Source organism: Streptomyces hiroshimensis (genome assembly GCF_014650335.1).
GTDB lineage: Bacteria > Actinomycetota > Actinomycetes > Streptomycetales > Streptomycetaceae > Streptomyces > Streptomyces hiroshimensis.
On record NZ_BMUT01000009.1, the window covers coordinates 64,028 to 121,698 of the forward strand.

General features: G+C 70.1%; 48 protein-coding genes, 2 tRNA genes and 4 pseudogenes (2 of these 54 running past the window's edge). 20 read left to right on the plus strand and 34 right to left on the minus strand.

All coding sequences use genetic code 11. The features are described 5' to 3' along the window. The 7 genes from IE241_RS20645 to IE241_RS20675 all read right to left on the minus strand — a co-directional run. Positions 1 to 1,042: the 5' portion of a DegT/DnrJ/EryC1/StrS aminotransferase family protein gene (locus IE241_RS20645; protein ID WP_190023288.1), read on the minus strand. It extends 278 nt beyond the left edge of the window; the window shows 1,042 of its 1,320 coding nt (coding positions 1-1,042); it begins with the start codon at positions 1,040 to 1,042; its stop codon lies beyond the left edge, outside the window. Continuing rightward, on the minus strand, positions 1,039 to 1,680 hold the full coding sequence (locus IE241_RS20650) for a PLP-dependent aminotransferase family protein (RefSeq protein WP_190023289.1): 642 nt from the start codon (positions 1,678 to 1,680) through the stop codon (positions 1,039 to 1,041). Before IE241_RS20650 ends, IE241_RS20645 begins: the two co-directional genes overlap by 4 nt. Positions 1,681 to 1,703: 23 nt before the next feature. Next, positions 1,704 to 2,588, minus strand: coding sequence for a RimK family alpha-L-glutamate ligase (locus tag IE241_RS20655; protein WP_229899561.1), 885 nt, complete (start codon positions 2,586 to 2,588; stop codon positions 1,704 to 1,706). Further along, the gene (locus IE241_RS20660; protein WP_190023290.1) at positions 2,585 to 2,773 is read right to left on the minus strand and encodes a lysine biosynthesis protein LysW; all 189 of its coding nucleotides are present in this window, start codon (positions 2,771 to 2,773) and stop codon (positions 2,585 to 2,587) included. The genes IE241_RS20655 and IE241_RS20660 overlap by 4 nt, the downstream gene beginning before the upstream one ends. A 62-nt stretch (positions 2,774 to 2,835) precedes the next feature. Then, positions 2,836 to 4,152: an ATP-grasp domain-containing protein gene (locus IE241_RS20665; protein WP_229899563.1), complete on the minus strand. Its 1,317-nt coding sequence runs from the start codon at positions 4,150 to 4,152 to the stop codon at positions 2,836 to 2,838. Between the two features lie 75 nt (positions 4,153 to 4,227). Beyond that, a complete protein-coding gene (locus IE241_RS20670) occupies positions 4,228 to 5,229 on the minus strand; it encodes a GNAT family N-acetyltransferase (protein ID WP_229899565.1) in 1,002 nt (333 codons plus the stop codon). Positions 5,230 to 5,605: 376 nt separating this feature from the next. After that, complete coding sequence (locus IE241_RS20675; RefSeq protein ID WP_190023292.1) at positions 5,606 to 5,782, minus strand: hypothetical protein; 177 nt, start codon at positions 5,780 to 5,782, stop codon at positions 5,606 to 5,608. 155 nt (positions 5,783 to 5,937) lie between these two features. On the opposite strand from IE241_RS20675, the gene IE241_RS20680 reads away from it, so the two are divergent. Further along, positions 5,938 to 7,005 (plus strand): helix-turn-helix transcriptional regulator, encoded by a 1,068-nt coding sequence (locus tag IE241_RS20680; RefSeq protein ID WP_190023293.1) that lies wholly within the window; start codon positions 5,938 to 5,940, stop codon positions 7,003 to 7,005. Positions 7,006 to 7,083: 78 nt separating this feature from the next. Here IE241_RS20680 and IE241_RS20685 read toward each other — a convergent pair. Further along, positions 7,084 to 7,156 (minus strand) — tRNA-Ala (locus tag IE241_RS20685). A gap of 118 nt (positions 7,157 to 7,274) precedes the next feature. Here IE241_RS20685 and IE241_RS20690 point away from each other — a divergent pair. Together IE241_RS20690 and IE241_RS20695 are read left to right on the plus strand one after the other, a co-directional pair. Next, positions 7,275 to 7,820, plus strand: a complete 546-nt coding sequence (locus IE241_RS20690) for a helix-turn-helix domain-containing protein (protein ID WP_058045309.1) — start codon at positions 7,275 to 7,277, stop codon at positions 7,818 to 7,820. Between the two features lie 13 nt (positions 7,821 to 7,833). Next, positions 7,834 to 9,003: a serine/threonine-protein kinase gene (locus IE241_RS20695; protein WP_190023294.1), complete on the plus strand. Its 1,170-nt coding sequence runs from the start codon at positions 7,834 to 7,836 to the stop codon at positions 9,001 to 9,003. Between the two features lie 116 nt (positions 9,004 to 9,119). Here IE241_RS20695 and IE241_RS20700 read toward each other — a convergent pair whose 3' ends face one another. The 11 genes and pseudogenes from IE241_RS20700 to IE241_RS35135 all read right to left on the minus strand — a co-directional run. Continuing rightward, positions 9,120 to 9,254, minus strand: coding sequence for a DLW-39 family protein (locus IE241_RS20700; RefSeq protein ID WP_003958712.1), 135 nt, complete (start codon positions 9,252 to 9,254; stop codon positions 9,120 to 9,122). 181 nt (positions 9,255 to 9,435) lie between these two features. After that, positions 9,436 to 9,509 (minus strand) — tRNA-Ile (locus IE241_RS20705). 72 nt (positions 9,510 to 9,581) lie between these two features. Next, positions 9,582 to 10,166: a DUF3566 domain-containing protein gene (locus IE241_RS20710; RefSeq protein ID WP_444545152.1), complete on the minus strand. Its 585-nt coding sequence runs from the start codon at positions 10,164 to 10,166 to the stop codon at positions 9,582 to 9,584. A 468-nt stretch (positions 10,167 to 10,634) separates the two neighbouring features. Beyond that, the gene (gene gyrA / locus IE241_RS20715) at positions 10,635 to 13,265 is read right to left on the minus strand and encodes a DNA gyrase subunit A (protein WP_190023295.1); all 2,631 of its coding nucleotides are present in this window, start codon (positions 13,263 to 13,265) and stop codon (positions 10,635 to 10,637) included. A 52-nt stretch (positions 13,266 to 13,317) separates the two neighbouring features. Then, positions 13,318 to 15,366 (minus strand): DNA topoisomerase (ATP-hydrolyzing) subunit B, encoded by a 2,049-nt coding sequence (gyrB, locus tag IE241_RS20720; protein ID WP_190023296.1) that lies wholly within the window; start codon positions 15,364 to 15,366, stop codon positions 13,318 to 13,320. Between the two features lie 331 nt (positions 15,367 to 15,697). Next, a complete protein-coding gene (locus tag IE241_RS20725; protein WP_190023297.1) occupies positions 15,698 to 16,231 on the minus strand; it encodes a DciA family protein in 534 nt (177 codons plus the stop codon). Then, positions 16,228 to 17,352 (minus strand): DNA replication/repair protein RecF, encoded by a 1,125-nt coding sequence (recF, locus tag IE241_RS20730; protein ID WP_190023298.1) that lies wholly within the window; start codon positions 17,350 to 17,352, stop codon positions 16,228 to 16,230. Before recF ends, IE241_RS20725 begins: the two co-directional genes overlap by 4 nt. An 85-nt stretch (positions 17,353 to 17,437) precedes the next feature. Continuing rightward, positions 17,438 to 18,313: a phosphogluconate dehydrogenase (NAD(+)-dependent, decarboxylating) gene (gene gnd, locus IE241_RS20735; RefSeq protein WP_179081729.1), complete on the minus strand. Its 876-nt coding sequence runs from the start codon at positions 18,311 to 18,313 to the stop codon at positions 17,438 to 17,440. Between the two features lie 215 nt (positions 18,314 to 18,528). Continuing rightward, on the minus strand, positions 18,529 to 19,659 hold the full coding sequence (gene dnaN / locus IE241_RS20740; RefSeq protein ID WP_168097023.1) for a DNA polymerase III subunit beta: 1,131 nt from the start codon (positions 19,657 to 19,659) through the stop codon (positions 18,529 to 18,531). A gap of 892 nt (positions 19,660 to 20,551) precedes the next feature. After that, positions 20,552 to 21,895 (minus strand): annotated as a pseudogene (dnaA, locus tag IE241_RS20745) (chromosomal replication initiator protein DnaA); the annotation flags it as partial. A gap of 114 nt (positions 21,896 to 22,009) precedes the next feature. Further along, positions 22,010 to 22,546, minus strand: a pseudogene (locus tag IE241_RS35135) (chromosomal replication initiator protein DnaA); the annotation flags it as partial. A 422-nt stretch (positions 22,547 to 22,968) separates the two neighbouring features. Here IE241_RS35135 and rpmH point away from each other — a divergent pair. From rpmH to IE241_RS20790, 9 genes and pseudogenes are all read left to right on the plus strand, one after another. Next, positions 22,969 to 23,106, plus strand: coding sequence for a 50S ribosomal protein L34 (gene rpmH, locus IE241_RS20750; protein ID WP_003949374.1), 138 nt, complete (start codon positions 22,969 to 22,971; stop codon positions 23,104 to 23,106). 25 nt (positions 23,107 to 23,131) lie between these two features. After that, positions 23,132 to 23,500 (plus strand): annotated as a pseudogene (rnpA, locus tag IE241_RS20755) (ribonuclease P protein component); the annotation flags it as partial. 62 nt (positions 23,501 to 23,562) lie between these two features. Then, positions 23,563 to 23,880 carry a membrane protein insertion efficiency factor YidD gene (gene yidD / locus IE241_RS20760; RefSeq protein ID WP_190023301.1) on the plus strand — a complete coding sequence of 106 codons (318 nt, stop codon included), beginning with the start codon at positions 23,563 to 23,565 and terminating at the stop codon, positions 23,878 to 23,880. Positions 23,881 to 23,883: 3 nt separating this feature from the next. Next, positions 23,884 to 25,008: a membrane protein insertase YidC gene (yidC, locus tag IE241_RS20765; protein WP_190023302.1), complete on the plus strand. Its 1,125-nt coding sequence runs from the start codon at positions 23,884 to 23,886 to the stop codon at positions 25,006 to 25,008. A 14-nt stretch (positions 25,009 to 25,022) separates the two neighbouring features. Beyond that, positions 25,023 to 25,544 (plus strand): Jag family protein, encoded by a 522-nt coding sequence (locus tag IE241_RS20770; protein WP_030366841.1) that lies wholly within the window; start codon positions 25,023 to 25,025, stop codon positions 25,542 to 25,544. A 165-nt stretch (positions 25,545 to 25,709) separates the two neighbouring features. Further along, complete coding sequence (gene rsmG / locus IE241_RS20775) at positions 25,710 to 26,420, plus strand: 16S rRNA (guanine(527)-N(7))-methyltransferase RsmG (RefSeq protein ID WP_058045322.1); 711 nt, start codon at positions 25,710 to 25,712, stop codon at positions 26,418 to 26,420. A gap of 257 nt (positions 26,421 to 26,677) precedes the next feature. Next, positions 26,678 to 27,779, plus strand: a pseudogene (locus tag IE241_RS20780) (ParA family protein). Beyond that, entirely contained in the window at positions 27,776 to 28,882 is a 1,107-nt protein-coding gene (locus IE241_RS20785; protein ID WP_190023303.1) for a ParB/RepB/Spo0J family partition protein, read from the plus strand. The pseudogene IE241_RS20780 and the gene IE241_RS20785 overlap by 4 nt, the downstream one beginning before the upstream one ends. Positions 28,883 to 29,196: 314 nt before the next feature. Continuing rightward, positions 29,197 to 29,814, plus strand: a complete 618-nt coding sequence (locus IE241_RS20790) for a GNAT family N-acetyltransferase (RefSeq protein ID WP_058045325.1) — start codon at positions 29,197 to 29,199, stop codon at positions 29,812 to 29,814. Between the two features lie 106 nt (positions 29,815 to 29,920). Here IE241_RS20790 and trxA read toward each other — a convergent pair whose 3' ends face one another. The 7 genes from trxA to IE241_RS20825 all read right to left on the minus strand — a co-directional run bounded on the left by trxA (position 29,921) and on the right by IE241_RS20825 (position 39,553). After that, positions 29,921 to 30,247 carry a thioredoxin gene (gene trxA / locus IE241_RS20795; protein WP_190023304.1) on the minus strand — a complete coding sequence of 109 codons (327 nt, stop codon included), beginning with the start codon at positions 30,245 to 30,247 and terminating at the stop codon, positions 29,921 to 29,923. Between the two features lie 53 nt (positions 30,248 to 30,300). Continuing rightward, positions 30,301 to 31,269, minus strand: a complete 969-nt coding sequence (gene trxB / locus IE241_RS20800) for a thioredoxin-disulfide reductase (protein WP_190023305.1) — start codon at positions 31,267 to 31,269, stop codon at positions 30,301 to 30,303. 111 nt (positions 31,270 to 31,380) lie between these two features. Beyond that, a complete protein-coding gene (locus IE241_RS20805) occupies positions 31,381 to 32,424 on the minus strand; it encodes an RsmA family anti-sigma factor (RefSeq protein ID WP_190023306.1) in 1,044 nt (347 codons plus the stop codon). Next, positions 32,421 to 33,098 (minus strand): RNA polymerase sigma factor SigM, encoded by a 678-nt coding sequence (gene sigM / locus IE241_RS20810; RefSeq protein ID WP_190023502.1) that lies wholly within the window; start codon positions 33,096 to 33,098, stop codon positions 32,421 to 32,423. Before sigM ends, IE241_RS20805 begins: the two co-directional genes overlap by 4 nt. Before the next feature lie 46 nt (positions 33,099 to 33,144). Continuing rightward, complete coding sequence (locus tag IE241_RS20815) at positions 33,145 to 34,857, minus strand: protein kinase family protein (protein WP_190023307.1); 1,713 nt, start codon at positions 34,855 to 34,857, stop codon at positions 33,145 to 33,147. Positions 34,858 to 34,966: 109 nt separating this feature from the next. Beyond that, entirely contained in the window at positions 34,967 to 37,201 is a 2,235-nt protein-coding gene (gene murJ, locus IE241_RS20820; protein ID WP_190023308.1) for a murein biosynthesis integral membrane protein MurJ, read from the minus strand. 45 nt (positions 37,202 to 37,246) lie between these two features. Continuing rightward, a complete protein-coding gene (locus tag IE241_RS20825) occupies positions 37,247 to 39,553 on the minus strand; it encodes a DUF6049 family protein (protein ID WP_190023309.1) in 2,307 nt (768 codons plus the stop codon). 207 nt (positions 39,554 to 39,760) lie between these two features. Between IE241_RS20825 and IE241_RS20830 the strand changes: the two genes are divergently transcribed. Next, positions 39,761 to 41,236: a CCA tRNA nucleotidyltransferase gene (locus tag IE241_RS20830; RefSeq protein WP_190023310.1), complete on the plus strand. Its 1,476-nt coding sequence runs from the start codon at positions 39,761 to 39,763 to the stop codon at positions 41,234 to 41,236. 85 nt (positions 41,237 to 41,321) lie between these two features. Here the strand turns inward: IE241_RS20830 and IE241_RS20835 are convergent, their stop codons facing one another. The 3 genes from IE241_RS20835 to IE241_RS20845 all read right to left on the minus strand — a co-directional run bounded on the left by IE241_RS20835 (position 41,322) and on the right by IE241_RS20845 (position 44,389). Then, entirely contained in the window at positions 41,322 to 42,590 is a 1,269-nt protein-coding gene (locus IE241_RS20835) for an MFS transporter (RefSeq protein ID WP_190023311.1), read from the minus strand. A gap of 79 nt (positions 42,591 to 42,669) precedes the next feature. Next, the gene (locus IE241_RS20840; RefSeq protein ID WP_190023312.1) at positions 42,670 to 43,752 is read right to left on the minus strand and encodes an inositol-3-phosphate synthase; all 1,083 of its coding nucleotides are present in this window, start codon (positions 43,750 to 43,752) and stop codon (positions 42,670 to 42,672) included. A 49-nt stretch (positions 43,753 to 43,801) separates the two neighbouring features. Further along, positions 43,802 to 44,389, minus strand: a complete 588-nt coding sequence (locus IE241_RS20845) for a PadR family transcriptional regulator (protein ID WP_058045335.1) — start codon at positions 44,387 to 44,389, stop codon at positions 43,802 to 43,804. A 411-nt stretch (positions 44,390 to 44,800) separates the two neighbouring features. Between IE241_RS20845 and IE241_RS20850 the strand changes: the two genes are divergently transcribed. Both IE241_RS20850 and IE241_RS20855 read left to right on the plus strand, forming a co-directional pair. Then, positions 44,801 to 47,437: a transglycosylase domain-containing protein gene (locus IE241_RS20850; RefSeq protein ID WP_190023313.1), complete on the plus strand. Its 2,637-nt coding sequence runs from the start codon at positions 44,801 to 44,803 to the stop codon at positions 47,435 to 47,437. 130 nt (positions 47,438 to 47,567) lie between these two features. Further along, the gene (locus IE241_RS20855) at positions 47,568 to 49,067 is read left to right on the plus strand and encodes a glycosyltransferase family 87 protein (RefSeq protein WP_190023314.1); all 1,500 of its coding nucleotides are present in this window, start codon (positions 47,568 to 47,570) and stop codon (positions 49,065 to 49,067) included. A 67-nt stretch (positions 49,068 to 49,134) separates the two neighbouring features. On the opposite strand, the gene IE241_RS20860 is transcribed toward IE241_RS20855, so the two are convergent. The 3 genes from IE241_RS20860 to IE241_RS20870 form a co-directional block, all read right to left on the minus strand. Next, entirely contained in the window at positions 49,135 to 50,166 is a 1,032-nt protein-coding gene (locus IE241_RS20860; protein ID WP_190023315.1) for an alanine racemase, read from the minus strand. 84 nt (positions 50,167 to 50,250) lie between these two features. Then, a complete protein-coding gene (locus IE241_RS20865; RefSeq protein WP_190023316.1) occupies positions 50,251 to 51,369 on the minus strand; it encodes a lipid II:glycine glycyltransferase FemX in 1,119 nt (372 codons plus the stop codon). 125 nt (positions 51,370 to 51,494) lie between these two features. Then, positions 51,495 to 51,824, minus strand: coding sequence for a hypothetical protein (locus IE241_RS20870; protein WP_190023317.1), 330 nt, complete (start codon positions 51,822 to 51,824; stop codon positions 51,495 to 51,497). 280 nt (positions 51,825 to 52,104) lie between these two features. On the opposite strand from IE241_RS20870, the gene rpsF reads away from it, so the two are divergent. The 4 genes from rpsF to rplI all read left to right on the plus strand — a co-directional run bounded on the left by rpsF (position 52,105) and on the right by rplI (position 53,801). Next, a complete protein-coding gene (gene rpsF / locus IE241_RS20875) occupies positions 52,105 to 52,395 on the plus strand; it encodes a 30S ribosomal protein S6 (RefSeq protein WP_030366820.1) in 291 nt (96 codons plus the stop codon). 81 nt (positions 52,396 to 52,476) lie between these two features. Continuing rightward, complete coding sequence (locus IE241_RS20880; RefSeq protein WP_120755016.1) at positions 52,477 to 53,055, plus strand: single-stranded DNA-binding protein; 579 nt, start codon at positions 52,477 to 52,479, stop codon at positions 53,053 to 53,055. Positions 53,056 to 53,099: 44 nt separating this feature from the next. Continuing rightward, positions 53,100 to 53,336, plus strand: coding sequence for a 30S ribosomal protein S18 (rpsR, locus tag IE241_RS20885; RefSeq protein ID WP_004950692.1), 237 nt, complete (start codon positions 53,100 to 53,102; stop codon positions 53,334 to 53,336). An 18-nt stretch (positions 53,337 to 53,354) separates the two neighbouring features. Further along, positions 53,355 to 53,801, plus strand: coding sequence for a 50S ribosomal protein L9 (gene rplI / locus IE241_RS20890; RefSeq protein WP_106681030.1), 447 nt, complete (start codon positions 53,355 to 53,357; stop codon positions 53,799 to 53,801). Between the two features lie 121 nt (positions 53,802 to 53,922). Here the strand turns inward: rplI and IE241_RS20895 are convergent, their stop codons facing one another. Beyond that, complete coding sequence (locus IE241_RS20895) at positions 53,923 to 55,260, minus strand: MATE family efflux transporter (protein ID WP_190023318.1); 1,338 nt, start codon at positions 55,258 to 55,260, stop codon at positions 53,923 to 53,925. A 470-nt stretch (positions 55,261 to 55,730) separates the two neighbouring features. Here IE241_RS20895 and dnaB point away from each other — a divergent pair, with 470 nt between their 5' ends. Further along, on the plus strand, positions 55,731 to 57,233 hold the full coding sequence (gene dnaB / locus IE241_RS20900; protein WP_190023319.1) for a replicative DNA helicase: 1,503 nt from the start codon (positions 55,731 to 55,733) through the stop codon (positions 57,231 to 57,233). Positions 57,234 to 57,292: 59 nt separating this feature from the next. Here the strand turns inward: dnaB and IE241_RS34655 are convergent, their stop codons facing one another. Then, positions 57,293 to 57,671, minus strand: the end of a protein-coding gene (locus IE241_RS34655; protein WP_190023320.1) for an acyl-CoA dehydrogenase family protein. It continues 716 nt past the right edge of the window; only the last 379 of its 1,095 coding nucleotides appear in the window; its start codon lies beyond the right edge, outside the window — the gene reads right to left on this strand; it ends in the stop codon at positions 57,293 to 57,295.

Genomic DNA, 57,671 nt, shown 5'->3' on the forward strand with positions numbered 1-57,671 from the left:
GCAGGTGGCAGGGGATGGGCGTGTTCTGCCACTCGCGGGCGGGGACGCCCTCGGCGACGAGCAGCTCGTGCACGGCCTCCTTGACCGCCCACACGGGCAGGTCCTCCAGGCCGGCCTCCTCGGGGCGCAGCGTGATCCGGTACATGTTGTACGCGTGGACGTGGCCCTCGGGCACGTACGGGGCGCGGAACAGGCCGGTCTCGTTCAGGGCTTCGCCCAGGAGCGCCGCGTTGCGGGCGCGGACCTCGTCGTAGTACGGCAGGCGCTTGAGCTGGCTGGCGCCGAAGGCGGCGGCGACCCAGGACATCTCGTAGTCGATGCCGTGGCGGCGCACGTATTCGACGGCGCGCTCGTAGGACGCCTCCTCTTTAAAGAAGGCGATGCCGCCCTCCCCGCCGAGCGGGAAGTTCTTGTCGGCCATCAGGCTCTGGCCCGCGGCGTCGCCGAAGGAGCCGGCTACCTGGCCCGCGACCTTCGCGGAGTGGGCGTGCGAGGCGTCCTCGACGAAGGCGATGCCGCGGCTGTCGGCGAGGGCGCGCAGCGCGGTGACGTCGGCGGGCAGGCCGTGGACGTGGACCGGCATGATGGCGCGGGTCCGGTCGGTGATCGCCGCGGCGGCCGCCTCCGGGTCCATGCAGTACGTGTGCGGGTCGATGTCGACGAAGACGGGGATCGCGTGGGCCGCGACGACCGCCTGCGCGGTGGCGATGAAGGTGAACGCCGGGACGATCACCTCGTCGCCGGGCTGGACACCTGCGCCGACGAGGGCCAGGTGGAGGCTGGAGGTGCCGCTCGCGGTGGGCAGCGCATAGTTGGCGCCCACGTAGGCGCGGTAGGCCTCGGCGAAGTCGGCGACGACCTTCTCCGGCGTGGACCGCTGGGCGAGCATCAGGTTGAAGACGTCCTCCTTGGTGATGACCGGGAAGATCGTCCGGCGCAGCTCCTTGGGGATCATCTGGCCGCCGCCGAAGGCGGCGAGTTCGGCGGCGAGGTCCGCCTCGTCCGGCAGCGGCAGCGGGCGGTCGGGAAAGTCGGTGATCACTTCTCAGCTCCGGTGGTGGTCAGGGGCCGGACCGCCTGGCCGAGGGCCATCCGGATGCAGGCGGCGACGAGCGGGCTCAGCCGGTAGTTGAACTGGACGCCGGGGACGAGGTCCGCGGCCTCCTCCTGCTGGGTCCACATGGTCCGCAGGTCGTAGGCGCCGAAGATCTTCAGACGCTCGGCGCGGGCCCAGACCTTGGGGTCGTCGGTGAGCACCGCGGCGGCGGGCCCGAAGCCGATGCCGGTGAGGTCCACCACGAGGGCCGGGGCCGTGGCCGCGGCCGCCAGCTCGCCCAGGTCGGCCGCGTTGGCCGGGTCCAGGGAGAAGTGGTCGAAGGCCGGGACGGTGCCCTCCGGGGAGTCCTGCGCGACGGAGATCCCGAGCCAGCTCAGGAACGCGAGGTCCTTCTCGGCCAGGCCGGGGCGGTGGACGGTGTCACCGTGGCCGATGCCCTGGCCGGCGAGCGCGGCGTGCACGGCGGCGCTGCGGCTGTTGAGCAGCACGGCCTTGGACCGGCCGGTCTTCTTGGTCAGGAGCCTTTCCAGGCCGGGCAGTTCGCGGTCGCTCTTCTCGATGCTCATGACCACGCCGGACGTCATGACCCGGGTGAGCACGGTGGCTGTGTCGAACAAGTCCATGTTTCCTCGTTGTTCCCTCGTCATCACGCGGCCGTCCGGACGCCGGTGCGCCCGTGGGTCTCCGCGACATACGCGGCCAGGTGGCCGGCCACGTTCACGCCGTGCTGTGCGGAGGAGCGGGCGAACTCCGGGTTGGCGTTCACTTCCAGGACCATCAGCTCGCCCGTGGAGCGGTCCTCGACCAGGTCGACGCCGTAGAAGCCCTCGCCCAGCGCGTCCACAACCTGTGCACAGCGCTTCTCGATCTCGTCGGTGATCTCGGTCCGCCGGACCTCCGCACCGAGGTGGGTGTTGGTGCGCCAGTCGGTGGAGACCCGTTCGATCGCCACGACCGGGGTCCGTCCCACGACGACGACCCGCAGGTCGTGGCCGGGCTTGTCGATGTACTGCTGGACGAGGACGGGGAACAGCTTCCCGCCGGCGTCGGCGGACTCCCGGCCGCCGACCCAGCCCTCCACGCACGCCTCGTCGGTCAGCTTGGTGACGCCCCGACCCCACGAGCCGCTCACGGGCTTGAGGACGGCCGGGTAGTCCAGGGCGGTGACGGCCTCACGGACCTGGTCGTAGCTGTACGCGTGCAGCGACACCGGGTGGGGGATGTCGTGCCGGGCGAACAGCAGGGCCTGCAGGCCCTTGTCGTTGCAGATCTCGATGGTGGCCGCGCGGTTGAGCGTCGTGACGCCGGTGAACTCCAGGCGCCGGGCGACGCCCATGGCCTCGCGGTGGGACAGGTTCCTGATCAGGGCGAGGCCCGGCGGGGCGGAACGCCCCGCCAGTACCCCCGCGAGATCCGCCGGCAGTGCGGTGCGGACGTCCACGCCCTCGGCGCGCAGCGCCTGCAGGAGCAGCTTCTCGTCCGGCCTCAGCATCGTGACCGACAGCAGGATCTCCAGTGCGTCGGAGCTCACTCGCCCCAGTCCTCCTCGACCTCCGGTGCGAGCTCCACGCGCACGGCGGCGTCGGTCTTCTCGACGACCTCGTGCTCCTGGCCGCAGGCGCCGCACTCGACGATCTCGCCCTTCTCCCAGTCCGCGCCGACCTCGAACGAGGTGTCGCACACCAGGCACTGCGGGCTTTCGATGGCGGTGGTCATGTCCATTCCTTTCGGGTGTCCGGTACTTCCGGTGGGGTGGTGCGCCGCGCGCACGGCCCGGCTCAGGCCGGGTCGACGTGCAGCGTCACCAGGCCGGTGGCCTGCTTGGTCGCGGCCTCGATGTCCGCGTCCAGCGGGGCGTCGAGGATCACGGAGGCCGAGCGGTGCCCGGAGTCGCGCTGGACGCCCAGCACGTCGCCGGGCAGCCGGCCGACCAGGACGCCGCGCGTCCCGGGCCCGTCGCCCTCGGCGACGGGGGTGAACGGCGGCCAGCGGTCGTCGCGGGACGGCCAGGAGACCTCGGCGCCGTCCGCGGTGACGTCGCGCAGGACGCCGTGCGGGTGGTCGAGGAAGTGCTGGCGGGCGCGGCGGCGCGGCGCGGGGTAGGAGGCGGGCTCGCCCAGGGCCAGGTCGAGCATCACGCGCTCCACCGGCTCGCCGGTCGCCAGCTCCCACAGGAACGTGATGGCGTCGCCGGGCAGGCGCGCCGCCACCTCCATGAGGACGACGCGGCCGTCCGGGGTGAGCCGGTACTCGCCGTGGGTGAATCCGTCCCGGACGCCGACGCGGCGCAGGATCTCGGTGTTGGCGGCGATCAGGGCCGCCTCGTCCCCGGCGTCGATCGCCGCGGGGCTGGTGTGGGAGAGCTCGGTGAAGAACGCGCCCTCGTGCTCGTTGGTCTCCTTGCCGGTGACGCCGGACCAGAAGACCTCGCCGTTCTGCACCAGCGCCTCGACCGAGAACTCACGGCCGGTCACGCGGCTCTCCACCAGGGAGATCTCGTCCTCGCCGAACTGTGCGAGGGCCTCGGTCAGTTCGGCCTGGTTCTCCACCTGGCGCACGCCGGAGCTGTAGAACCGGCCGGCCGGCTTGACCACGGAGGGGTAGGCGTCGGCCGGGAGGGCGAACGTCGCCCGCTCGGCGGCCGGCACGACCTCCCAGCGCGGCGAGAACTCCGGCACGGTGGTGCGCTGCAGCAGCTTGTTGCGGCAGATCACGGCGGCGGCCGAGCCGGAGCCGGGCAGCCCCAGGCAGTCGGCGAGCACGCCCACCGGCTCGACGAACACCTCGCCCACGGAGATCACGCCGCGCACGGCGTACCGGCGCAGCAGCGGCTGGACGGCGGGCAGGACGACGGAGATCCGCGCGTCGCCGACCTGGACGACCTCGGCGAGCGCGCTCAGCGTGTGCGAGGGGTCGGCCCGTACGGCGTCGAGCCGCGCGAGGTCGGTGTCGGTGGAGACCACGGCGAGCGGGGCGAGACCGCGGTCGCGGGCCTCCTGGATCAGCCTGCCCTGGCGTGCGAGGACGACCAGGTCGCCCATGAAGAGCACGGCTCCGGGCAGGCCGGAAGCGTCGGAAGGGGTGTCTGTGGACACGGGTGACAACTCTTTCTGTGGAGGAACTCGTGCAGCAGAAAGGTGGGGGGTGACGAAGAGGTGGGAGGGGGCGCCTCAGCAGAAGGGCGCGAACAAGTCGCTTTCGAGCGCCTTCGCGACCGCCGGGGAGATCTCGCCGAGGCTCGTCAGACGGGCGGCGTTGTGCGCCCGGACCTCCTCGTCGCGGCCCTCCAGCGGGCTGTCCTCGGTGAGGTCGAGCAGCCACAGCGGCCGCAGCCGCGCACCGCGCAGCGCCTTCGCGTCCGGCGACTCGATGCCCGGGTGGATCCAGCGCAGCCCGTTCTCCTGCGCGATCCGCACCGAGGCGTAGTAGACGAGGTTGAAGTACTCGGCGGCGCCGCGCACCAGCCGCTCGTAGTCGAAGCCGACGGCGCGGACGTACAGCGTGTCGCCGTGGATGTAGAAGAGGCTGAAGCCCACCGGCCGTTCGCCGGGCCGGGCGCAGAACAGCACCTCGGCGCGCGGGCCCATGGCCACGCTCTGCCGCCGGAAGGACTCGCCGAGCACGTAGAGGTCGTACGGGTGCCCGTAGCGCTTCTGGGTGTCGGCGAGCAGGCCCGCGGCCTCCTCGTAACTCTCCGACAGCGGCACCCGGGTGATCTCGTAGCCGGCCGCGGCGAAGGCCTTGACCTCCTGCTTGACCGAGTCGCGCCGGCCCTTCGAGGGCAGCGTCGCGAGCCACTCCGGCCAGCCGCCCTCGGGCACGGTGACCCAGGCGTCCGTGGTGAGCAGCACCGGAAGGGTGCGGACGCCCGCGGCGCGCAGGGCGAGCGCGTCGCCGGTGGTGACGAACTCCGCGACGCAGGGGACGGGGCCGGACTGCGTACCGGGCAGCAGTTCGGTGCCGGGCAGCGCGGCCGCGAGGCTGCGGACACCGTCCAGCAGGCCCGGCGCGGCCTGCTCGGCCTCGATGCCGTCCTTGGTCAGCAGGCGCGTCTGGTAGCCGCGCCGCTGGCCGACCAGCAGACCGGCCGGGGCCGGGGAGGGCAGGCCGCGCGCGGCGAGCTGCGTGCCCCACTGGTAAAAGGAATTGGATTCCTCCGCTACGGCCGTCACGGGAACCGCGCCCTGTGCCGTGTGGACCGCCCCGGCCGTCACGCTCCCGCCGATATCGTCGGCACAGAAGCGGAGCCAGTCACTCAAAGAGTAGAGACGGTTACCGGCCAGCGAATCCCATTCCTTTTCGGAAAGGCCGCCGGTAGAGTCTGTGAAGGCTGACAGACCGGTCATGCTGCGGCCTCGTCTTCGTTCAGTGGGCGGCCCGATCGGTCCTCGGCCGCTACGCGGGGGGACGTCGGATCAGATGGCTGCACAGAGCTGCGCACTTCCATGAATGGAATGTTTCCGCAGTGCATCGGATACCACCGTTCGGTTCCTGTCGGGGCGAACATCAGCGGAATCATGGATTCCCTTGGCCGTGTGCCGGCCCGGTCTACCGGGGCAGGCTCTGCCAGACGATGTCGTCGGTGGTGTCCTGCTTGGCCGTTACAACGACCTTCTCGCCGACCGCCGTACCCGTGCCGGCCTGAGCCGCGAGCGCGGTCCCCCCGAACGCCCCGACAATGCCGGCCGCGGCAATGAAAGAAGAAATAGCGAACTTGAACTTCATGTGAAATCCCCCCGTTATGCAGTGGCGAGTCAGGCGCCACTTCCCGATGCACATACGGTGCCTCGGGAAGGAGACCGGACGCCATAAGCACCGCATGGCGAGAAGTCGTCAGCGAGTTCTCTCCACCCTCCACCCGGCCGACGAATGAGAAGAAAATGGACAAAATCGCTACGGAGGCCCCGCTCTCGCCTCTCGGTGACCTCCATGTGCTGCTCTACCGCATGGCACTCGAGCACGGACGGCTCCGGCCGAGAGCGGCGGCACTGCACCTGGACGTGCCCGGAGCCGAGGTCTGCGCCGCGGTGGAGGACCTCTCCCGGCTGCACCTGCTCCACCCCACCGAGGACGCTCCGGACGCCGCCCGGCCCGCGGGGGCGCCGGACACCACCTGGCGCGACACCGAATACGCCCCCCGCAGCCCCGACGTCGCGGTCACCCACGTCACCGGGCCGATCGAGGCGCAGATCCAGCAACTGCACCGCGAATCCGAGCGGATGAGCAGCCACGTCATGGCGATGAAGCCCGTCTTCGAGGAGTCCTGGCACGGCCACTTCACCCGGACGCCGATCGAGTACCTGACCCTCCTCGACGCCGTCCGCTCCGCCCTCGAACGCCTCTCCGCCGCCGCCCGGGTGGAAGTCGCCGCGGCCCACCCCGACCTGCCGACCCCCACGACGCTGGAGGAGGGGCTGCAGCGCACCACCGAGGTGATCGACCGCGGCGTGCTCATGCGGACCATCTATCCCCACTCCGTGCTCACCCATGCCTATATGCAGCAGCACCTGAGCAAGATGGTGGCGCTCGGCGCCCAGGTGCGCACCACCGCCCACGTGCCGGACCGGGTCCTGTTCTTCGACGCCACCACCGCCGTCCTCGCCGACCACGGCAGCTCCGCGGACGGCTCCCCCGGCGACGGCAAGGGCGCGCTCGCCGTCCGGGACCCCTCGCTCGTGCGCTTCCTCTACCGGTCCTGGGAGAGCGTGTGGGATTCCGCGCGGCCCTTCACCGGGGCGTCCGACGACGGCTCGGCCAAGGACGAACTGCGCCGCTCCATCCTCGAACTCCTGGAGTCCGGCATGAAGGACGGGATGGCGGCCCGCCGGCTCGCCATGTCCGTCACCACCTACCGGCGTCACGTCACCGAGCTGCTCGCCGAGCTCGGCGCCCAGAGCCGTTTCCAGGCGGGAAGCTATGCCCGCCGCGCCGGTCTGCTGGACGGCTGAGATGGACCGCGCCACCCGGCGCCGCCATGAAAAAATCCCCTCTGCCCTGCGTTTCCGCAGGTCAGAGGGGATTGTCTGTGGAGCCTAGGGGAGTCGAACCCCTGACATCTGCCATGCAAAGACAGCGCTCTACCAACTGAGCTAAGGCCCCGTCGCCGACCAGACTACCCGGTGCCCGGGCTCTTTTCCGACCGGGTATCGCCGGGGCCCAGCACTCTCCGTAGGATGCACCGCAAGATTCGCTGCAGCGAAGCGAAGGGGAGAGCCAGATGGACGCAGCACAGCAGGAAGCCACCGCGCGCGCACGGGAGCTGCAGCGGAGCTGGTACGGAGAGCCTCTGGGGGCGCTCTTCCGCCGTCTCATCGACGACCTCGGCCTCAATCAGGCCCGCCTGGCCTCCGTGCTGGGCCTGTCCGCCCCCATGCTCTCGCAGCTGATGAGCGGCCAGCGCGCGAAGATCGGCAACCCCGCGGTGGTCCAGCGCGTCCAGGCCCTGCAGGAGCTCTCCAGCCAGGTCGCGGACGGCACCGTGAGCGCCGCGGAGGCCGCGGACCGGATGGAGGAGGTCAAGAAGAGCTCGGGCGGCTCCGTCCTCAACTCCACGCAGACGACGGCCAGCAGCGGCGCGCCCACCGTCCGCCGCGTGGTCCGCGAGATCCAGTCCCTGCTGCGCTCCGTGGCCGGCGCCGGCGACATCATCGAAGCCGCGCAGAGCCTCGCCCCCACCCACCCCGAACTGGCCGAATTCCTGCGGGTGTACGGCGCCGGGCGGACCGCCGAGGCGGTCGCGCACTACGAGGCCCACCAGAGCTGACCGCGCGCACGCGATGGGTGAGCTCTTCGCCGGGCGGTACGAGCTGGTGGACCCGATCGGCCGGGGCGGGGTGGGGGCCGTCTGGCGCGCCTGGGACCGCCGCCGGCGCCGCTACGTGGCGGCCAAGGTCCTCCAGCAGAGCGACGCCCACACCCTGCTGAGGTTCGTCCGCGAGCAGGGGTTACGGATCGACCACCCCCATGTGGTCGCACCGATGAGCTGGGCGGCCGACGACGACAAGGTGCTGTTCACCATGGACGTGGTGAGCGGCGGCTCCCTCGCCCATCTCATCGGCGACTACGGCCCCTTGCCGCCGCACTACGCGTGCGTGCTGCTCGACCAGCTGCTGTCCGGCCTCGCGGCGGTGCACGCGGAAGGCGTGGTGCACCGGGACATCAAGCCCGCCAACATCCTGCTGGAGGCCACCGGCACCGGCCGTCCCCACGTACGGCTCTCCGACTTCGGCATCGCCATGCGCAAGGGCGAGCCGCGCCTCACCGACGTCAACTATGTGATGGGCACCCCCGGTTATTTCGCCCCCGAGCAAATGCTGGGCGAAGAGCCCGATTTCCCGGCCGACCTCTACGCGGTCGGCCTGACGGCGCTGTATCTCCTCACGGGCCGCAAGCCCGACGCCGAGGCGCTCGTGGAGCGCTTCACCGAGCACGGCACGCCCGGCGCCCCGGAAGAGGTCCCCGAGCCGCTCTGGCAGGTGATCGCGGGCCTCCTGCAGCCCGAGCCGGGGCTGCGCTTCCGTACCGCCACAGGGGCGCGCAAGGCGCTTGCCGCGGCCGTGGAGATGATGGACGGCCCCACCGCCGGCGAGGAGCCCATCGAGGTCTTCGACCAGCTCGGCCCGCTGCCCGCGGGATTCGGCCCGGAAGGCCCGGCCCACGCGCCCGGCCCGGTGCCCCCGCCCCTGCCGGCCTACCCGCCCCTGCCGCCGTCCCGGCTGCCGGCCGTGCAGACCCCGCTGCAGCATCCGCCGGCGCTGCCCACGCGCGCGTACACGGCGGCACTGCCCTCCCCAGCGCTGCCTTCCACTGCGCTGCCCTCCACTGCGCTGCCGGCCGTACGGCATCGCGCCCGGCAGCCCGGCCCGCCCGCGAAGGTGGCCGTACCGGTGCTGATCGTCGCGCTGCTCTGCCTGGGGATCGGCATCTGGGCGCTCACCGCCGCCTAGATTGCTTTCGCAACCCAATTATTTGCAGTCGAAAACAGCGGAGTGGCCGAAAACAGCCGAAAACAGCAGGGCCCCGGCCGTGTCGGCCGGGGCCCTGCTCAGGACTCGTTTTTGTCTCACACACCCGAACCTGCGGGCACGGAGTCGGTCGCCTCCGTCCACAGGTCCTGCTCGGCGCGATCCGCCTGGATCTGGCGGTACACGAGGAGCCCGCCGATGGCGGCCAGTGCGACCAGGAGGAGCTTCTTCACCGCGCGACCTCGTCTTTCCTTGACGTAAGGGGACCTCTGGTGGCCGATGATACACACCGGCCGATACCGATCGGTGACCTGTGCGGCGTCCGGTCCGCGATCCGGCCGCGGGCCCAACTCCCCGCCCGGCGAAAACAGATCGGCCCGGGCGGAGAAATCTCCGTCCGGGCCGATCGTGCGGTGGGGCTAACAGGACTTGAACCTGTGGCCTCTTCCTTATCAGGGAAGCGCTCTAACCGTCTGAGCTATAGCCCCGCGCGACACCGAAAGATTAGCGCACTCGGGGCCCAGTCCCAAAATCCTGTCGGACCGGGCCCCGGTCCGCCGCTATTCGTCCTCGGCCAGCGTGAGCTCCACGCCGCCCACGAAGCCTGCCGAGAGGTTGTAGATGAAGGACCCCAGCGTGGCCAGCGCGGTGGCCAGCACCACGTTGATCACGGCGATGACCGACGTGAAGAGCAGGGTGTGCGGCAGCGACAGGAACGACTGCAGGTCGAAGCCGCCGCCGTCACTGGAGCTCGTGGCGTCGCTGATCGTGCCGCCCACGGTCGAGAAGACGCCCATGGCGTCCATGACCGCCCACAGCACGGCCGCCGCCACGATCGTGCACACGCCCAGCGCGATCGACAGCAGGAAGCTGACCTTCATCACCGACCACGGATCGGCCTTGGCCACCCGCAGCCGTGCCGTGCGCGTACGCGGCTCCGGACGGGCCGCCGGACGCGGCACGGCACCCGCAGCCCCACCGGGGCGTGCGGCCTCCTGAGGGGCCGCCGGGCGCGGCACGGAGCCCTTGGCCCCACCGGGCTTCCCGGGCTCCTGCGGGGCCGCCTGGGGCGCCTGGGAGCCCTTGGCGGCAGCGCCCTTCTTGAGGGCGCCCGCAGCGGCCTTGGAGCCGTCCTGGCCGGGGATCCGCGGCGGAGCCTTGACGGCGTTCCGCGGATCGGCCGAAGCGGCCTTCGCCGCGTTCTTCGGGGCGGGCCTGCCCCCGTTGCCGCCGGCCTTCGCGCTCTCAGCCTCGTCTGCCACGGATGCAGCCTTCCCGGCCTCGGCGGCCTTCACGTCTGCGGACTGCGCAGCTTCGGAGCTCGTGGTCTTTCCGGCCTTCGCGGCCTTCGCCGCCTTGGCCGGCTTCCCGGCGTCGGCGGAACCGGCGGCCTCATCGGCCCCGGACGCCCCGGCGCCGGCGGAACCGGCCGGCGGCTCGTACGCCTGCGGCGGGTGATACGGCTCCGGCTTGGTGTCCGTCAGCGTCCCCGCCCGGGAGTCGGCGTCCGCGCCGGAGCCACGGGCGCCGGCCTCATCGGTAGCAGGTGCGGCGGTAGTGCTGCGCTCGGCACCTGCACCGCTTGCCGCGGCGCCCGTGGCTCGACTCACGACTTACTCCTCGATGTTCCCTGCCGGGGCGGATGCGCCCTCGGCACCCTCAGCTCCGTCGCCCTCGACTGCATCGGCCGGCTCATCGACCTCTTCAGCCTCGCGACCGGCTTCGGCGTTCCGTGCGATGCCCACAACGGCATCGCGCTTGCCCAAGTTGATCAGCTGGACGCCCATGGTGTCACGGCCCGTCTCCCTGACCTCGCTGACCCGTGTACGGATCACGCCGCCGCCGAGCGTAATGGCAAGGATCTCGTCGGTCTCCTCGACCACCAGCGCACCGACCAGCGAGCCACGATCCTCCACGATCTTGGCCGCCTTGATACCGAGGCCGCCGCGGCCCTGAACGCGGTACTCGTCCACGTTCGACCGCTTCGCGTAACCGCCGTCGGTGGCGGTGAAGACGAACGTCCCCGGGCGCACGACGCTCATCGAGAGCAGCTCGTCGCCCTCGCGGAAGCTCATGCCCTTGACGCCGGAGGTGGCCCGGCCCATCGGGCGGAGGGCTTCATCCGTAGCGGTGAAGCGGATCGACTGCGCCTTCTTGCTGATCAGCAGCAGGTCGTCCGCGGCGGAGACCAGCTCGGCACCGATCAGCTCGTCCTCGCCGCCGCTCTCCGTCTCGCGCAGGTTGATGGCGATGACGCCGCCGGAGCGCGGGGAGTCGTAGTCCTTGAGCGGGGTCTTCTTCACCAGGCCCGACTTGGTGGCGAGCACCAGGTACGGCGCGACGTCGTAGTCGCGGACGGCGAGGATCTGGGCGATCTTCTCGTCCGGCTGGAAGGCCAGCAGGTTGGCCACGTGCTGGCCGCGGGCGTCACGGCCGGCGTCCGGCAGCTCGTAGGCCTTGGCGCGGTAGACCCGGCCCTTGTTGGTGAAGAACAGCAGCCAGTGGTGGGTGGTGGAGACGAAGAAGTGGTCGACGATGTCGTCTTCCTTGAGCTTCGTGCCCCGCACGCCCTTGCCGCCGCGCTTCTGCGAGCGGTAGTCGTCGGTCTTGGTGCGCTTCACATAGCCGCCACGGCTGATCGTGACGACGATGTCCTCCTCGGCGATCAGGTCCTCGATGGACATGTCACCGTCGAAGGGCACCAGCGCCGAGCGCCGGTCCTCGCCGAACTTCTCGACGATCGCGGTCAGTTCCTCGCTGATGATCTGACGCTGACGCTCGGGCGAGGCGAGGATCGCGTTGTACTCGTTGATCTTCGCCTGGAGCTCGTCGTGCTCCGCCACGATCTTCTGGCGCTCCAGGGCGGCCAGCCGGCGCAGCTGCATCTCCAGGATCGCGTTGGCCTGGATCTCGTCGATCTGCAGCAGGCCCATCAGGCCCTCGCGGGCGACGTCGACGGTCTCGCTGCGCCGGATGAGCGCGATGACCTCGTCGATGGCGTCGAGCGCCTTGAGCAGACCGCGCAGGATGTGGGCGCGCTCCTCGGCCTTGCGCAGCCGGAAGCGGGTGCGCCGGACGATGACCTCGATCTGGTGCGTCACCCAGTTGCGGATGAACGCGTCGAGGGAGAGGGTGCGCGGCACGCCGTCGACCAGCGCCAGCATGTTGGCGCCGAAGTTCGTCTGCAGGTCGGTGTGCTTGTAGAGGTTGTTCAGCACGACCTTGGCGACGGCGTCCCGCTTGAGGACGATCACCAGGCGCTGGCCCGTACGGGACGAGGTCTCGTCGCGGACGTCGGCGATGCCGCCGATCCTGCCGTCCTTCACGAGGTCGGCGATCTTCTGCGCGAGGTTGTCCGGGTTGGTCTGGTAGGGGAGCTCGGTGACCACCAGGCACTGGCGGTTCTGGATCTCCTCGACCTCGACCACGGCGCGCATGGTGATCGAGCCGCGGCCGGTGCGGTAGGCCTCCTCGATGCCCTTGCGGCCCACCACGAGGGCGCCGGTCGGGAAGTCGGGGCCCTTGATGCGCTCGACGAGGGCGTCGAGCAGCTCCTCCGGCGTGGCCTCCGGGTTGGCCAGGTACCACTGGGCACCCTCGGCCACCTCGCGCAGGTTGTGCGGCGGGATGTTGGTGGCCATGCCGACGGCGATGCCGGCGGAGCCGTTGACCAGCAGGTTGGGGAAGCGCGACGGCAGGACCGTCGGCTCCTGGTTGCGGCCGTCGTAGTTGTCCTGGAAGTCGACGGTCTCCTCGTCGATGTCCCGGACCATCTCCATGGACAGCGGCGCCATCTTGCACTCGGTGTAGCGCATGGCGGCGGCCGGGTCGTTGCCCGGGGAACCGAAGTTGCCGTTGGAGTCCACCAGCGGCATCCGCATGGCCCAGGGCTGGGCGAGGCGGACCAGGGCGTCGTAGATGGAGGCGTCGCCGTGCGGGTGGTACGTACCCATGACGTCACCGACGACGCGGGCGCACTTGTAGAAGCCCTTCTCGGGCCGGTAGCCGCCGTCGTACATCGCGTAGAGCACGCGGCGGTGCACCGGCTTGAGGCCGTCGCGCACGTCGGGCAGGGCACGCGAGACGATGACGGACATCGCGTAGTCGAGGTAGGAGCGCTGCATCTCCGTCTCGAGCCCGACGGGCTCGACGCGCATGCCCACGCCCTCCAGCGGGGCGGGAGCGCCCTCGGGGGTCACCTCGGGCACGGGGGCGGTGGGGGTCTCAGGGGTTTCGTCGGCCATGGGTGTTCAAAGTCCTTTCGCGCTGCGGCTGTCTCGGGGTGGGCCGACAGGCTCAGATGTCGAGGAAGCGGACGTCCTTGGCGTTGCGCTGGATGAAGGAGCGCCGGGCCTCGACGTCCTCGCCCATGAGCACCGAGAACAGGTCGTCCGCCTGCGCGGCGTCGTCCAGGGTGACCTGGCCGAGGACGCGGTGGTCGACGTCCATCGTGGTCACGCGCAGCTCCTCGGCGTTCATCTCACCGAGACCCTTGAAGCGCTGGACCGAGTCGTCCTTGATCCGCTTGCCGTTCTCGCGGCCGAGCTGGATCAGGGCGTCGCGCTCGCGGTCGGAGTAGGCGTACTCGAAGTCGTCCCGGCCCCACTTGATCTTGTAGAGCGGGGGACGGGAGAGGTAGACGTGACCGGCCTCGACCAGCGGACGCATAAAGCGGAAGAGGAAGGTGAGCAGCAGGGTGTTGATGTGCTGACCGTCGACGTCGGCGTCCGCCATCAGGATGATCTTGTGATAGCGGAGCTTCGCGATGTCGAAGTCCTCGTGCACGCCGGTGCCGAAGGCGGAGATCAGCGCCTGGATCTCCTGGTTCTGCAGGATCTTGTCGATCCGGGCCTTCTCGACGTTGAGGATCTTGCCGCGGATCGGGAGGATCGCCTGGTACTGCGGGTTCCGGCCGGACTTGGCCGAGCCGCCGGCGGAGTCACCCTCGACGATGAAGATCTCGCACTTGGCCGGCTCGTTCGACTGGCAGTCCGAGAGCTTGCCCGGCAGCGACGCCGTCTCCAGCAGGCCCTTGCGGCGCGTGAGGTCACGGGCCTTGCGGGCCGCGACGCGCGCGGTGGCGGCCTGGATGGACTTGCGGATGATGTCCGCGGCCTCGTTGGGGTTGCGGTCCAGCCAGTCCGTCAGCTGCTCGTGGACGACCTTCTGCACGAAGGTCTTGGCCTCGGTGTTGCCCAGCTTGGTCTTGGTCTGGCCCTCGAACTGCGGCTCGCCCAGCTTGACGGAGATGATCGCCGTCAGACCCTCGCGGATGTCGTCGCCCGTGAGGTTGTCGTCCTTCTCGCGGAGCAGCTTCTTGTCGCGCGCGTAGCGGTTGATCAGACCGGTGAGCGCCGCGCGGAAGCCTTCCTCGTGCGTACCGCCCTCGTGGGTGTGGATGGTGTTGGCGAAGCTGTAGACACCCTCGCTGTACTGGGTGTTCCACTGCATCGCGACCTCGAGCGAGAGCATCCGCTCCTTGTCCTCGGCCTCGAAGTCGATCACCGTGGGGTGAATGACCTCGCCCTTGCGCGAGTTCAGGTAGCGGACGAAGTCGGAGATGCCGCCCTCGTAGTGGTAGCGGACGGTGAGGGGCTTGCCCTCCTCGTCCACGTGGGCCGGGCGCTCGTCCGTCAGCGAGATGGTGAGGCCCTTGTTGAGGAACGCCATCTCCTGGAAGCGCCGCGAGAGCGTCTCGAAGGAGTACTCGGTGGTCTCGAAGATGTCGCCGTCGGCCCAGAAGGTGACCGAGGTGCCGTGCTCGTCGGTCGCCTCGTTCTGCTGCAGCGGGGCGGTCGGGACGCCGAGCTTGTAGTCCTGCGTCCAGCGGTAGCCGTCGGTCTTGACCTCGACCGCGACGCGCGTCGACAGGGCGTTGACGACCGAGACGCCGACACCGTGCAGACCACCGGAGACGGCGTAGCCGCCGCCGCCGAACTTGCCGCCCGCGTGCAGGACGGTCAGCACGACCTCGACGGCGGGCTTGCCCTCGGAGGGGACGATGCCGACCGGGATGCCACGGCCGTTGTCCACGACGCGCACGCCGCCGTCGGAGAGGATCGTGACGTCGATGGTGTCCGCGTGGCCCGCGAGGGCCTCGTCGACGGAGTTGTCCACGACCTCGTAGACGAGGTGGTGCAGGCCGCGCTCACCGGTCGAGCCGATGTACATACCGGGCCGCTTGCGGACGGCGTCCAGACCCTCCAGGACGGTGATCGCACTGGCGTCGTACGACGCGGATGCGCCCCCCGCGGGTACGGCCTCGGCCGTACCGTCCGTGGAAGGGGTGGTGTTCTCGTTGGGGTTGCCGGAATCGGCCACGAAGCGCCCTTTCTGGCACAGCACAGGCCATCCCCGACTGCGGCGGGGAGACCCCACCCGAGGCAGGCAGGAGCGGCTGCGTCGTTCTGCGTTGGTCGACGAGTCCCGCAAGCCGGCGGGATTGGCACCAGTCTACCGGTAGCGCTGACATGAATGGGGGTTTGGCGGTGCCTGAGCCTTCACGTGCCGCCCTGAACCGGCATCAGCCGACTCCCTATATGTGGCCCCGGGCTCCAAGAGGCTCACAGCGGCACTCAGCGCTTCGGGCTGTCAACCGCCCGCTACCGTGAGCGGGGTCTCAGCGCCGGCCCCCGCTGTCCCGGGAGTCCACCCGCGTCATCCCGCGCCACTTCGGTCACCCGTAGGTGTCGCCCGGGCCCGTGCTGCCGGGGGCGCGCAGCGAGCCGTAGCGGCGGCCCGGTCCGCCCGGACCGAGCACCTTGATCGTCCGAACGGTGCCGTGCCCGAGGTCGTCGTTCAGCCGGGCCACCAGCTGGGGCGCCAGCAGCCGCAGCTGGGTCGCCCACGCCGTCGAGTCGCACTGGACGGTCAGGACGTGGGAGTCCTCGTCGAAGTTCTGCGGCGCGCAGTGCAGGGCCAGGGTGTCCCCCACGATCTGCGGCCAGCGGCCCATCACCCCGCCCACCGCCGCGGGCTTCTCCCAGCCCCGCTCGGTGATCAGCCTGTTGATGGCGGCGCCCAGCGGCAGCGGGTCCCGGCCGTCGGCGCGCGCGCCGGAGCGCAGCACCCCGCCGCGGCGGACGTGCTTCTTCTGCTGGGCCGCCGCGCCCCGCGCCTTCGCCTGCTCCTTGGCGGCGCGCAGCGCGACCCGCGCCAGGTCCACCCCGGACGGCTCGGGCGTCTTCGGCTGCTCGGAAGGCGTGCTCATACGCGCTCGACCCTGCCTTCGGAGACCGCGTACCGGGCGCCGGTGAGGATCTCCGGCACGTCGTCGTCCACGGCGGCGGTCACCAGGACCTGCTCGCCGTGGGCGACCAGCTCCGCCAGCCGCTCGCGGCGCCGGGCGTCCAGTTCGGCGAAGACGTCGTCCAGGACGAGCACCGGCTCGTTGCCCTCGGAGCGCAGCAGCTCGTACGAGGCCAGGCGCAGCGCCAGCGCGTACGACCAGGACTCGCCGTGGCTCGCGTACCCCTTCGCCGGAAGCCGGCCGAGCTTGAGGAGGAGGTCGTCGCGGTGCGGGCCGATCAGCGTCACGCCCCGCTCGATCTCCTGCTTGCGGGCCTCGGCGAGCGCCGCCAGCAGCGCCTCGCAGAGCTCCTCGCGGCTGCGCGCGCCCTCGATCGCGGCCGGGCCGCGGTACTCGAAGGACACCGGGCCGCCGCCGGGCGCCAGCTGTTCGTAGGCCTTGTCGGCCAGCGGCCGCAGCTCGTCGATCAGGTTCAGCCGCTGGGCCAGCAGCTCTGCTCCGGCGCGGGCCAGGTGCTGGTCCCAGATGTCGAGCGTGGAGAGGTCGAGGCCGCGGCCGCCGTGGCGGCGGGCCATGGCGGCGCTCTTGAGGAGAGTGTTGCGCTGCTTGAGGACGCGCTCGTAGTCGGAGCGGACGCCCGCCATGCGCGGGGAGCGCGCGGTGATCAGCTCGTCGAGGAAGCGGCGGCGCTCGCCGGGGTCGCCCTTGACCAGGGCCAGGTCCTCCGGGGCGAACAGCACCGTCCGTACGATGCCGAGCACGTCCCGCGGCCTGACCTGGGACGACCGGTTGATCCGAGCGCGGTTGGCCTTGCCGGGGTTGAGCTCCAGCTCTATCAGCTGCTGCCGCTCGCCCTGGACGACGGCGGCGCGCACGACGGCGCGGTCGGCGCCCATCCGGACCAGGGGGGCGTCCGAGGAGACCCGGTGGCTGCCGAGGGTGGCCAGATAGCCGATCGCCTCGACGAGATTGGTCTTGCCCTGGCCGTTGGGTCCCACGAACGCCGTGACGCCCGGGTCGAGCGGGACCTCGACCCGGGCGTACGAGCGGAAGTCGGCCAGCGACAGATGCGAGACATGCATGGTGCGCCGACCTCTTCCGCTGTGTACTGCTCGTCCTGCTGGTGATGCTGTTACTGCTGTGGTGCTTGGTGCTGCTGCTTCGGTACTACTTGCTCTCGACGGCGTGGCCGCCGAACTGGTTGCGCAGCGCGGCGATCATCTTCATCTGCGGGGAGTCGTCCTGGCGGGACGCGAAGCGGGCGAAGAGCGACGCGGTGATCGCGGGCAGCGGCACGGCGTTGTCGATCGCGGCCTCGACCGTCCAGCGGCCCTCGCCGGAGTCGGCCGCGTAACCGCGCAGCTTGTCGAGGTGCTCGTCCTGGTCGAGGGCGTTGACCGCGAGGTCCAGCAGCCAGGAGCGGATGACCGTGCCCTCCTGCCAGCTGCGGAAGACCTCGCGCACGTCCGTGACGGAGTCGACCTTCTCCAGCAGCTCCCAGCCCTCGGCGTAGGCCTGCATCATGGCGTACTCGATGCCGTTGTGGACCATCTTCGCGAAGTGGCCGGCGCCGACCTTGCCCGCGTGCACGGAGCCGAAGTCACCCTCGGGCTTGAGCGCGTCGAAGACGGGCTGGACGCGGGCGACGTTCGCGGCGTCGCCGCCGTACATCAGCGCGTAGCCGTTCTCCAGGCCCCAGACGCCGCCGGAGACGCCGCAGTCGACGAAGCCGATGCCCTTGGCGCCCAGCTCCTCGGCGTGCTTCTCGTCGTCCGTCCAGCGGGAGTTGCCGCCGTCGACGACGACGTCACCCGGGGAGAGCAGCTCGCCGAGCTCGTCGATGGTGGCCTGCGTCGCCGCGCCGGCCGGGACCATGACCCATACGACGCGCGGCCCCTGGAGGGAGTCCACCAGCTCCTTGAGGCTGCTGACATCCGCGAGGTCCGGGTTGCGGTCGTATCCGATGACGGTGTGGCCTGCGCGGCGGATGCGCTCGCGCATGTTGCCGCCCATCTTGCCGAGACCGACGAGACCGAGCTCCATGGGTGATCCTCTATGCCTTGAGTGGGTTCGTACCTGGGTCCGAGCCTACGCCTGGTAACGGATGCACACCTGGAGGGCTGTAGCGCTCAAACGGGCCGGGCCGCGCCCCATGAGGGCCGCAAGCGTGTACATCTGCGGCTCCGCCGGGCGGGCGCGACCGGCCACAGCGGGCTCGCAGCCGGAAGAGACCGGCTGTGAGCCCTCCGCCGTCATCCTCAGCCGGACAGGCGAACCGGCATGATCAGGTACTTGTACGCGTCGTCCGCCTCGGCGTCGAGCGCGGGCTTGCCGCTCAGCAGCGCCGGCTTCGTCGACGTCGTGAAGGACAGCTGGGCGACCGGCGAGTCGATCGCCGACAGGCCCTCCAGCAGGAAGCCGGGGTTGAAGGCGATCGAGATGTCGTCACCCTCGAGCGCGGCGTCCACCCGCTCCACAGCCTGTGCATCGTCGCTGGAGCCGGCCTCCAGGATCAGCACGCCCTGCTCGAAGCTCAGCCGCACCGGGGTGTTCCGCTCGGCGACGAGCGCCACGCGCTTGACGGCCTCGACGAACGGGGCGGTCTCGATCACGGCGACGGAGTTGAACTCGGTCGGGAAGAGCGTGCGGTACTTCGGCAGGTCGCCTTCGAGCAGCCGCGTGGTGGTGCGGCGGCCGGCGCCCTCGAAGCCGATCAGGCCCTCGCCCTTGCCGGAGCCGGCCAGGGCGATCGAGACGGAGTCGCCGCCGCTGAGGGACTTGGCGGTGTCCAGCAGGGTCTTGGCGGGGACCAGGGCGACCGCGGAGATGTCCGGCGTCTCGGGCTTCCACATGAACTCGCGGACCGCGAAGCGGTAGCGGTCGGTGGAGGCCAGGGTGACGGTGTCGCCCTCGATCTCGATGCGGACACCGGTGAGCACCGGCAGGGTGTCGTCACGGCCGGCGGCGATGGCGACCTGGGCGGCAGCGGCGGCGAAGACCTCGGCCGGGACGGTGCCCGTGGCCGTGGGCATCTGGGGCAGGGCCGGGTATTCCTCCACAGGCAGGGTGTGGAGTGTGAATCGCGAGGAGCCGCAGACCACGGTGACACGCACACCGTCGGTGGAGATTTCCACAGGCCTGTTGGGAAGTGCGCGGCAGATGTCGGCCAGGAGGCGGCCGGAGACGAGGACGGTGCCGTCCTCCTCCACATCGGCGTCGACCGAGACGCGGGCCGAGACCTCGTAGTCGAAGCCGGAGAGGCTCAGGGAGCCTTCCTCGGCCTTCAGCAGAAGGCCCGCGAGGACGGGCACCGGCGGACGGGCCGGGAGGCTGCGGGCCGCCCAGGCCACTGCCTCCGCGAGTACATCGCGCTCCACCCGGATCTTCACCGGAAACCGCCTCCTGCTTGTTGCTGGCTCGCCCTGCTGGCGTCTTCGTCGGCTGCTTGCCGGAGACCAGTCTGACGCACACCGCTGACAGCTGGTGCGTCTCGGGGTCAAGTCGGGTCGGAGGGCGTGGCGCGGCCCGCAGCCGAGTTGTGCACAGGACCCACTTCGAAACGAGTTCCCCGCTTGATCTCTGTGGTCGTAGTAGTAGGGCCTGTGGAAACGGTGGACAACCGTCTTTGCCCAGGTCAACGCCAGTTTTTTGTCCACCGGGCCTGTGGGTGGGGGCGGTGGATAAGCGGGGTGTTCTGTGGACCGCGGAAAGTTCTGCACAACCGGTGCACAGGCAGGGGGTACTTCTCCCCAGGGCTGTCCCCAGCTTTACCCAGGTTCCCCACAGCCCAATCCGGCACCTTGGTGTGACGCCTTTCACTCGGTGCGGTGAGCTCGGGCGTTTCGTTGCCGAACAGTGGACAGGGGTGTGGAAAGGCTGTGTACAACATCCACTCGCCTGTGGGTCGCCGGTGGACAACGGTCATGCCGCCTTGTGGGTGAATCCGTCGTCCACAGGCTGTGGAATCCCGTCGGCCACAAATCCACACGCCCCTGACCTCGCCTGATGGGCTATCAACAGCCTCCTCTGTGGACAGCGTCTGGACAACTTCACAGTCCCCAGCGTGTGGACAGCCGGTCGGCAAGGAATCTGTGGAGAACCCCGGGTACGGCGGACGGATTCGAACAGAGCGGTCCACGGCTGTGGACGCCCGGCCGTCCGGAGGCGGCCCAGGAACGCCCTCGGAACGCCTCCGGGTCGCCTCCGGGACCGCGAAAAGGGCGCTCCGGGAAGCGTCCCGAAGCGCCCTCAGGCGGTCCTCGCGGCTCTCGTGAGCCGTCCTCAGCCGTTCTTGATGCGGTTCGTCAGCTCGGTCACCTGGTTGTAGATGGAGCGCCGCTCGGCCATCAGCGCACGGATCTTGCGGTCCGCGTGCATCACCGTCGTGTGGTCGCGGCCGCCGAACTGTGCACCGATCTTCGGCAGCGACAGGTCCGTGAGCTCGCGGCAGAGGTACATCGCGATCTGGCGCGCCGTCACCAGCACCCGGCTGCGCGAGGCCCCGCACAGGTCCTCGACGGTGTGCCCGAAGTAGTCCGCCGTCGCCGCCATGATGGCCGGCGCCGTGATCTCCGGCGAGGCGTCCTCGCCGCCCGGGATCAGGTCCTTGAGGACGATCTCGGTCAGGCCCAGGTCGACGGGCTGGCGGTTCAGGCTCGCGAAGGCCGTCACCCGGATCAGCGCCCCCTCCAGCTCGCGGATGTTGCGCGAGATGCGGGAGGCGATGAACTCCAGGACCTCCGGCGGGGCGTTGAGCTGCTCCTGCACCGCCTTCTTGCGCAGGATCGCGATCCGGGTCTCCAGCTCCGGCGGCTGGACGTCCGTGATCAGGCCCCACTCGAAGCGGTTGCGCAGCCGGTCCTCCAGGGTCACCAGCTGCTTGGGCGGCCGGTCCGAGGACAGCACGATCTGCTTGTTGGCGTTGTGGAGCGTGTTGAAGGTGTGGAAGAACTCCTCCTGCGTCGACTCCTTGCTCGCCAGGAACTGGATGTCGTCGACCAGCAGGATGTCCATGTCGCGATAGCGCTTGCGGAACGCGTCCGCCTTGCCGTCGCGGATGGAGTTGATGAACTCGTTGGTGAACTCCTCGGAGCTCACATAGCGCACGCGCGTGCCCGGGTAGAGGCTGCGCGCGTAGTGCCCGATGGCATGCAGCAGGTGGGTCTTCCCCAGGCCCGACTCGCCGTAGATGAAGAGGGGGTTGTACGCCTTCGCCGGCGCCTCGGCCACCGCGACCGCGGCGGCGTGCGCGAAGCGGTTGGACGCGCCGATGACGAAGGTGTCGAAGAGGTACTTGGGGTTCAGCCGGGCGGTCGGCTCGCCGGGGCCCGAGGCCGGGGCGGGCTTGGCCGCGAGCGGGCCGGGGGCGCCGCCGGCCGGGGGCCGCTCGCCGCCGCGGTCACCGCCGCGCGGGTGGCTCTCGGGCAGATCGCGGCGCTGCTGCTCGTACGGCATGCGCTCGGGCGGCTGCGGCCGGTAGCCGGACGTCTGCTCGTACGAGCCCTGCTGGTCGTACGGCCCCTGCTGCTCGTAGGAGCCGGCGGAGTGCTGCGAGGCGTACGGATCGCGTTCGCCCTCGGCGAAACCACCGAGGCGCTGCTGCTGCCAGCTGTAGTCGTTCCTGTCGCCTCGGTCACCGCGATCGCCTCGGTCACCGCGATCGCCGCGATCGCCGCGATCACCACGGTCACTGCGCTCGTCACGGTCGCCCGGGGGCTGGACCGGGGGGCCGGAGGGGGCCGAGTGGCGCGGCCAGGCGCCGGGCTCGGGGCGCTGCTGCTGGTAGTCCGGGTAGGCGGGGCGCACGGAGGGCAGGTCGTCGGAGGGGGCCTGGCGGCCGTAGCTCTCGCGGCCCTCGTAGGCGCCGCTGTCATAGCCCTCGTAGCCGTCACGGGCCTCGTAGGCATCGCGGCCCTGACCGCCGCCACGGCCCGCGGGCTCGTCGTAGCGGGACTGCTGCGGGGCCTGGGGGCGCTCGGCGGGGGGCTCGCCCGCGGAGTCGTCGACGGTGATCGCGATCCGGATGGGGCGGCCGCACTCGCGGCTGAGCGTCTCGCTGACGATCGGGGCCAGCCGGCCCTCCAGCACGCCCTTGGCGAATTCGTTGGGCACGGCCAGCAGGGCGGTGTCCGCGACGAGGGCCAGCGGCTGGCACCGCTTGATCCAGTGCTCGTCCTTGGTCTCGACGCCCTGGCCGCGCTTGTCCCGGCCCTCTCCCAGGAGCTGGTCGAGCACGCGCGGCCACACTGCGGCAAGATCGGCAGGCAGGTCAGCCACAGGGCACGCTCTCTCAGTCACTGGGGGCGCCCCGCGAGTCCCACGAATGTGTGGTTCTCGGGACGGGCGGGAAGGATTCGGAGTTCAGCCACGGTAGTCAGGCCGCGGTACGTGGTTCAAGTCGTTGTCCACAGGGTGTGTACAAATGTGCCATGGGGCGGGGCGTGTCGTCCCATCGGCCCGCGGCGGGCTACGGTGTATCCCTGGTGCGCTGCCGGTTTGACCGAATGGCGTAGCCGCGCGTACCGTGACCAGGTCGAGTTGTCGATGGCTGCTGCCGCCTGCCTCCGATGGGCAAAGGCCGTGTCGAGTATCTGATGCGGTCATGAAGCGGTGCACTCGGGCGTTGCGAGCTTCTCGTGGGCGCACGGTGACAGCCAGGCGATGTCCCGCCACCACCGATTCATTTCTGGAGCCCCCGAGTGAGCAAGCGCACCTTCCAGCCGAACAACCGCCGCCGCGCGAAGACCCACGGCTTCCGCCTGCGCATGCGCACCCGTGCCGGCCGCGCGATTCTCGCGTCCCGCCGTGGCAAGGGTCGCGCCCGTCTGTCGGCCTGAGCAGCCTGACCAATAGGTCCATGCCGTGCTGCCTACCGACAATCGGCTGAGGCGGCGCGAGGACTTTGCGACCGCGGTGCGCCGAGGACGCAGGGCCGGGCGCCCGCTCCTCGTCGTCCACCTCCGTAGCGGTACAACGGACCCGCACACACCTGGGGAGAATGCTCCCCCGGTGCGTGCGGGTTTCGTCGTCAGCAAGGCCGTCGGCGTCGCCGTAGTCCGCAATCTGGTGAAGCGCAGGCTTCGCCACCTGATGCGTGACCGGCTCGATCAGCTGCCCGCCGGTAGCCTGGTGGTGGTACGGGCCCTGCCCGGCTCGGGCGAGGCGGACCACGATGAGCTGGCCCGTGATCTTGACACCGCACTGCAGCGGCTGTTGGGAGGGGCGCCGCGCCGTTCCGATCCCCCCGGGGGCACCCCCCGGGACCTTGGCCGAAGCCAGGGAGGGAGCGCACGGTGAAGTATCCGCTGCTGTGGTTGATCAAGCTCTATCAGTGGACCATCAGCCCACTCCTGGGGCCGGTCTGCAAGTACTACCCGTCGTGCTCGCACTATGGCTACACCGCCATTGACGTGCACGGCGCGGTCAAAGGAACGGCGCTCACGGCCTGGCGCATCCTGCGCTGCAATCCGTGGTCGCTCGGTGGTGTCGACCACGTACCTCCCCGGAAGCGTCCGGTCTGGCACCAGCGGCTGAGGAGCCGACTGGGCGGGCACCCCGCCTTGGGGCCTGCCGCACAGCCCGAGACTCAGCCCAACGCCCAAGGAGCCTGATTCGTGGACACGATCCTCGGTCCTCTTTATTACGCAGTTTCCTGGATCATCGTCCAGTTCCACTCGCTGTACAGCCTCGTCTTCGACAAGGACAGCGGCTGGGCGTGGGGTCTGTCCATCGTCTCCCTGGTGGTCCTGATCCGCATCTGCCTGATCCCGCTCTTCGTGAAGCAGATCAAGGCCACGCGGAACATGCAGGCGCTCCAGCCGAAGATGAAGGCGATCCAGGAGCGCTACAAGAGCGACAAGCAGCGCCAGTCCGAAGAGATGATGAAGCTCTACAAGGAGACGGGCACCAACCCTCTCTCGAGCTGCCTTCCGATCCTGGCCCAGTCGCCCTTCTTCATCTCGCTGTACCAGGTCCTGAACCACATCGCGCAGGGCAAGACGGTCGGCGTCATCAACCAGGAGCTGCTCGACAGCGCGCAGAAGGCGCACATCTTCGGCGCCCCGCTGTCGGTGAAGTTCCTGGACTCCGCCTCGAAGATCGAGTCCTTCGGCGCCACGGTGACCGACGTCCGCGTCGTCACCGTCCTCATGATCGTCCTGATGTCGCTGTCGCAGTTCTACACGCAGCGCCAGCTGATGACGAAGAACGTCGACCTCTCCGTGAAGACGCCGTTCATGCAGCAGCAGAAGATGCTGATGTACGTCTTCCCGATCATCTTCGCCGTCCTCGGCATCAACTTCCCCGTCGGTGTCCTCGTCTACTGGCTGACCACCAACGTGTGGACCCTGGGTCAGCAGATGTTCGTCATCCGCCGTAACCCCACTCCGGGCAGCCTCGCCTTCAAGCAGCGCCAGGACCGCCTGCGCGCCAAGGGCAAGCTCAAGGAGGACCCGGTCGAGGTCGAGGCGAAGAAGGCCGTCGAGGCCGCCCGCGCCAACCGCCAGCAGCCCAAGCGCCAGACCAAGGCCAAGCGCCAGGTCGCCGCGCCGGGCACCACGGCCGCCACCTCCTCCGCCGAGCAGAAGCCCTCGCTGGAGAAGAAGCAGGACACGGACGCCGCGGACGCCAAGGAAGCCAAGGACACCAAGGGCGGTAAGCCCGGTCAGGCCGGCGGCGGATCCAAGTCCGGGCAGCGCAAGAGCGGCCCGCAGCGGCCCAAGCACCCCTCCAAGAAGTGATGAAGGAGTCCACCGTGACGGACACGCAGCGCCAGACCAGCGGTGTCGCCGCCGAGGGCACCGACACCCTGTCCCGCCTGGAGCAGGAGGGCGAGATCGCGGCCGACTACCTCGAGGGTCTGCTGGACATCGCCGACCTCGACGGCGACATCGACATGGACGTCGAGGCCGACCGCGCCGCCGTGTCGATCATCAGCGACTCGACCAGCCGTGACCTGCAGAAGCTGGTCGGCCGCGACGGCGAGGTGCTGGAGGCGCTCCAGGAGCTCACCCGTCTGGCCGTGAACCGGGAGACCGGCGACCGCAGCCGCCTCATGCTGGACATCGCCGGCTTCCGCGCCCGCAAGCGCGAGGAGCTGGCGAAGGTCGGTGCCCAGGCGGCCGCCGAGGCCCGCAGCACCGGCAGCGCGGTCAAGCTGGACCCGATGACGCCCTTCGAGCGCAAGGTCGTCCACGACGCCGTGGCCGCCGCGGGCCTGCGCAGCGAGTCCGAGGGCGAGGAGCCCCAGCGCTTCGTCGTCGTCCTCCCCGCCTGAACCGCCTGAACCGCCCGATCGGTTCTCTCCCGGCTTCTCGATCCCACTTCTAGGTGTGTCCGGCCCCGTCTGCTCGCAGGCGGGGCCGATCCTTGTCAGCCTGATATTCAGACTCTGATTTCTCAGTGATTCTCAGAGAGACGTCGTACGGAAGGACGGTTTCCCGTGGATGAGGCAGCGGAGCTCCCCCCGGCGCCCCCGGAGGCCCGGGAGGTTTTCGGTGACCGCCTGCCGGAGGCCGTTCGGTACGCCGAGGTGCTCGCGGATGCCGGCGTGCGGCGTGGCCTCATCGGTCCCCGAGAGGTTCCGCGGCTGTGGGAGCGGCATCTGCTGAACTGCGCGGTGCTCGCCGAGGCCGTCCCGGACGGCGTCTCCGTGTGCGACGTGGGCTCGGGCGCCGGCCTGCCGGGCATTCCGCTGGCCCTGGTCCGTCCGGACCTCCAGATCACGCTGCTGGAGCCGCTGCTGCGCCGTACGACCTTCCTCCAGGAGGTCGTGGAGCTGCTGGGCCTGGACCACGTCACCGTCGTCCGCGGCCGCGCCGAGGAGATGCTCGGCAAGGTGCAGCCGGTGCACGTCGTCACCGCCCGGGCGGTGGCCCCGCTGGACCGGCTGGCGGGCTGGGGCGTGCCCCTGCTGCGGCCGTACGGCGAGATGCTCGCCCTCAAGGGCGACACCGCCGAGGAGGAGCTCAAGGGCGCCCGTGCGGCGCTCAGCAAGCTCGGCGTCGTCCGTACCTCGGTGCTCCAGGTCGGCCAGGGCGTGGTGGACCCGCCGTCCACCGTGGTCCGGGTCGAGGTGGGGGAGAGCCCGGGCGGCGTGCGCTTCGCCGCGAAGCGGGCCAAGGCGGCGGGACGCTCGCGCCGCCGGCGCTGAGATCACCCCTGGGGAGCAGGGAAATGCTCCATACAACCTGCCAAAACTACCCATAGCGGAGTGTCGCCGCTATGGGGTAGAGCGCGCGCTGCATCGTGTTTCACGTGAAACGACGCTCCTTGTTGCAGGGAATCATCGGCCGGGGCCGCGCTGCTGTGCCGCGTGGTCAGCGGACGGCGGAACATGCCGGTGTATCCACAGGAACCGTGGATTCATCCACAGGAGAACGGGCCTCGCTGGTTCACAGACCCGAAAGCATGGCAGGCTCTGTCCATTGCGAGCCTGATGTCGAGGAGAGTGAATCCTTGCGGTCCGACGCCAATATCGCGGGGCCGATGGCCGACCCGGTCCCCGGTCCCCGCCCTGCCGAGTCCGTGCCGGGGGGCGACCCTGCCGGTCCCTTGGCAGATGACCCGACCGTTGTTTCACGTGCTGCAGATTTTCGGGGGACAACCCCCGAACCCCCGGCCGGGCACGGGGGCGCTGTTTCACGTGAAACAGAAACGCCGCCGCCCCCGATGCCCAGGCCGGACCAGACCCGGGTGATGGTGGTCGCCAACCAGAAGGGCGGCGTGGGCAAGACCACGACGACCGTGAACCTGGCGGCCTCGCTGGCACTCCATGGCAACCGCGTGCTGGTCCTCGACGGCTCTGGGCATCGACCACCACGCCGAGGTGCCGTCGATCTACGACGTCCTGGTGGACAGCAAGAAGCTCGCCGATGTGGTGCAGCCGGTCGTCGATGTGGAGGGGCTCTTCTGCGCGCCCGCCACGATCGACCTGGCGGGTGCCGAGATCGAGCTCGTCTCGCTCGTCGCCCGGGAGAGCCGGCTGGACCGCGCGATCAAGGCCTATGAGCAGCCGCTCGACTACATCCTGATCGACTGCCCGCCCTCGCTCGGCCTGCTGACGGTCAACGCCCTGGTCGCGGGTGCGGAAGTGCTGATCCCCATCCAGTGCGAGTACTACGCCCTGGAGGGCCTCGGCCAGCTCCTGCGCAATGTCGAGCTGGTGCGTGGGCACCTCAACCCCCAGCTCCATGTCTCGACCATCCTGCTGACGATGTACGACGGGCGGACCCGGCTGGCCTCCCAGGTGGCCGATGAAGTGCGCACCCACTTCGGCCACGAGGTGCTGCGGACCAGCATTCCCCGCTCCGTCCGGATCTCCGAGGCCCCGAGCTATGGGCAGACGGTTCTGACGTACGACCCGGGCTCCAGTGGAGCGCTCTCCTATCTGGAGGCAGCCCGGGAGATCGCGCTGCGGGGGGTCGGCGTACGTTACGACGGCAGTAGGGCTCACCTGGTGGGCCGCCAGCAACAGCAAGACCAGCACAGCATGTCGGAGGGGCTGCAGTGAGCGATCGACGTAGAGGACTGGGCCGTGGGCTCGGTGCCCTGATTCCAGCGGCGCCGAAGGCATCGGAGAGCGCCGGCCCCGCCGTGGGGTCCGACGCCACGTCCCCCACCGCGGTACCGGTACTCACGCCGGAGCGGGGGGTGGCAGCGGCCAAGGTGACCACGCTGCCGGTGAAGGACTTCACCGTTTCACGTGAAACGGATGCGGAGGCGCTCCGGGCCCAGGCGGAGGCCGAGGCGTCGGTGCAGACGGTGGCCGGGGCGTACTTCGCCGAGCTGCCGTTGGATGCCATCACGCCCAACCCGAAGCAGCCGCGGGCGTACTTCGACCCGGACGCGCTCGACGAGCTGATCCACTCCATCCGTGAGGTGGGCCTGCTCCAGCCCGTCGTCGTCCGGCGTCTGGGCCCCGAGCGCTATGAGCTCATCATGGGCGAGCGGCGCTGGCGGGCCTGCCGGGAGGCAGGGCTGGAACGGATCCCCGCCATCGTCCGGGCGACCGAAGACGACAAGCTGCTGCTCGACGCACTGCTGGAGAATCTCCACCGTGCTCAGCTGAACCCCCTTGAGGAGGCCGCTGCCTACGACCAGCTCCTCAAGGACTTCAACTGCACGCACGACGAGCTGGCCGGCCGGATCGGGCGCTCGCGCTCGATGGTGACCAACACGCTGCGGCTGCTGAAGCTGGCGCCGGAGGTGCAGAAAAAGGTCGCTTCCGGTGTGCTGATGGCCGGTCACGCCCGGGCTCTGGTCGGGGTGACCGACTCCGAGGAGCAGGAGACGCTCGCCAAGCGGATCGTGGCCGAGGGGCTGTCGGTGCGCAACGTCGAAGAGATCGTGAAGACGATGGACCCGGGGAAGCGCAGCTCCTCCAAGTCCAAGGGGCCCCGGGCCGGCGCCCGGGTCTCCCCGGCGCTGACCGATCTGGCCACCCGGCTGTCGGACCGCTTCGAGACCCGGGTGAAGGTCGACCTCGGGCAGAAGAAGGGCAAGATCGTCGTCGAGTTCGCCTCGATGGAGGACCTGGAGCGCATCCTGGGCACGCTCGCCCCGGGTGAGGGCCGGGTGCTGGAGCAGAAACTCTCCCACGAGGACGAGGACTGACAGCACGGTCCGACGTCAGGGCCGAGCAGTACACCGGGGCGGGTTGTGTTTCACGTGGAACACAACCCGCCCTTTGCCTTGTCCTGCTGTTCGCTCAATCCGCGCACGGATACGATGCGTTGGGGTATGGCGCAACCACGTTGACACAGTTCGCGGAGGGGCGGGGCCATGCGATGGGTGAGCCGGACCGGACTGATGGCAACAGGCTTCGGCCTGGGAGCAGTCGGCGGATTCGTCGGCAGCCTCCTCCAGGAGCGGAGTGCGCTGAGCGCCGCCCGGAGTAAGGCACGCGACGGAAGTGAGGAAATGGCTCCATGGGGCGTCGGCTCGTACCGCTCACGCTGGACAATCTCCCGGACCTCCCCCAGCGCTGTCGCTCCTGCGTCTTCTGGGAACTCGACCCGGTCAGCGGTGAGGCCGCGCTGAAAGCCGGCCGGCCCGAACTGGAGAAGGAGGCCTGGATCTCGGGAGTCCTCCTGGAGTGGGGATCCTGTGGCCGGGTGGCCTACGTCGACGAGGTCCCGGTGGGTTTTGTGCTCTACGCACCGCCCGCCTATGTCCCCCGGTCCGCCGCCTTCTCCACCAGTCCTGTCGCCGCGGACGCGGTCCAGCTGATGACGGCATGGCTGACGCCCGGCTTCCAGGGCCAGGGGCTGGGCCGGATGATGGTGCAGACCGCCGCCAAGGACGTCCTGCGGCGGGGCTTCAAGGCCATCGAGGCCTTCGCCGATGCGCGCTGGAAGGAACCGGCCTGTGTGCTGCCGGCCGATCACCTCCTGGCCGTCGGCTTCAAAACGGTGCGGCCGCACCCCCGCTATCCGCGGCTGCGGCTGGAGCTGAGGACGGCGCTCTCCTGGAAGGAGGACGTCGAGCTGGCGCTGGACCGCCTGCTGGGTGCGGTGCAGAAGGAGCCGGCGCTGCGGCCCCTGTAGCCGTCGCCTGTCCGTGAAACGCCGGGCGGCCGGTGCGTTTCACGTGAAACACACCGGCCGCCCGGAGAGTGCTGCTGACGCGCGGATGAATGCGCGCGGGTGACGCTTACGCGTGGATGAAGCTGCTCAGCTCGCGCTCCAGCGCGGCCTTCGGCTTGGCGCCGACGATCGTCTGGACGACCTCGCCACCCTTGTAGACGTTCAGGGTGGGGATCGACATCACGCCGTACTTCGCAGCGGTGTCGGGGTTCTGGTCGATGTTGAGCTTGACGATCTCGATCTTGTCGCCGTACTCGGCCGCGATCGCCTCCAGGGAGGGGGCGATCTGACGGCACGGACCGCACCAGTCGGCCCAGAAGTCCACCAGCACGGGCTTGTCGCTCTTGAGGACGTCCTCGGCGAAGGTCTTGTCGGTCACAGCCTTGAGAGCCACGGAGGTCTCCTTATTTCTTCTGCGTGGGGGCGGGGAGGGGGGAAGGGGGTGCGTCAGGCGGTCTTCTCGGGCTCGCGGACGTGCTCGCTGTCCGAGAGCGAGGCGAGGAAGCGCTCGGCGTCCAGGGCCGCGGAGCAGCCCGTACCGGCGGCGGTGATCGCCTGGCGGTAGGTGTGGTCCACGACGTCACCGGCGGCGAACACGCCGGTCAGGTTGGTGCGGGTGGAGGGGGCGTCCACCTTGAGGTAGCCCTCGTCGTCCAGCTCCAGCTGACCCTTGAAGAGCTCGGTGCGCGGGTCGTGGCCGATCGCGATGAACAGGCCGGTGACCGGGAGCTCGGAGGTCTCGCCGGACTTGAGGTTGCGCAGGGTCAGACCGGAGAGCTTGTTCTCGCCGTGGATCTCGGCGACCTCGCTGTCCCACACGAAGGAGATCTTCGGGTCGGCGAAGGCGCGCTCCTGCATGGCCTTGCTGGCCCGCAGGGTGTCACGGCGGTGGACGACGGTGACGGACTTGGCGAACCGCGAGAGGAAGGTGGCCTCCTCCATCGCGGTGTCGCCGCCACCGATGACGGCGATGTCCTGGTCCTTGAAGAAGAAGCCGTCGCAGGTGGCGCACCAGGAGACGCCGCGGCCCGAGAGCTCGTCCTCGCGGGGGAGGCCCAGCTTGCGGTGCTGCGAGCCGGTCGTGACGATCACGGCCTTGGCGCGGTGGACGGTGCCCGCGGAGTCCGTGACGGTCTTGATCTCTTCGCTCAGGTCGACCGCGATGATGTCGTCCGGGATCAGCTCGGCACCGAAGCGCTCGGCCTGCGCCCGCATGTTGTCCATGAGGTCCGGGCCCATGATGCCCTCACGGAAGCCGGGGAAGTTCTCGACATCGGTGGTGTTCATCAGGGCACCACCGGCGGTCACGGCACCCTCGAAGACCAGCGGCTTCAGCGAGGCGCGGGCGGTGTAGAGCGCGGCCGTGTAGCCCGCGGGCCCGGAGCCGATGATGATCACGTTGCGGACGTCGCTCACGGGAGTCTTCCTTGTCTGCCGACTGCTGTCTCGGTCCTTGAGGGGTTCACCCCACCCAACGGATCCTACGGGGCAGGCATTCCCGCGGATGCCTGCTGCGGCCGGGAGAGCTCAGAGGCGTGGCAGCGTCTCGGTCAGCAATACCTTGCCCGGTGTCGCGGAGCTCGCGTTGACGCAGGTGGCGGAGACCACATAGGCGTCGACGAGCGTGGTGTCACCCGGGTGCGGCAGGACGACGAGGTAGGCGTCCTCACCCTGATAGGTGTCCGGCTCGGCCGCCAGAGCCTGCTCCGAGCGCCCGATGCCCTGCCGGACGCAGAAGGGCGCTGTGCTGTTCTGCGCGCTCAGCGTCCTGTCGGGGGCGTTCCCGTCGGCCTCGGCGGTCTTCCCGCGGGGCTCGGTGGGACCGAAGGACAGGGGCTTCAGGAGTTCGTGCACCCGGTCCGTGAGATCACCGGAGGCGAGGGCATGCGCCGGCGCATGGCTCTCGCGGTCCTTGGAGGGCGTGGCCGTGGGTGCGTCCGTACCGCCGGACTGCAGGAAGAGGCCGCCCACGCCGATCACAGCGGCGACGCAGGCACTGCCGAGGAGCACGGTGGGCCAGCGGCGCGAGCGCCCGGTCCGCGGCTTGCGGGACGACGGGGTCTGCCTGCCGGGCCCGGTGGTGGCGGTGCGGGGGCGGCCGAGGGGACGGTCGACGGTTTCACGTGAAACCGAGCCAGCGACCCCTTTCTCTGTTTCACGTGAAACAGAGGTCGAGCGGTCGGCCGGGGGTTCGGGGGTTGCCCCCCGAGAAGTCGCAGCACGTGAAACAGGGGCCGAGCGGTCGGCCGGGGGTTCGGGGGTTGTCCCCCGAGAGCTCGCAGCACGTGAAACAGGGACGCCGAAGGGCGGCGTGGTCGAATCCAGCAGTGCCTCGGCGGCGAGTGCGGCGTCGATGCGGCCCGCGATGTCCGCCGGCATCCGGGGCGGGCCGGGCAGGGTCCCGAGCGCTCCCCGGATCTCGTCCAGCGAGCTGCGTACGTCCTCGCACAGCTCGCACGCCGCCAGGTGCTCCCTGACATCCGCGGTGCGTGCCGGTGAGAGCACCCCCTCGGTGAGCGCGGAGATCTCCGCGACCTCCGGGTGCCCATCCGTGCCGGTCATCGAAGTCACGCTCGCCCACCTCCGCCCTTCACTGGATCTGCGTCGCTCTGTCCTGCCGGTGGTGGGACGGACGCCCCCTGCGACCGGTTCCTTCCCCCGTCGAGCGGTGGGCTACCCCTGCCACCGGGACGCAGATGGGTGAGGATCGGCAGAAGTCGTGCCCGCCCCCGTGCACAGCGGCTCTTCACGGTGCCGACGGGGACGTCCAGCACCGCGGCCGCCTCGGCGACGGGATATCCCTGCATGTCGACCAGGACGAGGGCGGCGCGCTGGTCGGGCGGGAGCGTGGCGAGCGCCTGCAGCAGCTCCCGGTGCAGGTCCCCGCGCTCCGCGGGTGCGGCTGCGGACTCGTGCGGCTCTATGAGCTGTTCCAGCCGCTCGGTCTCGGCGAGCGGGTCGGTGCGCCGCGAGGCGGCTTTGCGCGCACGGTCCAGACAGGCGTTGACGGTGATGCGGTGCAGCCAGGTGGTGACGGCGGACTGGCCGCGGAAGGTGTGTGCGGCGCGGTAGGCGGAGACCAGGGCGTCCTGCACGGCGTCGGCGGCCTCTTCTCTGTCGCCGAGGGTGCGCAGGGCGACGGCCCAGAGGCGGTCACGGTGCCGGCGCACGATCTCGCCGAAGGCGTCGGAGTCGCCGGCGACGTGCCGGGCGAGGAGATCGGCATCGCTGAGGCCGTCACGCATGGCGTCGTCCACCGTCGAGCCCTCCCCCTGAGGTCCGTTCCGAACGTCAGCCGGTGAACTTCACGTTGGTGATGCCCTGCTTGTATCCGTCACCGGCATAGGTCGTCGCGTCAGGGCCAGAGTAAGGGGCCGCCGTGATCCACAGGACGACGTATTGGGCCTCGACCGGCTTCTTGAGGGAGAGCTTTATCGAATCGGTCGATGTCTTCTTGGTCGTGATCTTCTCCATCGACTTCAGCGACTCGGAGCCGCCGAAGGACTTCGCCGCGTAGAGCGACACCTCGGTGTGGTCGCCGCCGTAGAGGAACTTGATGTCCGCGGAGCGGAGCTTCTGCAGGCTGCCGAGGTCGTAGATGATCCCGACGCCGCCCTTGTACTGGGTCAGGGACGGGCCCTCGCGGTAGCTGCGCGACCGCCACGTCTTCGACGGGTCGTCGTACTTGGTGTAGGTGTTCTTCACCAGGTCTTCGTGCTGTGGAGTGCCGTCCGGGGCGTACTCCTGGGCGTCGGCGATCTTTATCGGCTCGCCGGTCGGCTTCGAGCCGTCGTCGCCCGTCGACTCGGAGATCTGCGGGTGGTCCCCCTGCCCGTCCTTCAGGAGCGTGTCCGCGAGCTGCCAGCTGGCCAGGCCCAGGGCGGCGATCAGCAGGGCGGCGACGCTCCACTTGAGCGCGCGGCCCGTGCGGCCCTGCAGCGGAGGCGGCGGGGGCACCGGCATGGGGCCTGTGGAGCCGGCGCCGTGCGGCGGCTGCTGGCCGTAGGCGTGCGGGCGCTGGTAGCCGCCCGGCGGCGTGGCGAAGGCCGACTCCGGGGGCCGGATGCGCGGCATGGCGGCGACGGCCTTGGACAGCTCCTCCGGCGTCGTGCACGGCTTCTCCTGCCGTGACGCGGTGGCGCCGTCGTTGACGAGCGCGCGCATGGCGAGCTCGGAGAGGCCGCGGTGGACACCGGCGCGGACCTGGTCGGGGGCGATGAGGCCGACGCCCTTGGGCAGGCCGGGCAGCCCGTGGGCGCTGTCCTCGTAGGGCCAGCGCTGGGTGAGCGCGGCGTAGAGGAGCGCGCCGATGGCCTCGGTGTCGGTCTGCTGGGGGTGGTCGGAGGTGATGCCCCGCAGCGCCGCCATGACGGCCAGGCCGCGGATGCGGTACTGCCCGGTGCCCGTGCGCAGCACGGAGCCGGGGTGGAGGCGCAGGTGGGCGAGCCCCTCGCGGTGGGCGGCGGCCATGGCCTGGGAGACCTGGCTGACGAGCTGGTAGGCGTCGTGCGGCTCCATGGGGCCGGAGGCGAGGACGTTGGTGAGCTCGGTGGCGTCGGGCAGCCACTCGTGGACGACGTAGACGAGGTCGTTCTCCTCGACGGCGTCGAGGACCTGGACGAAGCGGGGGTCGCCGAGGAGGGCTGCGGAACGGGCGGCGGCGAGGACGGGCCGGGCGCGCGGGTGATCGGCGGGCAGCAGGTGGACGCCCACGGCGCGGCGGAGCTTCTCGTCCACCGCACGCCAGCTGCTGAATCCCTCCAGACGGGTGACGCACTCCTCCAGGCGGTACCGCCTGGCGAGCTTGTGGCCGCTGTGCAGCTCGGGCGTGGTCCGGTCGTCGCGGGCGGGCTTCTTGCCCTCCGCGCGCCCGCCGTCCTTGTGGGTGCCGGCCTTGGTCGCGGCCTCCGCCCCGTCGGCCGTGGCCTTGCCCGCCTTGGCGGTCAGCGGCTTGCCGCCGCTGTTGCCTGCCACGTCGACGGCAGCTGTGCTCCGTTCTGCCACCGTCGTTCCTGCCTCCCCATCCGTTGCACGCTGTCCACAGCCAAGACAATTGTGCCCACAGTCCGGCGCTATGCACGACACACGGCGGCGGGCGAAGGTTGTGCTCCCGTCAGCGTCCGAGACGCCCGCGGACCATACCGACCATGGCCGTCAGCTCCTCGATCCGCATCCGCTTCGCTGCGACGTAGAAGACGCCGAGCAGGATCAGACCGCCGCCGGTCAGGGAGGCGAGCGAACCGAGTACGCCCTGGCCGAGGACCTGCGTGATGCCGTAGGCCGCAGCCCCGCCGACGAGGGCCGCGGGGATGCACGCACCGGCGAGGCGGGCGTACGTCCGGACGACGCGGGAGCCGTCCAGATCCCCGCCGAGGCGGGTACGCAGGCGGCGCCACGCGACACCGACACCGACGGCGTAGCCGAGGCCGTAGGCGGCGGCCATGCCGGCGACGGCCCAGCGGGACGGCAGCACGAGGTAGCTCAGGAACGAGACGGCCGCGTTGACGGCGGCGACGATCACCGTGTTGTAGAAGGGGGTGCGCGTGTCCTCGTAGGCGTAGAAGCCGCGGAGGATGACGTACTGCGCGGAGTACGGGATCAGGCCGAGGCCGAAGGCCATGATGATGTAGCCGATGTTGGTGGCGGCGTTCGTGCCCGAGCCGCTGCCGAACATCAGCGTCGACATGGGGACGCCGAGGGCCAGGAACGCGAAGGCGCACGGCACGATCGCGACGGCCGAGGTGCGCAGGCCGTGGGAGAGGTCGTCCCGGACGGCGGAGGCGTCGCCGTCGTGGGCGGCGCGGGAGATCCGGGGGAGGACCGCGGTCATCACCGAGACGGTGATGATGGCCTGCGGCATTTGCCAGAGCTGCAGCGCGAAGTTGTAGGCGGTGATGCCGGTGCCCTTCTGGCCGGCCTTCTCCGCGAGTGAGCCCGCCTTGGTGGCGAGCTGGCTGACGACGATCAGACCGAGCTGGTTGGCCAGGACGAAGAAGAACGTCCACTTGGCCAGGCCCGCGGCCTTGCCCAGGCCCTGTCCGCGCCAGTCGAAGCGGGGGCGGATCCGGAAGCCGGCGTCACGCAGGTAGGGGAGCATCGCCAGCGACTGGACGACGAGGCCCAGCAGCGTGCCGATGCCGAGCAGCCGGACGCCCTCGGGCGTGATCGTGGCCGAGGTGATGTCGGTCGAGGACGCGGGACCGAAGGCCCAGATGAAGGAGCCGAAGGTCGCGATGATGATGATGTTGTTCAGGACCGGGGTCCACATCATCGCGCCGAAGCGGCCGCGCGCGTTGAGGATCTGTCCCATGACGACGTGCACGCCCATGAAGAACATGGTCGGCACGCAGTAGCGGGCGAAGGCGACCGCCACGTCCATCCGGGTGGGATCGTCGGCGATGGTCGGCGACATCATCTGGATGAACAGCGGTGCGCCGAGCACACAGACGGTGGTGACACCCGCGAGCAGCACGATGACGAGGGTCAGCAGGCGGTTGGCGTACGCCTCTCCGCCGTCCTCGTCGTTCTTCATCGCCCGCACCAGCTGCGGGATGAAGACGGCGTTGAGCGCGCCGCCGGCCACCAGGATGTAGATCATGGTGGGCAGGGTGTTGGCGATCTGGTAGCCGTCGTTGAGCGTGCTGACGCCGATCGCCGCCGCCATGACGAGGTTGCGGGCGAAGCCCAGGATGCGGGAGACCATCGTGCCCGCGGCCATGAGCGCGCTCGACTTCAGCACGCTGGCCGCCTTGCCGCCCTTGGCCTGCGGAGCGGCGGCCGTGGGGGCCGGCGGCTCGGGTTCCGGCGAGGGCTCGGGCGTGGCCGGCCCCTGCGGGGGCTGCGCACCGTACTGGCCCGGGGCAGGGATCTGCTGGCCGGGTGGCCGCGGCGGCTCGTAAGGCTGCTGCTGGTCGCGGTAGAGGTGGGCGAAGGCGTCCCGCTGCGGGCCGTCCTCCCCGGGGCGGTCGAAGCCCTCCACGGCGGAGAACTGCTTGGTGGCGTCGTCGTCTCCGTGGGCAGGGAAGCCCGCCTGCCCGCCGGACTGGGCCGGGGGCCACGCCCGGGCGCCCGTGTCGGGGCCCGGCTGCTGCTGCAGCGGGTAGGTGTTGCGGTACGTGCCGGGCGGCGCCGGGGGCGCGGCGCGGTCGTACAGCGCGTCGCTCACCGGGTCCTGGGCGGCCGGGTCGTGCCCGGGATAGGGCTCGGAGGCATAGGCGTCCCGCAGGTAGGGATCCTGGGCGTACGGGCCCTGGCGCGGCGTGCCGGGGGCAGCCGGGGGCGGCGGGTACTGACCCCGCGGCTCACCACCCGCGCCCTGCCCGCGGTCACCGTCGTACGGCGCGTTCATCGCTACCCCACCTCATCGTCCGCGGCCGGCCGGCCCCACTACGCGTCAACGTTCCACTTTCTCACCCGAGCCGGATGGCTCCGTGTCATGCGAACCGGTGTCCGGGGCCGGGTCACCCGGCCGCGCGGGCCGGTCGTCCCCCGGGCCTCCGTTTTCCGGCCCCTCGCCGTCCGCTCCGGGCTGCCCGCCCTCGGCCGCACGGGTGGCGGACCGCTTCCGCTTGATGTAGATGCGGAGCCCCGCGAGGACCAGCAGGAGCACTCCACCGGCGATGACGAGGAGAACCATAGGGGTGATGGACGTGACATGCACAGTGAAGAGGACCGGGTCGCCGTAGGGCTGGCCCTCGTCCGTGTAGAGACGGGCCGTCACGCGCACCGGGCCGTTGGCATTGGCCCGGGTCTCGAACTTCACCGACTGGTTCTGCCCGCCGTTGATCTTCACCGGCTGGGAGCGGTCCACCTGCAGACGGTTGGTCTGGCTGGATTCCAGCACCAGGTGGAGCCCCTCGATCCCCTGCAGCAGGCCGTTGTGGACCGTCATGGGGATCGTGGCGCTGCGCCCGGACAGGGTCACGTCGGACTTCTTGATCAGCTCCACGCGGCGGGTGAGCCCGTAGAGGTAGGACTGCACCGCCTCGCGGAACTCGGCGGCGCCCTTGCGGTCGCCGCGCCACGAGGTCGACATCTCCCGCATGATCGCGCTGCCGAAGGGGGTCACCACGCGGTCCTGCGAGGTCAGGATCACCTTGAAGCCGTCCAGGGTGACCTGGGTCTTCTGGATCTCCTGGAACGCCTTGGTGGTCAGCTCCTGCTCACGCAGCGAGTCGGGGTACGAGCCGGTGCCCGGGACCTGCTGGTTCGCATCCGGGTCCGGCTTGGCGGCGGCCGCGTCGCCCAGGTTGACCGGCTGCGTCCAGCGGTTGTCCGAGAGGGCCTTGATCGCCGCGGCCATCGCCTGGGCCTGGCTCGTGGTGGGCATGCGCTGCGGCGCCACGACGATGCTGCGCTCGTTGTCCGGCGCCTGCCGGTTCACCAGGAGGCTCTGGGCGACGAACCGCTGCACGGCGAGCGAGTACTCGCCGGCGCGGACGAGGTCGCCCTGGAAGCCGGTGGACATCCGGGCGTCCGCCACGACGGCGGTGTTGCCGCTGCCGATCTGGCGGGCGGCGGTGGGGCTGTAGGACGTCCGGTCGCGGAAGCTGTCACTGCGCGCGATGACGTTGTGGGCGCCGGCCGAGGTGGCGACGTCGATGATCGAGGAGTCGACGGCGCCGTCGACCGGCCAGGCGAAGTCCGTGCGCGGCTTCACGCCGAGGATGGTGTCCACCGTCGTCGAGGCGAGCTCCGTGGCGGACTGCAGGTGGCTCAGGGAGCCCGGCACGTCCTTGCCGTGGTGGGCCAGCGACGCGAGGTCGGGGTCGCCGAACGGCAGCGCCACCACCTGGTCGCCGGCGACGGCGTTCTGCAGCTGGCTGAGCCACTGCTTGGCGACCGCCTGTCCCCGGCCCGGCGTGTTCTTCCCGTCCGGACCGCCCACCCGGTAGCTCTTGGTCATGGCCTCGACCGTGGCGAGCAGATCGGGGTCGATCACCCAGGTGATCGGCAGGTCCTTGCCCAGCGCGACCAGCTGCTGCAACCGTCCGCCCGGGGCCAGCTCCGCGGCCAGGTCGTCGTTGGGGAAGATCGGCGTCTGCTGCTGGTCGGACTCGGTCCGGGCGGTGAGGTGCGTCGCGGAGATCAGCGGCCACAGGAACGTGAGCTGCGTCTTCTTGCCCTCGATCGCGGAGGGCTGCCAGGTCAGCAGCGTCTGCGCGGCCCCCAGCACCCGCTCGAAGCCCTGGTCCGCGGTGCGCCCCGACAGCGACACGCCGAGCTGGTACACCCCGTCCCGGCTGAGGTCCAGATCCTTCGCCGGCAGCGAGATGCTGAAGTCGCGGCTCGCCCCCGGAGGCAGCTTGTCGACCTTCTGGGTGTGCTTGCCGATCTCGGAGCCGTCGGCGGCGCCGGACGCGGAGGACCGGGTGCCGGTCTCGTCGGCGTCGACCCGGCTGTTGATCTGGCTGCCCACCCGCAGGCCGACGTGCGCGTCGGAGATCGTCGAGCCGCCGGTGTTGGTGACGCTGCCCGAGACGGTGAGCGTGTCGTCCTGCTTCGGCGCGGCGGGGGTCAGCGTGTGGACGGAGACCTCGACCGGGCGGGAGCCTGTGGACTCCGCGCGGGCCGCCGGTGCCGCCGGCAGCTGCACCAGCCCGAGCAGCAGCGCCGCGCCCACCAGGACCGTCGCGAGATGCCGGTACCACCGGCAGGCGGCAGCGGAGGGGGTCTCCTGGGTCTCTGCCGCCTCGGCCACGCGCTCGCCCGTCCCTCGTCGTCGTCAGTGGTCGTCGGTTGTGCGTCCACGAATGGTAACGAGGCCCGCTGTGACGAAGTGCTGCGGACCGCTCCGCAAGATCGCGCAGCCGGCCCGATGTCCCGGCTGCGCCCGCTTTGCGTGGGCTGCGCCATGCGTCCGTAACCGGGAGGCCCCGGGGCGCGCGGCCACGTACCCTCTTCTGTTGTGCCGAATGCCAACAATGACAGCCTCACCCAGTCGTCGACCAACGAGCTCAGCCAGGTGCAGCGCCGTGCCGTGAGCGAGCTCCTGAGGGTCTCCCCCGTGGCCGACGACCTCGCCCGCCGATTCCAGGAAGCCGGGTTCACGCTTGCCCTGGTCGGCGGCTCCGTACGGGACGCGCTGCTCGGCAGGCTCGGCAACGACCTCGACTTCACCACGGACGCCCGCCCCGAGGACGTCCTGAAGATCGTCCGGCCCTGGGCGGACGCCGTCTGGGAGGTCGGCATCGCCTTCGGCACCGTGGGATGCCGCAAAGCCGACTTCGACATCGAGGTCACCACATACCGGTCGGAGGCCTACGACCGGACCTCCCGCAAGCCGGAGGTCTCCTACGGCGACTCCATCGAGGAAGACCTCGTCCGCCGCGACTTCACCGTCAACGCCATGGCCGTCGCGCTGCCGGAGAAGGAGTTCATCGACCCGCACGGCGGCCTGGAGGACCTGGCCGCCCGGGTCCTGCGCACCCCCGGCACCCCGGAGGAGTCCTTCTCCGACGACCCGCTGCGCATGATGCGCGCCGCGCGCTTCGCCGCCCAGCTCGACTTCGAGGTCGCGCCCGAGGTCGTCACCGCGATGACCGAGATGTCCGGCCGACTCGAGATCGTCTCGGCCGAGCGGGTCCGGGACGAGCTCAACAAGCTGATCCTCTCCGACCACCCGCGCAAGGGCCTGAAGCTGCTGGTCGACACCGGGCTCGCCGCGCTCGTCCTGCCCGAGCTGCCCGCCCTGCGCCTGGAGCGTGACGAGCACCACCGCCACAAGGACGTGTACGAGCACACGCTCACCGTCCTGGAGCAGGCCGTCGCCCTGGAGGCCCCGCGCGACCAGCCCGGCGGCGGACCCGACCTGGTGCTGCGCCTCGCGGCGCTGCTGCACGACATCGGCAAGCCGCGCACGCGCCGCTTCGAGAAGGACGGCCGGGTCTCCTTCCACCACCACGAGGTGGTGGGCGCCAAGATGACCAAGGCCCGGATGACCAAGCTCAAGTACTCCAACGAGCTGGTGAAGGAGGTCTCCAAGCTGGTCGAGCTGCACCTGCGCTTCCACGGCTACGGCACCGGCGAGTGGACCGACTCCGCCGTGCGCCGCTACGTGCGCGACGCCGGGCCTCTGCTGGAGCGGCTCCACAAGCTGACCCGGTCCGACTGCACCACGCGCAACAAGCGCAAGGCCAATGCGCTCTCGCGGGCGTACGACGGCCTGGAGGAGCGCATCGCCAAGCTGCAGGAGCAGGAGGAGCTGGACGCGATCCGGCCGGACCTGGACGGCAATCAGATCATGGAGATCCTGGGCGTGGGCCCGGGCCCGCAGATCGGCAAGGCGTACAAGCACATGCTGGAGCTGCGCCTGGAGAACGGCCCGATGGGTCATGACGAGGCGGTCGCCGCGCTCAGGGAGTGGTGGGCGGCGCAGGGCTGACCCTCCACGTTCCCTGTTTCACGTGAAACATGAAGCGGGGCGGTGGGCGATTCACGGTTTCACGTGAAACACCCACCGCCCCGCTTCATGCTTCCTGCCGGTTCCGGAAGCCCGCCAGGGTGACGGCGACGACGGCGTAGAGCGCGGCGACGGCGGACACCAGCAGGGCCGACCGGCCGTCGGGCGGCAGCATCAGGGCCGCCACTCCGGCCGCTCCCACGAAGGCGACGTTGAAGAGGACGTCGTAGAGCGAGAAGACCCGGCCCCGGAAGGCGTCGTCCACCGAGGACTGGACCACGGTGTCCGTGGCGATCTTGGCGCCCTGGGTGGTCAGGCCCAGGACGAAGGCGGCGATCAGCATGGGGACGCGCTCGAAGGGCAGGCCGAGGGCGGGTTCCAGCACCGCCGCGACGGTGGCGCAGGCGACCATCCAGCCGAGCCTGCCCAGCCGGGAGACCGCCCAGGGGGTGATGACGGCCGCCGCGAAGAACCCCGCGCCCGAGACGGCGACGGCGAGCCCCAGCAGGGCCATGCCCTTGGACTCGCTGCTCGTCCACGCATGCCGGCAGAGCATCAGCACGGTGACGGTGAGGGCGCCGTAGCAGAAGCGCATCAGCGTCATGGCGGCGAGCGCGCAGGCGGCCGTTCGGCGCTCGGCGAGATGCCGCAGCCCCGCGGCCAGGCCCCGTGCGGTACCGGTCAGGAGAGCGCCCAGCCGACGGGCCGCCGGTGCGTCCGGGCCCAGCAGGCCGATCGGCATCAACAGTGAGCACAGGGCGGCGGACAAGTAGAGCGCCGCGCCGAGCAGGACGACCAGGGCGTCGGCGCCCTCGGGGGCGCCCAGCCGTACGGCGAAGGCGAGGCCGCCGCCCACGGTGGCCGCGAGGGTCCCGGCGGTCGGGGAGAGGGCGTTGGCCATGACCAGGCGCTCGCGTGAGTCGACCACACGGGGCAGCGAGGCGGAAAGCCCGGCGAGTACGAAGCGGTTGACGGCGGTGACCGACAAGGCGGAGGCGTAGAAGAGCCAGTCGGGGACGCGCGCGACGATGAGCAGGGCGGTCACGCCGGCCAGGGCGGTACGCAGCAGGTTGCCGTGGAGCAGCACCTGGCGGCGGCGCCAGCGGTCCAGCAGCACGCCGGCGAAGGGGCCCAGCAGCGAGTACGGCAGGAGGAGCACCGCCATGGCCGAGGCGATGGCCGTGGGGGACGCCTGCTTCTCCGGGGAGAAGACCACGTAGGTGGCGAGCGCGACCTGGTAGACCCCGTCGGCGGCCTGGGAGAGGAGCCTGACTGCCAGCAGGCGGCGGAAATCGCGAAGGCGGAGCAGGACGCGAAGATCACGCACAACGGGCATGGTCCACAGCCTCACACAACGCGCAGGTCCCCGGGTGGACAACCCGGGGACCTGCGCATGCGGGGAAGAGGCGGAACGCTTAGCGCTCGACCTCGCCCTTGATGAACTTCTCGACGTTCTCGCGGGCCTCGTCGTCGAAGTACTGCACCGGCGGCGACTTCATGAAGTACGAGGAGGCGGAGAGGATCGGGCCGCCGATGCCGCGGTCCTTGGCGATCTTCGCGGCGCGGACGGCGTCGATGATGACACCGGCGGAGTTCGGGGAGTCCCAGACCTCGAGCTTGTACTCCAGGTTCAGCGGGACGTCACCGAAGGCGCGGCCCTCGAGGCGCACGTACGCCCACTTGCGGTCGTCCAGCCAGGCCACGTAGTCCGAGGGACCGATGTGGACGTTCTTCTCGCCCATGTCGCGGTCGGGGATCTGGGAGGTGACGGCCTGCGTCTTGGAGATCTTCTTGGACTCCAGGCGCTCGCGCTCGAGCATGTTCTTGAAGTCCATGTTGCCGCCGACGTTCAGCTGCATCGTGCGGTCCAGGATGACGCCCCGGTCCTCGAACAGCTTGGCCATCACGCGGTGCGTGATGGTGGCGCCGACCTGCGACTTGATGTCGTCACCGACGATCGGCACACCGGCCTCGGTGAACTTGTCCGCCCACTCCTTGGTGCCGGCGATGAAGACCGGGAGGGCGTTGACGAAGGCGACCTTGGCGTCGATGGCGCACTGCGCGTAGAACTTCGCGGCGTCCTCGGAGCCCACGGGCAGGTAGCAGACCAGAACGTCGACCTGCTTGTCCTTCAGGACCTGGACGACGTCGACGGGAGCCTCGGCGGACTCCTCGATGGTCTCGCGGTAGTACTTACCGAGGCCGTCGAGGGTGTGGCCGCGCTGGACGGTGACGCCGCTGTTCGGCACGTCGCAGATCTTGATGGTGTTGTTCTCGCTGGCGCCGATGGCGTCGGCGAGGTCGAGGCCGACCTTCTTCGCGTCGACGTCGAAGGCGGCCACGAACTCGACATCACGCACGTGGTAGTCGCCGAACTGCACGTGCATCAGACCCGGCACGCGACCGTTCGGGTCGGCGTCCTTGTAGTACTCGACGCCCTGCACCAGCGAGGCGGCGCAGTTGCCCACGCCGACGATGGCTACGCGAACCGAACCCATTCCGGTTGCTCCCTGTTAGTACTCGACGAAGCCCTGCGGAGTGCAGGGCTCACTGGTCCGGACCGGTGCGCTTGTCACGCCCGGCCCGCTCGCTCTCGATCAGCTCGTTCAGCCAGCGGACCTCGCGCTCCACGGATTCCATGCCGTGCCGCTGAAGCTCGAGGGTGTAGTCGTCCAGCCGTTCCCGGGTGCGGGCGAGGGAGGCGCGCATCTTCTCCAAGCGCTCCTCCAGACGGCTGCGGCGGCCTTCCAGCACGCGCATCCGTACGTCCCGCGAGGTCTGCCCGAAGAACGCGAAGCGGGCGGCGAAGTGCTCGTCCTCCCACGCGTCCGGGCCGGTGTGGGCGAGCAGCTCCTCGAAGTGCTCCTTGCCCTCTGCCGTCAGGCGGTAGACGATCTTCGCCCGTCGTCCGGCCAGGGACGCCGCTCGGGCGTCCTCCGGAGCGCTCCCGGGCTCCTCGACCAGCCAGCCGTTCGCCACGAGGGCCTTCAGGCAGGGGTAGAGGGTGCCATAGCTGAACGCACGGAACACCCCGAGCGAGGTGTTCAAGCGTTTCCGCAGCTCGTAGCCGTGCATCGGGGACTCGCGGAGCAGGCCGAGGACGGCGAACTCGAGGATGCCGGAGCGTCTGCTCATGTTTCGCCTCCTTGTCGCACACAGCCTAGTCCTTGTGATCCCTAGTCCCTATTGGTCCCTTATGCCGACTCCGAGCCGACCTTTATGTCGTGCTGATGTATCGACTCGATACATCCAGACGATAGAACGCACCCTTGGATGCGACAAGAGGGGGCACGGTGAACGAGGTCACATCACCGATTCGTGGGACACAAGCGGCCTGAATTGGAGTGAACATCCGCAGTAGGAGCGATTTGGCCGTGCGTAGTCTGTGCGCCATGCAGACCAGCGGGAACCGAGTGACGACGACAGGCGTCCTCGTCCCGTACGCAATGCGCCCGGTTGCCTCAGGCAGCCGTTCAGCGCATCGGGGGGAACGCAAGCCAGCTGCCGCTTCCAGGCGATAGCGCCTGCCCGAGGAGTAGTCGTTCGATGAGCGAGCACCGCCGCAAGCCGCCGCAGCCTGAGGGCGGCGGACGAGCCGCGGCCAGGCGCGCGGCCCAGCAGCCGGGACCCGGCCGCCGCGCCGCGCCGACCAGCAGTTCCGCCGCGCGATCCGGTCGCGGCGAGTCCGACCGGCACGTCAGCCGTGCCGAAGGCCGCCGCGCGAGCCAGCGCGGCCCCGCGACCGGCGGGCGCAGACGCGGCGGGGATCCCGGAGGAGGTTCCGGAGGAGGTTCCGGCGGCCGGCGCCCGGGCAAGAAGCGCTTCATCGACTATCCCCGGGCGGGCAAGGACGGCGCCAAGCGCTGGATGCCCTCCTGGAAGCTGGTCCTCGGAACGGCCTTCACCTTCATCGGCCTGATCTTCGGCACCGTGGGCATCGCCCTGGCCGTGGTCCAGGTGCCGTCCGCCCAGCGGACCGCCCAGGTGCAGAAGAACGTGTACTACTGGGCCGACGGCAAGCAGATGGTGGTCGCGGGCGGTGGTGCGCTCAACCGCCAGATCGTGCCGATCTCCAAGATCCCCAAGTCGATGCAGGTAGCGGTGATCTCGGCCGAGAACGCCAGCTTCTACAAGGACTGGGGCGTCGACCCGATGGGCATCGCGCGCGCCGTCGTCAAGATGGCGCAGGGCGGGGAGACCCAGAGCGGTTCGACCATCACGCAGCAGTTCGTGAAGAACACGTACCTGAGCCAGGAGCAGACGCTCAAGCGCAAGGCCACCGAGCTGCTGATCTCCATAAAGGTGGGTGCCACCAAGGACAAGGACGAGATCCTCGCGGGCTACCTCAACACCGCCTACTACGGGCGCGGGGCCTACGGGATCCAGGCCGCGGCGCGGGCGTACTACGACAAGGACTGCACCGAGCTGACGCCCAGCGAGAGCGCGTTCCTCGCCGCGACGCTCAACGGCCCGAACCTCTACGACCCGTACGGCGGCCAGGGCCCGGCGGCCACCGCCGAGAAGAACACCAAGCGGGCCACCGACCGCTGGAAGTGGACCCTGGACCGCGAGGTCGAGACGGGCAACATGCAGGCGGGCGACCGCGACATGTGGGTCGGCAAGGGCTTCCCGACCCCCCAGAAGCCCAAGCCCTCCACGAACCGCGCCGGCCAGATCGGCTACCTCACCGAGCTCGCCGACAACTACGTCGTCGCCCACTCCGGCATCAGCAAGACCCAGCTGGACCGCGGCGGCTACCAGATCCACACGACGTTCGACCGGGCCAAGGTCGAGGCCCTGGCGAAGTCGGTCGAGGACGTCCGCAAGGCGAACATCAAGCCGGACGTGCGGGAGCGCGACAAGTTCGTGCAGTTCGGCGGGGCCTCCATCGACCCCAAGACCGGCAAGATCGTCGCCATCTACGGCGGCGAGAACGCGCTGGAGCACTTCAACAACAACGCCGACTACACCGGTGTGCAGGTGGGCTCGACCTTCAAGCCCTTCGTGCTCGCCGCGGCCATGTCGCACGGCAAGCGCAACCCGGCCCTGGGCCGGCAGCAGAGCGACAGCCAGCGCACGCTCGTCTCTCCCGACAGCATCTACAACGGCAACAACAAGGTGACGCTCCGGGAGTACAACGGCAAGATCTGGCACGACAACGACGGCAGCGAGTGGCACCAGAAGAACGACGGTGAAGAGGACAAGGGTCCCGTCACCCTGCGCACCGCCATGCAGTTCTCGGTGAACACCCCCTTCATCCAGCTCGGCATGGACGTCGGTACGGACCTGGTCAAGGAGGCCGCCCTGCGGGCCGGCCTGGACAAGGACCAGCTCTCCGCCACCACGCCCACCTTCTCGCTCGGCACATCGGCGCCCAGCGCGGTCCGGCTGGCCGGTGCGTACGCCACCTTCGCCGCCAGCGGCAAGCAGATCGACCCGTACTCGGTCGAGAAGGTCGAGCGGGACGGCAAGGCGGTCTACACGCACGAGACGAAGTCGGACACGGCGTTCTCGCCGAACGTGGCGAACAACGTCACCGACGTGCTCAAGACCGTCGTGGAGGAGGGCACGGGCACCTCGGCCAAGCTCGCCGGGGGCCGTCCGGCCGCGGGCAAGACGGGTACGACGGACGAGAACCGCTCGGCCTGGTTCGCGGGCTACACCCCGCAGCTGTCCACGGCGATCGGCATGTTCCGGGTCGACTCCAACGCCAAGAAGCAGGAGTTCCTGTCGATGCGCGGCGTGGGCGGCAAGGAGACCATCCACGGTGCGTCGTTCCCAGCGGAGATCTGGGCCGACTACATGAACGCGGCGCTCAAGGGCCAGCCGATCGAGCAGTTCGAGCCGGCGCAGCCGCTCGGCGAGAAGATCTTCGGTGACGGCGCCAGCCCCTCGCCCAGCGCTCCCTCCGCGCCCCCGTCGGCGATGCCGTCCACCAGCCCGTCCGGCACGCCGTCGAAGTCCCCCTCGCCGAGCCCGTCGGCGAGCCGGTCCTGCTCGGTCTTCGACTTCCGCTGCAAGCACGGAGGGAACACCGGCAGCAGCGGCGGTCCCGGTGGGGGTCCGGGCGGCGGGCCCGGTGGCGGCCCCGGCGGCGGCCCGGGCGGCGCGGGCGAGTCGCCGACGCCCGACACCAGCAGGCGCCCCGGAGGCGGCGGCCTCTTCGGTGGCATGAACGGCTGACCAGCCCGTCCACCGACCCGGAGCCACGATTCCGGCAACCGCTCTGAGGGCCGTCCCGCGTTCGCGTGACGGCCCTCAGAGTTATCCACAGGCTCCGGCGACGCACAGGCGGGTACGGCAGGATGGCCCCATGAGGAGCGCGCGGGACGACGACCGGCAGGTGCGGCCCACCGATGAGGACAAGGTGGCGGCCGCAGGCAGCGAGCTCATCGGCGGGCCCGCGGGGAAGCGGGCCGTGCCCGGCAGAGGCTGGTGGACGCCGGTCCGGGTGATCGTGCTGGTGGCGATCGGGATGTTCGCCCTCGGCATGGTCCAGAAGCTGCCCTGCTACGAGTACGGGTGGTTCTTCGGCGCCACCACGCAGTACACCCACGCCTGCTATTCCGACATCCCGCACCTCTACAGCGGACGCGGCTTCGACGCAGGCCTCATCCCGTACTTCGACCGCATCCCCCAGGCCGTCTCCGGCGGCATGGACTACCTCGAATATCCGGTCCTCACCGGCCTGTTCATGCAGATCGCCGCCTGGCTGACCCCGGGCGGCGGCACCATCCAGCACCGCGAGCAGATCAACTGGCTGGTCAATGCGGGCATGCTGATGGCCTGCACCGCCGTGATCGCCATCTGCTCGGCCCGGACGCACCGGCGCCGGCCCTGGGACGCCCTGCTGATCGCGCTCGCGCCCGCCTTCGCCCTGACGGCCACCGTCAACTGGGACCTGTTCGCCGTCGCCCTCACCGCCGCGGCGATGCTGATGTGGTCCCGCGGCAGGATGGTGCTCGCGGGCATACTGATCGGCCTGGCCGCCGCGGCGAAGCTCTATCCGCTGCTGCTCCTCGGGCCGCTCTTCGTGCTGTGCCTGCGGGCCGGGCGCATGAAGGCCTTCGCCGTGACCACCGCGTCCGCCGTGGGCGCATGGCTGGTGGTGAACCTCCCGGTGATGCTGACGCACGACGCCGCCGGCTTCCACATCCGCGAGGGCTGGGCGAAGTTCTACACGTTCAGCCAGGAGCGCCCGATCGACTTCGGCTCGGTCTGGCTGCTGATCTCCCAGCGGACGGGCAATCCCCTGGACGACGCCAACACGTATGTGAGCCTGCTGATGATCCTGGGCTGCCTGGCGCTGGTGGCCCTCGGGCTCTACGCCCCCAGGCGCCCGCGCTTCGCCCAGCTGGTCTTCCTCGTGGTGGCGCTCTTCGTCCTCACCAACAAGGTCTATTCACCGCAGTACGTGCTCTGGCTGATCCCGCTCGCCGTACTGGCGCGCCCCAAGTGGCGCGACTTCCTGATCTGGCAGGCCTGCGAGGTGCTGTACTTCCTCGGCATCTGGTCCTACCTCGCCTACTCGGGCAGCGGCGACAAGCACCAGGGCCTGCCCACCGAGGGCTATCAAGTGGCCATCGCCCTGCACCTGCTGGGCACGCTGTACCTGTGCGCGGTCGTCGTGCGCGACATCCTCATGCCCGAGCGGGACGTCGTCCGCCGGGACGGCTCGGACGACCCCTCCGGCGGCATCCTTGACGGCGCTCCGGACGTCGTCGCCCTCGGCTCCGCACACACGCCGTCGTATGCGGAGCGCTCCGCCGGCCAGAGCGTCCTCTGGGGGACGGGCAGCCGCCCTCTGGGCTGAGGGGGCGGCCGCCCGGGCCGTGACCAGGAGCGCCTGTGGCCGGCGGAGCCTGTGACCAGAGGCGGGCCTACTGGTCGACGATGCGGTCGATCTGCGTGGTGGTGTGCCGCAGGTTGGCCGCCAGCTCGTCGCCGACCTGCGGGGCCGGGGAGTCGCTGGGCACGAAGAGGATCGAGACCTGCATGTGCGGGGGCTCGGCGAACCAGAGCTGCTTGCCCGACCAGAAGAAGGGCGACTGGTTGCGGTTCATGGTCGCGAGGCCGGCGCGGGCGACGCCCTTGGCGCGCGGCATCATGCCGTGCAGCGCCTTCGGGGCCTCCAGGCCGACGCCGTGCGAGGTGCCGCCCGCCACGACGACGAGGTAGCCGTCGCCCGCGACCTTCTGCTGGCGGTAGCCGAAGCGGTCGCCCTTGCGGACCGGCGTGACGTCCAGGACGGCGCCGCGGTACTTGGTGGCATCGTGGTCGCCCAGCCACAGCCGGGTCCCGATGCGGGCGCGGAACGTGGTGTGCGGGTACTGGTGCCGCAGCTGCGCGAGCTCGTCGGACTTCAGGTGGCTGACGAACATGGTGTGCAGCGGCAGGCGCGCACTGCGCAGCCGCTCCATCCACTCGGACACCTCCTGGACGGCGGTGGAGCCGTCCGTGCGGTCCAGCGGCAGGTGGATGGCGAAGCCCTCCAGGCGCACGTCCTCGATGGCCGCGTGCAGCTTGGGCAGGTCCTCCTCGCTGATGCCGTGCCGCTTCATCGTGCTCATGACCTCGACGACGACGCGCGCGCCCACCAGGCCGCGCACCCCCTCGACCGAGGAGACGGACCGGATGGCCCGGTCCGGCAGCGGCACGGGCTCCTCGCCCAGCCGGAAGGGGGTGAGCACCAGCAGGTCACCGCTGAAGAAGTCCTTGATCCGGGCCGCTTCGTAGGTGGTGCCGACGGCCAGGATGTCCGAGCCGAAGCGGGCCGCCTCGTCGGCCAGCCGCTCGTGGCCGAAGCCGTAGCCATTGCCCTTGCACACCGGGACGATGCCCGGGAACTGCTGGACGATGGTCTGCTGGTGCGCCCGCCAGCGCGCGGTGTCGACGTAGAGCGTGAGCGCCATGGCCCGTCCCGGAACCTTTCCCTGTGCCTGCTGGATGCTGTGCCTGCTGAACGCGCGGGATCGCACGACCCCGGGAGAAGAACGTCAGCGGCGCGACATGTACATGTCGAGAGCCTTGTGGAGCAGCTTGTTGAGCGGGAAGTCCCACTCGCCGAGGTACTCCGCAGCCTGCCCGCCCGTGCCGACCTTGAACTGGATGAGGCCGAAGAGGTGGTCGCTCTCGTCCAGGGAGTCGCCGATGCCGCGCAGGTCGTAGACGCTCGCGCCCAGGGCGTAGGCGTCGCGCAGCATCCGCCACTGCATGGCGTTGGAGGGACGGACCTCGCGCTTGTGGTTGGCGGAGGCGCCGTAGGAGTACCAGACGTGCCCGCCGACGATCAGCATGGTCGCGGCGGCGACGGCCTCGCCCTCGTGCACCGCGAAGTACAGCCGCATGCGGTTGGGGTCCTCGGTGTTGAGGGCCGTCCACATGCGCTGGAAGTAGCTCAGCGGGCGCGGGCGGAACTTGTCGCGCTCGGCGGTGATCTCGTACAGGTGCTGCCAGGTGGGCAGGTCCTCGTAGCCGCCCTGGACCACCTCGACGCCGGCCTTCTCGGCCTTCTTGATGTTGCGGCGCCACAGCTGGTTGAAGTTCTTGTGGACGTCCTCGAGCGAGCGGTTCGCCAGGGGCACCTGGAAGACGTACCGCGGCTGGACGTCACCGAAGCCGGCGCCGCCGTCCTCGCCCTGCTGCCAGCCCATCCGGCGCAGCTGGTCGGCGACCTCGAAGGCGCGCGGCTCGATGAAGGTGGCCTCGACGTCGCGCAGGCGCTTGACGTCCGGGTCGGAGATGCCGCCCTTGATCGCGTTGGCGTCCCAGCGGCGGATGACGACCGGCGGGCCCATCTTCACGGAGAAGGCGCCCTGCTGCTTGAGGTGGGCGAGCATGGGCTGCAGCCAGTCGGCGAGGTTCGGCGAGAACCAGTTGATGACCGGGCCCTCGGGCAGATAGGCCAGGTAGCGCTTGATCTTGGGCAGCTGGCGGTAGAGCACCAGACCCGCGCCGACGATCTGCCCGGTCTTGTCGAACCAGCCCAGGCTCTCCGAGCGCCACTCCGCCTTGACATCGGCCCACGCCGGCACCTGCATGTGACTGGCCGCGGGCAGGCTCTGGATATATGCCAGATGCTGCTCTCGGCTGATTGTCCTCAGGGTCAGACTCATGCGGGGCGCTCCTCGGCAGGTGTGTCCCCATGGTCGGGGCTCCGGCTCTCGCGGCGAAGCCTACTGCGACAGGGACGCACACCGTTGGGGCGCCCGTTCGGGTGTACGGCCGGGTGGGCTGCGCGCTATCCGATGAGCCCCCCGAAGAGACCCCCGTGCGCCATGCCGAGGAAGAAGCCGAAAGCGGATGCTCCCAGTCCGATGATCAGCAGGAAGCGCTCCCCCGTGGTGGCGGAGATGTACTGGCCGTACGCACCGGCGAAGATGCCGGCCAGCCCGCTCCACGAGCTGAGCAGGTGAAGGTTGTTGAAGGCCGAGGAGACGAAAGCGAGCACTCCGAGCACGAGCGTCACGGCGACGAAGGTGTTCTCGAGCGGATGCGGCTTTCCGTCGCTGTTGAGCACGGCATTGATCAGAGAACGGGGGCCGCGGGACTGGCGCACTGCCTGTGTCATGGGGGCTACCTCCTCCTGAAGGCGACCGGCGCATTGTTGCGCCGGTCACACCCGGTCCGTCCAGATTGCGGGCTCGCACGGCCGGATTTCAACCGGAAGCCGGAGTGCGGGTACTCTGTACGGTCTGCACCGGTGTCTGCCCAGACCAGCTTCGGTCCTCTGGGGCAACCCAGGGACTTTCCGCTGATTGTCAGTGTCGGCCGATACCGTTGTTCACGCATCACGACCCTCCTGCCACGGAACGACCGTGGCCGCTGAGTCCAAAGGAGGTGGGTTCCACATGCGTCACTACGAGGTGATGGTCATCCTCGACCCCGATCTCGAGGAGCGCGCTGTCTCCCCGCTGATCGAGAACTTCCTCTCCGTCGTCCGTGAGGGCAACGGAAAGGTCGAGAAGGTCGACACCTGGGGCCGTCGTCGTCTCGCGTACGAGATCAAGAAGAAGCCCGAGGGCATCTACTCGGTCATCGACCTGCAGGCCACGCCTGCGGTCGTCAAGGAGCTCGACCGCCAGATGAACCTGAACGAGTCGGTCCTCCGGACCAAGGTCCTCCGTCCCGAGACCCACTGAACCCCAGCGGTTCAGAGGTAATCGGGCTGTAGCTCAACGAGTAGCAAGCAGCCAGCAGCACACCCGCCGAGAGGTTCACCCATGGCAGGCGAGACCGTCATCACGGTCGTCGGCAATCTCGTCGACGACCCCGAGCTGCGCTTCACCCCGTCCGGTGCGGCGGTCGCGAAGTTCCGCGTCGCGTCCACTCCCCGCACCTTCGACCGCCAGACCAACGAGTGGAAGGACGGCGAGAGCCTCTTCCTCACGTGCTCGGTGTGGCGTCAGGCGGCGGAGAACGTCGCCGAGTCGCTCCAGCGCGGCATGCGCGTCATCGTGCAGGGCCGTCTGAAGCAGCGGTCCTACGAGGACCGCGAGGGCGTCAAGCGCACGGTCTACGAGCTCGACGTCGAAGAGGTCGGCGCCAGCCTGAAGAACGCCACGGCGAAGGTCACCAAGACCGCAGGTCGCGGTGGCCAGGGTGGCTACGGCGGTGGCCAGCAGCAGGGCGGCTGGGGCGGTGGCTCCGGCGGTCAGCAGCAGCAGGGCGGCGGCGGTGCTCCCGCCGACGACCCCTGGGCCACCAGCGCGCCGTCCGGCGGCCAGCAGGGCGGCGGCGGAGGCGGCTGGGGCGGCGGCCCCGGCAACTCCGGCGGCTACTCGGACGAGCCGCCCTTCTAAGGGCGAGCAGCACACAAACTTCTTGATCACACAGGAGAGAGACAATGGCGAAGCCCCCGCCGCGCAAGCCTAAGAAGAAGGTCTGCGCTTTCTGCAAGGACAAGACCGCTTACGTGGACTACAAGGACACGAACATGCTGCGGAAGTTCATTTCCGACCGCGGCAAGATCCGTGCCCGTCGCGTGACCGGCAACTGCACCCAGCACCAGCGTGACGTCGCCACGGCCGTGAAGAACAGCCGTGAGATGGCGCTGCTGCCCTACACCTCGTCCGCGCGATAAGGGAAGGGTGACCAACTAATGAAGATCATCCTCACCCACGAGGTCTCCGGCCTCGGCACCGCCGGTGACGTCGTCGACGTCAAGGACGGCTACGCCCGCAACTACCTGGTCCCGCGCGGTTTCGCGATCCGCTGGACCAAGGGTGGCGAGCAGGACGTCGCTCAGATCCGCCGCGCTCGCAAGATCCGCGAGATCGCCACGATCGAGCAGGCCAACGAGGTCAAGGGTCAGCTGGAGGGCCTCAAGGTCCGCCTGGCCACCCGCTCCGGCGAGGCCGGCCGCCTGTTCGGCTCCGTCACCCAGGCCGACGTCGCTGCGGCGATCAAGGCTGCCGGTGGCCCGGACGTCGACAAGCGCCGCGTCGAGGTGGGCTCGCCCATCAAGACCCTGGGCGCCCACCAGGTCTCCGTGCGTCTGCACGCCGACGTCGTTGCCAAGCTCGGCATCGAGGTCGTCGCTGCCTGATCACCCACCGGTGATCGGTAGAGCCTGAAGGAGGGCCGTACCCCTGCGGGGGTGCGGCCCTCCTGCTGTTTCCGCCCCTCCTGCTGTCTCCGCTGTGACCGGCGTTCGCCGATACGTTTCTTCAGCGGGTCGCCCCGGTGACGGTCCAGCGCCCCGACCGCGCCCGCATCCACAGGGTCGCCATCCGGGCCGCCATCATCAGCGTCATCGCCCACCACAGGGCCGTCAGGCCGCCTCCGAGCGCGGGGACGAGCAGGGCCGCAGGGGCGAAGACGGCGAGGACCAGCAGCATGGCCCAGGCCAGGTAGGTGCCGTCTCCGGCCCCCATCAGCACCCCGTCCAGGACGAAGACCACGCCGGCGACGGGCTGCGAGAGGGCCACCACCAGCAGGGCCGGCAGCAGGGCGTCCCGCACGGAGCCGTCGGAGGTGAACAGGGGGATGAACAACGGCCGGGAGGCCACCACCAGCACCCCCAGCACGGCGCCCGAGACGATGCCCCACTGCACCATGCGGCGGCAGGCCGCCCGGGCCCCCTCCGCGTCGTCCGCGCCCAGGTAGCGCCCGATGATCGCCTGTCCGGCGATGGCGATGGCGTCCAGCGCGAAGGCCAGCAGGGTCCACAGGCTGAGCACGATCTGGTGGGCGGCGATCTGGGCGTCGCCGAGCCGGGCCGCGACGGCTGTGGCGATCATGAGGACGGCGCGCAGCGAGAGCGTACGGACCAGGAGCGGCACTCCGGCCTGGGCGCAGGCCCGGATGCCCGCGGCGTCGGGCCGCAGGGAGGCACCGTGGCGCCGGGCGCCGCGGACGACCACGGCGAGGTACACGGCGGCCATGGCCCACTGGGCGATGACCGTGCCCCAGGCGGAACCGGCGATGCCGAGGCCGGCGCCGTAGACGAGCCCGGCGTTCAGGGCGGCGTTGAGGGCGAAGCCGCCCACGGCCACGGCCAGCGGCGTGCGGGTGTCCTGCAGGCCGCGCAGGACGCCGGTGGCGGCGAGGACGATCAGCATGGCGGGGATGCCGAGCGCGCTGATCCGCAGGTACGTCGTGGCGTACGGGGCGGCGGTCGGGGAGGCGCCGAAGAGCTCGACGACCGCGGGGGCGGTGGGCAGGACGGCTGCCACGAGGGCCGCGCCGAGGAGCGCGGCCAGCCATATGCCGTCCATGCCCTGGCGTATCGCGGCCCGGAGGTCGCCCGCGCCCACGCGCCGGGAGACCGCCGCCGTGGTGGCGTAGGCGAGGAAGACGAAGACGCTGACGGCCGTGGTGAGCAGGGCGGCGGCGATGCCGAGCCCGGCGAGCTGCGGGGTGCCGAGGTGGCCGACGATGGCGCTGTCGGCCATGAGGAAGAGGGGCTCCGCGACGAGCGCGCCGAAGGCGGGCACGGCCAGCGCGACGATCTCGCGGTCGTGCCGGCGGGCGGTGCGCGGGGCGTGCTCGGGGGCCTGGGTCATCTCCCCAACCTAATCTTCCACAGGTAATCGGTGCAACTATCCTGGGACCCTTACATTGCGTCGCTCGGTCCGATCTTCTCTGCGCCGTTTGTCGCGATCTCCGGCAGACGGGGAAAGTTTTTCTCCTCAACAGCCGGTGGATGGTGAAACTGCAGGTCAGAGGCGTGAGGCCGGGGAGGCTGTGTGTTTGTCCACAGCGGTTTCCCCCGCCTCGTGCACAGGATGCGCGGACTTCTCCACAGGATGGGGCCCGTCATCCACACGGCCTGTGGATAACCAGATTGGCTGACGGTGCCCGCGGGCCTACCGTGGACCGGCGGCCGACGCCTGTTCCGGCCCCGACGGACCTGACGGGACCGCCCTGAACTCGACGCGCCGGAACCGGAGTCGGGCGGGCTGTTTGTCAGAGCCGTGCCGTAAGAAAGAACAGCACGGCAAGGTCCGCTTCGCGGACGGGAGGAGGTGGCGGGATGAGCATCCCCGAGCCCATGGACGACCCCTGGGCGGATGCAGGTCCCGGCGACCGCCTTCCCGTGTCCCGCCCCCGCCGCGGGGACGGCCAGCCGCGTGGCGAGCGCCACGACCGCGGCAGGGAGGACGGCTCCTGGTCGCAGGACGGCGGCGGTCAGGGCGGTCAGGGCCCCGCGGCCTTCGAGCGCGTGCCCCCCCAGGATCTGGATGCCGAGCAGTCCGTCCTCGGCGGCATGCTGCTGTCCAAGGACGCCATCGCCGACGTCGTCGAGGTCCTCAAGGGCCACGACTTCTACCGCCCGGCGCACGAGACGATCTACCAGGCCATCCTCGACCTCTACGCCAAGGGCGAGCCGGCCGACCCGATCACCGTCGCCGCCGAGCTCACCAAGCGCGGCGAGATCACCCGCGTCGGCGGCGCGCCCTACCTGCACTCCCTGGTCCAGACGGTCCCCACCGCGGCCAACGCCGAGTACTACGCCGAGATCGTCCACGAGCGCGCCGTCCTGCGCCGCCTGGTCGAGGCCGGCACGCGCATCACCCAGATGGGATACGCCGCCGACGGCGACGTCGACGACATCGTCAACAAGGCCCAGGCCGAGGTCTACGCCGTCACCGAGCAGCGCACCAGCGAGGACTACCTCCCCCTGGGCGACATCATGGAGGGCGCGCTCGACGAGATCGAGGCGATCGGCTCGCGCAGCGGCGAGATGACCGGCGTCCCGACGGGCTTCACCGACCTCGACTCCCTGACGAACGGCCTGCACCCCGGCCAGATGATCGTCATCGCGGCCCGTCCGGCCATGGGTAAGTCCACCCTCGCGCTGGACTTCGCCCGCGCCTGCTCGATCAAGCACAACATGCCGAGCGTGATCTTCTCGCTCGAAATGGGCCGCAACGAGATCGCGATGCGTCTGCTGTCCGCCGAGGCGCGCGTGGCCCTGCACCACATGCGCTCCGGCTCGATGACGGACGAGGACTGGACGCGGCTCGCCCGCCGGATGCCCGACGTCTCCGCCGCCCCGCTCTTCATCGACGACTCCCCGAACCTGTCGATGATGGAGATCCGCGCCAAGTGCCGCCGCCTGAAGCAGCGCAGCGGCATCAAGCTCGTGATCATCGACTATCTGCAGCTGATGCAGGCCGGCGGCGCCAAGCGCGCCGAGAGCCGTCAGCAGGAGGTCTCGGACATGTCCCGAAACCTCAAGCTGCTGGCCAAGGAGCTGGAGCTGCCGGTCATCGCGCTCTCGCAGCTGAACCGTGGCCCCGAGCAGCGCACGGACAAGAAGCCGATGGTCTCCGACCTGCGTGAATCCGGCTCCATCGAGCAGGACGCCGACATGGTCATCCTGCTCCACCGCGAGGATGCCTACGAGAAGGAGTCGCCCCGCGCGGGCGAGGCGGACATCATCGTCGGCAAGCACCGTAACGGTCCGACGGCCACGATCACGGTGGCCTTCCAGGGCCACTACTCGCGCTTCGTGGACATGGCGCAGACCTGATCGGTCAGCGGTGGCAGTGCTGATCCCGGTTCTTGCTCCTCGGGGGTGAGGGCGAGGGGTCAGGGTGTGGTGGTGAGGGTGGGCCAGAGGGTGGTGGCGGTGAGGGGCCGGGCCAGGCGGCGTGCCCAGTAGGTTTCGTCACCGTCCTCGTCGCGCCAGGACCACAGGCGGGTGGTGGCGAGGTGGAGCGGGTTGAGCTGCGTGATGCCGATGGCGCCGTGGAGCTGGTGGGCGATGCGGGCGATCTCGGCGGCCGAGGCGGAGGCCTGGGTCTTCGCGGCGGCGATGGCGACGTGTGCGGCCGGGCCGCCGGGGTCCAGCGGGGCGGCGGCCTGGACGGCGGTACGGACCAGGGCGGTCTCCTCGATCAGCCGCGCTTCTTCCTGCTTGACGGCCTGGAAGCGGCTGAGCGGACGGCCGAACTGGGTGCGGGCGGTG

Bases quoted from the DNA above. Each gene is read 5' to 3' on its own strand.
- gnd (WP_179081729.1), bottom strand. From the start codon at position 18,313: ATGGAGCTCGGTCTCGTCGGTCTCGGCAAGATGGGCGGCAACATGCGC.
- IE241_RS20880 (WP_120755016.1), top strand. From the start codon at position 52,477: ATGGCAGGCGAGACCGTCATCACGGTCGTCGGCAATCTCGTCGACGAC.
- IE241_RS20690 (WP_058045309.1), top strand. From the start codon at position 7,275: ATGGACGCAGCACAGCAGGAAGCCACCGCGCGCGCACGGGAGCTGCAG.
- rpsF (WP_030366820.1), top strand. From the start codon at position 52,105: ATGCGTCACTACGAGGTGATGGTCATCCTCGACCCCGATCTCGAGGAG.
- IE241_RS20680 (WP_190023293.1), top strand. From the start codon at position 5,938: ATGGACAAAATCGCTACGGAGGCCCCGCTCTCGCCTCTCGGTGACCTC.
- gyrA (WP_190023295.1), bottom strand. From the start codon at position 13,265: ATGGCCGACGAAACCCCTGAGACCCCCACCGCCCCCGTGCCCGAGGTG.
- IE241_RS20725 (WP_190023297.1), bottom strand. From the start codon at position 16,231: ATGAGCACGCCTTCCGAGCAGCCGAAGACGCCCGAGCCGTCCGGGGTG.
- IE241_RS20845 (WP_058045335.1), bottom strand. From the start codon at position 44,389: ATGAGCAGACGCTCCGGCATCCTCGAGTTCGCCGTCCTCGGCCTGCTC.
- IE241_RS20870 (WP_190023317.1), bottom strand. From the start codon at position 51,824: ATGACACAGGCAGTGCGCCAGTCCCGCGGCCCCCGTTCTCTGATCAAT.
- rpsR (WP_004950692.1), top strand. From the start codon at position 53,100: ATGGCGAAGCCCCCGCCGCGCAAGCCTAAGAAGAAGGTCTGCGCTTTC.
- IE241_RS20855 (WP_190023314.1), top strand. From the start codon at position 47,568: ATGAGGAGCGCGCGGGACGACGACCGGCAGGTGCGGCCCACCGATGAG.
- IE241_RS20675 (WP_190023292.1), bottom strand. From the start codon at position 5,782: ATGAAGTTCAAGTTCGCTATTTCTTCTTTCATTGCCGCGGCCGGCATT.
- IE241_RS20790 (WP_058045325.1), top strand. From the start codon at position 29,197: ATGGGGCGTCGGCTCGTACCGCTCACGCTGGACAATCTCCCGGACCTC.
- IE241_RS20660 (WP_190023290.1), bottom strand. From the start codon at position 2,773: ATGACCACCGCCATCGAAAGCCCGCAGTGCCTGGTGTGCGACACCTCG.
- IE241_RS20695 (WP_190023294.1), top strand. From the start codon at position 7,834: ATGGGTGAGCTCTTCGCCGGGCGGTACGAGCTGGTGGACCCGATCGGC.
- dnaB (WP_190023319.1), top strand. From the start codon at position 55,731: ATGAGCATCCCCGAGCCCATGGACGACCCCTGGGCGGATGCAGGTCCC.
- IE241_RS20840 (WP_190023312.1), bottom strand. From the start codon at position 43,752: ATGGGTTCGGTTCGCGTAGCCATCGTCGGCGTGGGCAACTGCGCCGCC.
- IE241_RS20835 (WP_190023311.1), bottom strand. From the start codon at position 42,590: ATGCCCGTTGTGCGTGATCTTCGCGTCCTGCTCCGCCTTCGCGATTTC.
- IE241_RS20865 (WP_190023316.1), bottom strand. From the start codon at position 51,369: ATGAGTCTGACCCTGAGGACAATCAGCCGAGAGCAGCATCTGGCATAT.
- IE241_RS20850 (WP_190023313.1), top strand. From the start codon at position 44,801: ATGAGCGAGCACCGCCGCAAGCCGCCGCAGCCTGAGGGCGGCGGACGA.
- murJ (WP_190023308.1), bottom strand. From the start codon at position 37,201: ATGAACGCGCCGTACGACGGTGACCGCGGGCAGGGCGCGGGTGGTGAG.
- sigM (WP_190023502.1), bottom strand. From the start codon at position 33,098: ATGCGTGACGGCCTCAGCGATGCCGATCTCCTCGCCCGGCACGTCGCC.
- recF (WP_190023298.1), bottom strand. From the start codon at position 17,352: ATGCATGTCTCGCATCTGTCGCTGGCCGACTTCCGCTCGTACGCCCGG.
- IE241_RS20860 (WP_190023315.1), bottom strand. From the start codon at position 50,166: ATGGCGCTCACGCTCTACGTCGACACCGCGCGCTGGCGGGCGCACCAG.
- IE241_RS20650 (WP_190023289.1), bottom strand. From the start codon at position 1,680: ATGGACTTGTTCGACACAGCCACCGTGCTCACCCGGGTCATGACGTCC.
- rplI (WP_106681030.1), top strand. From the start codon at position 53,355: ATGAAGATCATCCTCACCCACGAGGTCTCCGGCCTCGGCACCGCCGGT.
- IE241_RS20895 (WP_190023318.1), bottom strand. From the start codon at position 55,260: ATGACCCAGGCCCCCGAGCACGCCCCGCGCACCGCCCGCCGGCACGAC.